At 44.1% G+C, this 42,399-nt stretch carries 35 protein-coding genes (1 of these 35 only partly in view); 13 read left to right on the top strand and 22 right to left on the bottom strand.

All coding sequences use genetic code 11. The features are described 5' to 3' along the window. The 4 genes from rtcA to B2575_RS08940 all read right to left on the bottom strand — a co-directional run. On the bottom strand, positions 1-791 hold the 5' portion of the coding sequence (gene rtcA, locus B2575_RS08925) for an RNA 3'-terminal phosphate cyclase (RefSeq protein ID WP_296241428.1). 310 nt of this gene lie to the left of the window's left edge; 791 of the gene's 1,101 nt are visible here — the first part of the coding sequence; it begins with the start codon at positions 789-791; the stop codon falls past the left edge of the window. A gap of 63 nt (positions 792-854) precedes the next feature. Beyond that, on the bottom strand, positions 855-1,022 hold the full coding sequence (locus B2575_RS08930; protein WP_414707429.1) for a hypothetical protein: 168 nt from the start codon (positions 1,020-1,022) through the stop codon (positions 855-857). Positions 1,023-1,081: 59 nt separating this feature from the next. Beyond that, positions 1,082-1,795, bottom strand: coding sequence for a DUF4145 domain-containing protein (locus tag B2575_RS08935; RefSeq protein ID WP_296241430.1), 714 nt, complete (start codon positions 1,793-1,795; stop codon positions 1,082-1,084). Positions 1,796-1,867: 72 nt separating this feature from the next. Beyond that, positions 1,868-3,100, bottom strand: a complete 1,233-nt coding sequence (locus B2575_RS08940) for an RtcB family protein (RefSeq protein ID WP_296241433.1) — start codon at positions 3,098-3,100, stop codon at positions 1,868-1,870. A 254-nt stretch (positions 3,101-3,354) separates the two neighbouring features. Here B2575_RS08940 and rtcR point away from each other — a divergent pair, with 254 nt between their 5' ends. Further along, the gene (rtcR, locus tag B2575_RS08945) at positions 3,355-5,076 is read left to right on the top strand and encodes an RNA repair transcriptional activator RtcR (protein ID WP_296241435.1); all 1,722 of its coding nucleotides are present in this window, start codon (positions 3,355-3,357) and stop codon (positions 5,074-5,076) included. A gap of 73 nt (positions 5,077-5,149) precedes the next feature. On the opposite strand, the gene B2575_RS08950 is transcribed toward rtcR, so the two are convergent. Next, positions 5,150-5,977 carry an IclR family transcriptional regulator gene (locus B2575_RS08950; RefSeq protein WP_109590859.1) on the bottom strand — a complete coding sequence of 276 codons (828 nt, stop codon included), beginning with the start codon at positions 5,975-5,977 and terminating at the stop codon, positions 5,150-5,152. 175 nt (positions 5,978-6,152) lie between these two features. On the opposite strand from B2575_RS08950, the gene B2575_RS08955 reads away from it, so the two are divergent. The 3 genes from B2575_RS08955 to B2575_RS08965 all read left to right on the top strand — a co-directional run bounded on the left by B2575_RS08955 (position 6,153) and on the right by B2575_RS08965 (position 9,857). Then, positions 6,153-7,337 (top strand): acyl-CoA dehydrogenase, encoded by a 1,185-nt coding sequence (locus B2575_RS08955; RefSeq protein WP_109590857.1) that lies wholly within the window; start codon positions 6,153-6,155, stop codon positions 7,335-7,337. Positions 7,338-7,525: 188 nt separating this feature from the next. Continuing rightward, positions 7,526-8,752 (top strand): CaiB/BaiF CoA transferase family protein, encoded by a 1,227-nt coding sequence (locus tag B2575_RS08960; RefSeq protein WP_296241440.1) that lies wholly within the window; start codon positions 7,526-7,528, stop codon positions 8,750-8,752. Between the two features lie 55 nt (positions 8,753-8,807). Further along, entirely contained in the window at positions 8,808-9,857 is a 1,050-nt protein-coding gene (locus B2575_RS08965; protein ID WP_296241442.1) for a histone deacetylase family protein, read from the top strand. A gap of 62 nt (positions 9,858-9,919) precedes the next feature. On the opposite strand, the gene B2575_RS08970 is transcribed toward B2575_RS08965, so the two are convergent. Then, entirely contained in the window at positions 9,920-10,684 is a 765-nt protein-coding gene (locus tag B2575_RS08970; protein ID WP_296241443.1) for an IclR family transcriptional regulator, read from the bottom strand. A gap of 262 nt (positions 10,685-10,946) precedes the next feature. Between B2575_RS08970 and B2575_RS08975 the strand changes: the two genes are divergently transcribed. The 3 genes from B2575_RS08975 to B2575_RS08985 all read left to right on the top strand — a co-directional run bounded on the left by B2575_RS08975 (position 10,947) and on the right by B2575_RS08985 (position 15,621). Next, positions 10,947-12,422: an NAD-dependent succinate-semialdehyde dehydrogenase gene (locus tag B2575_RS08975; RefSeq protein WP_296241445.1), complete on the top strand. Its 1,476-nt coding sequence runs from the start codon at positions 10,947-10,949 to the stop codon at positions 12,420-12,422. 183 nt (positions 12,423-12,605) lie between these two features. Beyond that, the gene (gabT, locus tag B2575_RS08980; protein WP_296241447.1) at positions 12,606-13,868 is read left to right on the top strand and encodes a 4-aminobutyrate--2-oxoglutarate transaminase; all 1,263 of its coding nucleotides are present in this window, start codon (positions 12,606-12,608) and stop codon (positions 13,866-13,868) included. A 310-nt stretch (positions 13,869-14,178) separates the two neighbouring features. Further along, a complete protein-coding gene (locus B2575_RS08985) occupies positions 14,179-15,621 on the top strand; it encodes an APC family permease (RefSeq protein WP_045445480.1) in 1,443 nt (480 codons plus the stop codon). Between the two features lie 97 nt (positions 15,622-15,718). On the opposite strand, the gene B2575_RS08990 is transcribed toward B2575_RS08985, so the two are convergent. The 6 genes from B2575_RS08990 to B2575_RS09015 all read right to left on the bottom strand — a co-directional run bounded on the left by B2575_RS08990 (position 15,719) and on the right by B2575_RS09015 (position 23,753). Then, positions 15,719-17,092 carry an NAD-dependent succinate-semialdehyde dehydrogenase gene (locus tag B2575_RS08990; protein ID WP_296241450.1) on the bottom strand — a complete coding sequence of 458 codons (1,374 nt, stop codon included), beginning with the start codon at positions 17,090-17,092 and terminating at the stop codon, positions 15,719-15,721. 33 nt (positions 17,093-17,125) lie between these two features. Beyond that, positions 17,126-18,292, bottom strand: a complete 1,167-nt coding sequence (gene aguA, locus B2575_RS08995; RefSeq protein ID WP_296241452.1) for an agmatine deiminase — start codon at positions 18,290-18,292, stop codon at positions 17,126-17,128. A gap of 52 nt (positions 18,293-18,344) precedes the next feature. Then, positions 18,345-19,217, bottom strand: a complete 873-nt coding sequence (aguB, locus tag B2575_RS09000; protein WP_349681516.1) for an N-carbamoylputrescine amidase — start codon at positions 19,215-19,217, stop codon at positions 18,345-18,347. A 117-nt stretch (positions 19,218-19,334) separates the two neighbouring features. Further along, positions 19,335-20,828 (bottom strand): Na+/H+ antiporter NhaC family protein, encoded by a 1,494-nt coding sequence (locus B2575_RS09005; protein ID WP_020443104.1) that lies wholly within the window; start codon positions 20,826-20,828, stop codon positions 19,335-19,337. A 203-nt stretch (positions 20,829-21,031) separates the two neighbouring features. Continuing rightward, on the bottom strand, positions 21,032-22,408 hold the full coding sequence (locus tag B2575_RS09010) for an NAD(P)/FAD-dependent oxidoreductase (protein ID WP_226951684.1): 1,377 nt from the start codon (positions 22,406-22,408) through the stop codon (positions 21,032-21,034). A gap of 1 nt (position 22,409) precedes the next feature. Continuing rightward, complete coding sequence (locus tag B2575_RS09015) at positions 22,410-23,753, bottom strand: glutamine synthetase family protein (protein WP_296241461.1); 1,344 nt, start codon at positions 23,751-23,753, stop codon at positions 22,410-22,412. Positions 23,754-24,220: 467 nt separating this feature from the next. Between B2575_RS09015 and B2575_RS09020 the strand changes: the two genes are divergently transcribed. Beyond that, positions 24,221-24,961, top strand: a complete 741-nt coding sequence (locus B2575_RS09020; protein WP_045451415.1) for a gamma-glutamyl-gamma-aminobutyrate hydrolase family protein — start codon at positions 24,221-24,223, stop codon at positions 24,959-24,961. After that, on the top strand, positions 24,936-25,679 hold the full coding sequence (locus B2575_RS09025; RefSeq protein WP_296241465.1) for a cupin domain-containing protein: 744 nt from the start codon (positions 24,936-24,938) through the stop codon (positions 25,677-25,679). Before B2575_RS09020 ends, B2575_RS09025 begins: the two co-directional genes overlap by 26 nt. 164 nt (positions 25,680-25,843) lie before the next feature. Here the strand turns inward: B2575_RS09025 and B2575_RS09030 are convergent, their stop codons facing one another. The 8 genes from B2575_RS09030 to carA form a co-directional block, all read right to left on the bottom strand. Beyond that, positions 25,844-27,193 carry a glycosyltransferase gene (locus B2575_RS09030; protein ID WP_296241468.1) on the bottom strand — a complete coding sequence of 450 codons (1,350 nt, stop codon included), beginning with the start codon at positions 27,191-27,193 and terminating at the stop codon, positions 25,844-25,846. A gap of 149 nt (positions 27,194-27,342) precedes the next feature. Continuing rightward, positions 27,343-28,215: a TIGR03915 family putative DNA repair protein gene (locus tag B2575_RS09035; protein ID WP_296241470.1), complete on the bottom strand. Its 873-nt coding sequence runs from the start codon at positions 28,213-28,215 to the stop codon at positions 27,343-27,345. Positions 28,216-28,272: 57 nt separating this feature from the next. Next, positions 28,273-29,541 (bottom strand): putative DNA modification/repair radical SAM protein, encoded by a 1,269-nt coding sequence (locus B2575_RS09040; RefSeq protein WP_296241472.1) that lies wholly within the window; start codon positions 29,539-29,541, stop codon positions 28,273-28,275. A gap of 119 nt (positions 29,542-29,660) precedes the next feature. Further along, positions 29,661-30,275 carry a hypothetical protein gene (locus tag B2575_RS09045; RefSeq protein ID WP_296241473.1) on the bottom strand — a complete coding sequence of 205 codons (615 nt, stop codon included), beginning with the start codon at positions 30,273-30,275 and terminating at the stop codon, positions 29,661-29,663. Positions 30,276-30,459: 184 nt separating this feature from the next. Then, positions 30,460-31,428: a hypothetical protein gene (locus B2575_RS09050; RefSeq protein WP_296241475.1), complete on the bottom strand. Its 969-nt coding sequence runs from the start codon at positions 31,426-31,428 to the stop codon at positions 30,460-30,462. A gap of 501 nt (positions 31,429-31,929) precedes the next feature. Further along, positions 31,930-32,406 (bottom strand): transcription elongation factor GreA, encoded by a 477-nt coding sequence (gene greA / locus B2575_RS09055; protein WP_045445504.1) that lies wholly within the window; start codon positions 32,404-32,406, stop codon positions 31,930-31,932. Positions 32,407-32,801: 395 nt separating this feature from the next. Then, entirely contained in the window at positions 32,802-36,056 is a 3,255-nt protein-coding gene (gene carB, locus B2575_RS09060; RefSeq protein ID WP_296241478.1) for a carbamoyl-phosphate synthase large subunit, read from the bottom strand. Positions 36,057-36,262: 206 nt separating this feature from the next. Beyond that, positions 36,263-37,495 (bottom strand): glutamine-hydrolyzing carbamoyl-phosphate synthase small subunit, encoded by a 1,233-nt coding sequence (gene carA, locus B2575_RS09065; protein WP_296241480.1) that lies wholly within the window; start codon positions 37,493-37,495, stop codon positions 36,263-36,265. A gap of 437 nt (positions 37,496-37,932) precedes the next feature. Between carA and B2575_RS09070 the strand changes: the two genes are divergently transcribed. Continuing rightward, positions 37,933-38,469 carry a gamma carbonic anhydrase family protein gene (locus B2575_RS09070; RefSeq protein ID WP_045451421.1) on the top strand — a complete coding sequence of 179 codons (537 nt, stop codon included), beginning with the start codon at positions 37,933-37,935 and terminating at the stop codon, positions 38,467-38,469. Positions 38,470-38,558: 89 nt separating this feature from the next. Here B2575_RS09070 and B2575_RS09075 read toward each other — a convergent pair whose 3' ends face one another. Beyond that, a complete protein-coding gene (locus B2575_RS09075) occupies positions 38,559-39,008 on the bottom strand; it encodes a hypothetical protein (protein ID WP_296241483.1) in 450 nt (149 codons plus the stop codon). A 267-nt stretch (positions 39,009-39,275) separates the two neighbouring features. Here B2575_RS09075 and B2575_RS09080 point away from each other — a divergent pair, with 267 nt between their 5' ends. From B2575_RS09080 to B2575_RS09090, 3 genes are all read left to right on the top strand, one after another. Next, a complete protein-coding gene (locus B2575_RS09080; RefSeq protein ID WP_296241485.1) occupies positions 39,276-39,977 on the top strand; it encodes an HAD family hydrolase in 702 nt (233 codons plus the stop codon). 116 nt (positions 39,978-40,093) lie between these two features. Continuing rightward, a protein-coding gene (gene prfB, locus B2575_RS09085) for a peptide chain release factor 2 (protein WP_296241487.1) occupies positions 40,094-41,189 on the top strand; the annotation gives its coding sequence in 2 pieces (ribosomal slippage) (positions 40,094-40,165 and positions 40,167-41,189; 1,095 coding nt in all). Between the two features lie 36 nt (positions 41,190-41,225). Next, the gene (locus B2575_RS09090) at positions 41,226-41,510 is read left to right on the top strand and encodes a pyrimidine/purine nucleoside phosphorylase (RefSeq protein ID WP_296241489.1); all 285 of its coding nucleotides are present in this window, start codon (positions 41,226-41,228) and stop codon (positions 41,508-41,510) included. A 109-nt stretch (positions 41,511-41,619) separates the two neighbouring features. Here the strand turns inward: B2575_RS09090 and B2575_RS09095 are convergent, their stop codons facing one another. After that, a complete protein-coding gene (locus tag B2575_RS09095) occupies positions 41,620-42,072 on the bottom strand; it encodes a GNAT family N-acetyltransferase (protein WP_296241492.1) in 453 nt (150 codons plus the stop codon). Between the last annotated feature and the right edge of the window lie 327 nt (positions 42,073-42,399).

The raw sequence follows: 42,399 nt of genomic DNA on the forward strand, positions 1-42,399 counted from the left end.
TGGGTGTCAGAAACCTCATGAGTGACTTGTGCATAGCAGCTATTGCCTTCACCTATACCTTGCAATTTATGACTATGAGTGGTTATCAGCGTTTCATCAATTCCCGATTCGACCAATGATGCTTTTGTGCTGGCAAGCTCACGTTTGCAAATGTCGTACTCTAGATTGAGCACGCTCGCGACCAGCTCTATACCGATAAGCTCTCCACGCTTGGTTAGCTGTAAGGGTGGCGTATTCGCACGGCGCATAAATGGCGTTATCGTCGCTTTAATCATGCCACCACCAATAGGCGCAAAGCCTGCTTGCACGCATTCGATACCCACGTGCATACCCAATTTCGCTAATGTAGGGACGAACGCTTGCTGTAGGAAGTCCGTGGTTGGCGCGAGTGGATTGTGCGTGCCGCCTTTGATAGTCACGGTAGATGGTGATGCTGAACCAGTATTGGCAAAAAGCAGGGCGGGTAAAAGCGTTTGTAGCACAAGACTGGTGCTGCCTGCTGAGCCAATATCAAAATTATAATCGCCCGATTTCACTGTGCTTGGCGTAAAGGTGAACGCCATACTGCCCAAAACTGCACCTGTCACGCTGGCATTTGATATTTGCTGCGAGGCTTGCACGCACATCAGGTGTTGACGCATCAATCCTGATTTGGCTCGCCCAGCGCGAATATTGGTGATCTCGATTGGTGTGCCTGTGAGCATGGATAGAGACAGTGCCGTGCGAATGATTTGCCCGCCACCTTCGCCTGTGCTGCCGTCGATTTTTAGCGGTTTGGTTTTTGTTAGCATAAAAGTTGTCTTGATAAATTTAAAATAAAACTGAAATTGACCTTCAATATTTGGTGATAAGGTCTAAATAGTGATTTGTGATAAGTACGGAGCGTCAACCATCAGCTTGTTTGGATCTTCAGATGGCGTATCGCCTTCTTGTACTTTGATATTGGCGTTGATACGGCCTTGAAGCTGAGCCAACTTCTTTTGCATATCGCTACGGATCAGTAGGGATTCTGCGAGTTTCATTTTGGTTTTCCTTAAGAGGTTAAAATGTTTAACCTCTGTTATCTCTTTCAAGCTTTCTATTAGTTTGGAGTAACGAGATTACTTTTCATTTTTCGCTGTACGTCTTTATCCTGTCCTAATTGCTTGATTTGAGCTAAACGCTGTTGGCGTTCATATCGAATGATATACCATTCTTCTATGAGCATTTCTATCAAACCAATTAGCAAACCTGCTTCGTTTTCGTCTACCTCAACAATCTGGTTAATATCTTTTTCCATATGAGCGCCGATATTTCCAACTTTTCTCACGACATCAATAGCTGCCCAAGTATCGGGCTCAACTTTGTCTTTGATAGACTCAATTTCTTGAAAAAGGTTCTGAGGCTTTACATTCCAAAAATCTCTTATCATTCCTTGTAAACATCGTCGAGCCAATGTTGCGGAAGCTTTAGGGCTTAAATTTAAAATTAAACATGCCTCTTCGTAGTCTGCCTTTATAGCTATAGGAATATAGCTAGGCAAAGGTTTTGCAGCAGATTGTGGACGTAATTGCCATGTATTAAGTAAGTTTCCATCATAGGCATAACTGGTGAAGCTACTAGGCATCGTTTCAAATAAAGATGTCTCTAATACAAATTCTCTGCAATTGGGATTTGGACAAGTAATAGATTTAGTTTTCAGTCTTAATTTACCAAACTTATTTTCATTATCGAACTCGAAATCACTTGAAGAGATATTCTGACTGGTTACAGTAGAGAAATTACTACAAAAAGGGCACTGCCAAGATTCGCTCATTATATTTACCTTTTATTATTTAATCTGAAGATACATGTTCTGGTTTTTTACTTTACTATACATTGTTTTGTCTCAACCCTTAACACAAACCACTTGCCGCAAAGTATGGACGATCTCTACCAAATCACTTTGCGCTTTCATAACGTCATCGATGTTCTTATAAGCCGCTGGAATCTCATCAATTACATCCGCGTCTTTTCGACATTCTACGCCCGCAGTCTGCGCAATTTGATCGGCGACCGTAAATACCTTTTTGGCTTCAGTACGTGACATGATACGACCTGCGCCATGCGAGCAAGAGCAAAACGATTCTTCGTTTCCTTTACCGCGTACGATGAATGATTTGGCACCCATCGACCCTGGGATAATTCCGTACTCGCCAACGCGGGCGCGTACCGCACCTTTACGGGTCACAAATACTTCTTCGCCGTAATGTTGCTCTTTTTCTACATAGTTATGATGACAGTTTACCGCTTTTACGGCTGCATCAAACGGCTTAGGTATGATATGGCGTAGGGCTTTGACGGCTTTTTCCATCATGATTTCGCGGTTTTTAAAAGCAAAACGCTGCGCCCAACCAACCGCAAACCAATAATCATCGAAATGCTCTGTACCTTCGGCAAAGTAAGCCAAATCTTTATCTGGCAAGTTGATAAACCACTTGCGCATGTCCTCACGTGCCAGCTCAATAAAGTAGCGACCAATGGCATTACCCACACCGCGTGAGCCTGAGTGCAGCATGATCCAAACTTGGTTGGTTTCATCAAGGCACACCTCGACGAAATGGTTACCCGTACCCAGCGTACCCAAATGGTTAAGGTTATTGGTGTTTTTTAGGCGAGGATGCTTTTGGGTTATATAGTTAAAGTCATCAACTAGCGTTCCCCAACTGTTCATGACGGTGTCGTCAGGGTTCGCCCACGCGCCAACATCACGGCGTGATCCGCGACCCCGCGTTTTACTACGACCATGTGGAATGGCTTTTTCAAGCTCCGTACGCAGACCAAGCAAACTGTCTGGCAAATCGTTTGCGGTTAGGGTGGTTTGTACGGCCATCATTCCGCAGCCAATATCGACACCAACGGCAGCCGGAATGATCGCTTCTTTGGTTGGCAATACCGTACCGATAGTCGCGCCAATCCCAACGTGTACATCGGGCATCACCGCAAGCCATTTATATACAAATGGCATTTTTGAGGCTTTGATCAATTGATCGTGTGCTTTTGGATCGACAGGCACGCCTTTAGTCCAAAGTCTGATAGGCGTTCCACCGTCTTGAATGATGTTATGAGTGGTTGGTTGCATGTTGTATTCCTTAGCGTTGCAAAGTTTGTTTATTATTGAAGATAATTCTTACTTTATATAATGCTAAGGACATGCCAAGTTTTTAAGATATTCAGTATTTAGTCATAAGTAATTGATAGTAAATGGTTTAATTTTTGTATTTTTTTCGAATAAAAATATTTATTTAACCATGGGCTAAAAATATATAGAAATATATCTAACTAGATAGAAAATAATATACTATTTATTAATGATAATCAGCGATAAGTAATATTATGAACAGTGATTCGAACAACAAAACTGCCGTCATCGGCTTCCTCGGCACTACTTTAGACAATGGCTTTAATGACAAGCGTTGGCAGCGTTGGCGACCAACCGTCAGTTTAGGCCTGCATGATGAGTTGCTCGTCGATGAGCTGCATATCTTATATAGCAAGCGCGATAAGCGGCTGTTTAAAATTATTAAAGATGACATGGCGAAAGTCAGTCCGAACACTACCGTTATTGGTCATCATGTGGCTTTGATTAGCCCGTGGGATTTTGCCGATGTTTATGCTGAGCTGTATGATTTTGCCGCAGGGTTTGATTTTCAGGATAGTACCGATTACTTATTGCATTTGACCACAGGTACGCACGTGGCACAGATTTGCTGGTTCTTGTTGGTAGAAGCAGGCTTTATTCCTGCCAATATTATGCAAACCTCGCCTTGCCCAAGACCTGACCAAGCCGATCCGCAAGGTCGCTATCAAGTAATCGATCTAGACGTCTCACGCTATGATGGCTTGCGCGCGCGCTTTGAAGCAGAAAAGCAGCAACATTGGCAAACCTTGCAAGCTAATCTAGTTACCCAAAACGCTGCTTATCAAAAGCTCATCTCCGATATCGAAAAGGTGGCCACACGCTCGACTGCACCCATACTGCTAATGGGCGCAACAGGGGCAGGAAAGTCGCAACTGGCAGGCCAAATCTACGCGCTCAAAAAAGCCAAAGCTAACAGCACGCAAGGCAAAAACACGCTTGAAAAATTTGTTGAGGTAAACTGCGCCACGTTGCGTGGTGACACTGCCATGAGTGTGCTATTCGGTCATGTCAAAGGCGCATTTACGGGCGCTGCGACAAGTCGTGATGGGCTACTAAAATCAGCTGATGGTGGATTATTATTCTTAGATGAAATCGGTGAGCTGGGGCTTGATGAGCAAGCGATGCTATTGACCGCACTAGAGGAGCAGCGTTTTTATCCGCTCGGTAGTGATGCACCGATTAGCGTGTCGTTTCAACTAATGGCAGGCACCAATAAAGACTTGCGGCAAGCGGTCGCTAATGGTGAGTTTCGAGCGGATTTATTTGCGCGTCTCAATACGTGGACTTTCTTTTTGCCATCACTCAAAGATAGGTTGGAAGATTTACCTGCCAATATCGATTACGAGCTAGCGCGCTTGGGTAGTGAACAGCAGCAGCATTATCGATTTGCCCCAGAGGCAAGGCAGCGTTATGAAAGCTTTGCGATGAGTCAGGATGCGACATGGCAAGGGAACTTTCGTGATTTGACGGCCAGTATGATTCGCCTGACCACGCTAGCTGAAAGTAAAGTCATTCGCAATGATGATGTGCAAGCGGAGATTGATCGCTTAACACATCTTTGGGAGCTGCCTGACAGTTTGAGTGGCTCGAATAGTTTAATTAATGACAATAAAGGCAATAAAAATAGCCCAAGCGATAATAACCCTGATACTAGTTTAGATAGCGAAACTGTTGAGCAGGGTAGCCATAATATTTTAAGAAGATATCTCGATGAAGACATGCTGACAACTATTGATCCGTTTGATGTGGTGCAACTGGCGTATGTGATTGAGATTTGTATTAACCACAAAAACCAAGCGGCGGCGGGGCGCTATCTGTATGCCAACTCACGCGATAAGCTAAAAAGCCCTAATGATAGCGATAGATTGCGTAAGTATCTAATGAAGTTTGGGCTGAGGTTTGATGGGTTAAAATGAAGCATCTTTCATAAGACAAAACCTATCAACTAAGCCAAGATGCTCGTACTATAGATTTATCATTTGTTCTCTTTTAAACACCACTACCAATCCGCTCAGCCAACGCCTGCAATTTTGGCACAATCATCGCTGCATATTCTTCTGATTCCCAGTTGGCACTTGGCACACTGGCATTGAGCGAATAGGCGTATTGTCCAGTCGCAACATCAAAGACCCCAACCGCTACTGCCAATATATCAGTAGAAAACTCACCATCTGATATCGTATAGCCATGCTCTGCATAGTGCGCTGCAGCGCTGGCTAGGGCAGTTTGTGCATGGTTATAATCCTCGGTAGATAACTGTTCTTGTAGATTACTCATGATGACAGCCTGTCTCGCTGGCGAGCTAGCCGCATAAAAAGCGCGCCCAATCGCAGTACGGGCGACCGGCACTGCTGAGCCAACTTGCAAATTGACTGATAAGCGAGCAGGGCTACGACAACAAGCGTGATAGCGCATTTCTCCTTCGACTTCGGTTGCCAAGTTTACTGATACTTCATTCTCACTAGCGAACTGCCGCAGTAATGGCTCAGCCGCTGTGACTATATCGTGGCGACTCCATGCGGTAGCACTTAGACGTACAGCACTACTGCCTAGTTGATACTGTCCGTGCTCGGTCATGCGTAAAAATCCAAGCGTTATTAATGTGTGAATCAGGCGAGTGATGGTTGCCTTTGGCAGAGCTGTCATCTGACACAATTGCTGATGGGTGAGTCGATCATCATGTTCAAATGCTGCGAGTAAAGACAGACCGCGACCCAGTGCCGTAACGAACTGACGATCATTATCGTCCTTACTTTGTTCAAGAATGGTCGTCATTCGATCGAGTAGCGGAGTAGCTGTTGATAAGGGTTTCGTCATTTTATACTCATTTTTTTTGATAAAGGTTTACAGCGCGGTAAAACTTTGCTTAAATGGTTTTAAATTATGAAACTAAGTTTCGCACAGCGGAATTGGTAAGTCAATAAACTATTAAGCTAATTTATTCATTAATTACTAATCGTCGGTCAGGAAGACTGACATCAAGGAGATCCACATGGCAACATCTACGCGTCCAAGTTTCGATTGGGAAGATCCGTTTTTATTACGCGATCAGCTTACTGACGAAGAGCGCATGGTCACGGACAGCGCCCGCCAGTTCTTTCAAAAAGAACTGATGCCTGGCATCGTTGAAGCCAATCGTCATGAGAATTTTGACCGTAATATCATGCGTCAAATGGGTGAGATGGGCTTACTTGGCGTGACTATCGAAGGTTATGGTTGTGCTGGCTTGTCTAGTGTCGCTTACGGTTTAATTGCCAAAGAAGTTGAAGCCGTTGACTCAGGCTATCGTTCAGCGATGAGTGTACAGTCAAGCTTGGTCATGCATCCTATCCATGCATACGGCACTGAAGAACAAAGAGAAAGATATCTGCCTAAGCTTGCCACAGGTGAGTACATCGGTTGTTTCGGTCTGACTGAGCCTGATTCAGGATCAGATCCTTCATCGATGTCGACACGTGCGCGCGCTGTGGATGGCGGTTATGAGTTGACAGGCAATAAAATGTGGATCACCAACAGTCCTATCGCTGATGTGTTTGTCGTTTGGGCAAAAGATGATGCCGGTGAGATTCGTGGTTTTGTTTTAGACAAAGGCATGAAGGGCTTGTCTGCGCCGAAAATCGAAGGCAAGTTCTCATTACGTGCCTCTGTCACGGGTGAGATTGTCATGGACAGAGTATTCGTTCCTGAAGCCAATGCCTTCCCAGATATCCGTGGCTTAAAAGGACCGTTTGGTTGCTTGAATAAAGCGCGTTACGGTATCGCATGGGGCGCGATGGGTGCGGCAGAATTTTGCTGGAAAGCGGCTCGTCAATACACGTTAGATCGTAAGCAGTTTGGTCGTCCGCTCGCGGCAACACAGCTCGTGCAGTTGAAGCTTGCTAATATGCAGACTGAAATCACGCTAGGTCTACAAGCCGCGCTACGTGTGGGTCGCCTAATGGATGAAGACAATGCCGCACCTGAGATGATTTCACTTATTAAGCGTAACAACTGCGGTAAAGCACTGGATATCGCACGTATTTCGCGTGACATGCATGGCGGTAATGGTATCTCTGATGAGTTTCATGTCATTCGTCACGTCATGAACTTGGAAGCGGTCAACACTTATGAGGGCACACATGATATCCATGCGCTTATCCTAGGCCGTGCACAGACAGGTATCCAAGCGTTCTTTTAAGCGTTTTTAGCTAAAAATGTTTGGTGCAACTGTATTCTATGACGTACGTGACAGCTTGGCTTTTTGTTAAAAAGGGCATTAACAGTAGCGTACGTTTTTTAGTTGTTGTTCATGATGTAATTTCTTAGCAATTACATCATGAATAACAATTTTATTATCAAAAATACGCCACACAATAAGGGATTATTATGACTGTCGATAGCAATAGCGATAACAGCAATGAATTGGCAAAAGGCGCATTGCACGGCATCAAGGTGCTCGATTTATCGAGAGTGCTGGCAGGGCCTTCTTGTACACAAGTGCTTGCTGATCTTGGTGCCGAAGTTATCAAGATTGAGCGTCCACATATTGGCGATGAAACTCGCCACTGGGCACCGCCAACATTTAGCGATGATACGTCTGCTTATTATGCGACGATTAACCGTAATAAAAAGTCACTCACGGTCGATATCACTACTGATGCAGGGCAGGCCATCATTAAGAAACTGGCCGCTGATAGTGATATCTTGGTAGAGAACTTCAAAGTGGGCGGTCTAAAAAAATACGGCTTGGATTATGACAGTCTAAAACAACACAATCCGCGCCTGATTTATGCGTCATTGACAGGGTTTGGTCAGACAGGGCCAGATGCCGCGCGTCCTGGTTATGATTATATTATCCAAGGGTTGTCAGGGCTGATGAGTATCACAGGTCCTAGTGATGGCGAACCGCATAAAGTCGGCGTGGCAGTGGTCGATTTGTTTGCAGGCTTGCAGCTGACGATTGGCATTCAAGCGGCCTTGATTGCTCGTGAGACTACGGAGTTAGGTCAACAGGTAGACGTTGCGCTTTTAGATAGTGCGCTTGCGATGCTGGCCAATGTGGGTATGAACCATTTGGCATCAGGCAAAGTGCCGCCCAGACTGGGCAATCAGCATCCCAATATCGTTCCTTATCAAGTATTCGCAGGTCAGGGCGAGCAGCACTTTATCTTAGCCTGTGGTAATGACAGTCAGTTTGCCAAACTTTGCGATGTGCTTGCAGTTAATTGGCATACCGATGATCGCTTTACGACCAATCCTAACCGTGTTGCCAACCGCGAGCTGCTGTGTGATGAGCTGAGCAAGAAGTTTGCCGAGCAACCACGTACTTATTGGTTGGAGGTTTTAGATCAAGCAGGTATCCCGTGCGGAGCGATTCATAATGTCGCTGAAGCATTGGCCATGCCGCAAGCACTGGCACGCGAGATGGTCGTTAATTTCACTGAGCAAGGTAGTCCGGTAAGAGCACTTGGCAATCCTATCAAGTTATCTGCATCACCCGTTACTTATCGTACACCGCCACCGAAGTTGAGCGAGCATACTGATAGCACGCTTGCTGATTTGGGTTATGACATTGAGATGATCGCCAAGCTTAAAGCCGATGGGATTGTTTAGTTAGGCATCAAAAAAAGCGCCATTGGAAAAAATGTTAAACAAAGGAATGTTAAGCATGAAGATATATAGCCATGAAAATCTAAGTCTACATAGACCATTACCTTATTTCTCTTATGGAAAGATGCATGAGCCGTTAGAGATACCAGAGCGTATGGTTGAGTTCTTAAAAGCACCAGCAGCGTTAGGGTTAGAGGTGACGACCGTTACCGATATTGGCATTGGGCCTATATTAGCGGTTCACGATTTTGGTTACGTTGAGTTTCTCAAACATGGCTATGATGACTGGATAGCAGTCGAGGAAGACTTGGGCGCGCAGGTACAGACGGGGATTTTCTTGCCGTATGACAATCCCGGTATCGGTATCATGGCAAAAGCAGCAAAGTATCAAGCGGATGATAGCGCGCCTATCAGCGAGCATTCTTGGACATCTATTTATTGGTCTGCGCAGACTGCACTCAATGCGGCTGAAGCATTGCTGAACGATGATTTATCAGATACCGAGCGTGCCGAAAGTCATATACAGCTTTGCTTTTCACGGCCGCCTGGTCATCATGCTCGCAAAAGCGCCGCTGGCGGATTTTGCTATCTAAATAATGCAGCCATCATCGCTGAACATCTACGCCAGAAATATGCAAAAATCGCCATCATAGACACCGATATGCATCACGGACAGGGTATCCAAGAGATATTTTATGATCGCAGCGATGTGCTCTATACCTCGGTTCATGGTGATCCGGTTAACTTCTATCCCGCCGTCACTGGTCACGAGTTTGAAAGGGGCACAGGCGTGGGTGAAGGCTATAATATTAACTTCCCGATGCCGCACGGCACCGATGAAGCTGGGTTTTTTGAGTATGTTGATAAATCTATCGAAGCGATGACGCTATTTGACCCTGATGTCATCGTTCATGTCTTAGGATTCGATGTCTATGAAAATGACCCAGAAGCCAGATGTGCGGTCAGTACAGAAGGGTTTAAAATATTGGCACAAAAGATGAAAGCGCTAAATAAACCACTGATTGTTTTAGTCGAGGGCGGTTATTACTTGCAAAAGCTCAATGACAATTTGCAAGCATTTTTATCGGGGCTTATTTCAGAAGATTAACAGTTATCACCAAAATAACTGAAAGAGTTTGAAGTAAGCAAGAAACTAGCAGCGTTTTAACTTTATTTATTATCGATAAAACCCAAACGCTGCTCAATTTGCTGCGCCAATTCAATCAATACCGCGCTGACCTCAGCACGCTTGGATTCATACTCGCCTTGCAAAAAGCTAACCGCCATACCCGCAACGGCATTGCCTGACGCATTGCGAATATAAGTACCCAAACAATACATCCCTTCGCGAAGTTGCCCATCATCGAGTGAGATGCGACTGTTTTGAATGGCGGTCAACTCGGTGGATAAGTCATTAAAGTTATCAACACCGTTTTGGGTAATAGGTGCGGGGAAACCGCTGGCATAGATAGATTTTATACTGTCCATAGAAAAGGTTGAGAGCATGGCTTTGCCCGTGGCAGAGAATACCGCTGGCACGCGAACACCAGCGCGGAAAGTAAAGCCGAGAGGCGCCGGCGCTTCATGACAGGCTAAAAATACCACTTCACCTAAATCAAGCTTAGATAAAGTAACTGTATGTTGAAGAAGAATCGGATACTGGACAATGAGGTCTTTAAATAACTGGATGACGCCTTGCTGCTGCTCATACTTACCCGCCCAATACATCAAATAAGAGCCTAAATGAAAGCGGCTATCGCTGTCTTTATAGATGACATGCTTGGTCAAAAGACTTTGCAAAATATTGTGGGTCGAGCTACGTGGTAGATTGAGCTCTTTCGCAATATGAGCTGCCGTTAAAGGCTGTGAGCTATCAGTAATTAAATCTAAAATCTGAAAGGTTTTGTCCAAGGCAGGAACGGCAGTTGAGCTCATAAGGAACCTATAAAAGTCAGTAAAATTGGGAAAATATAAAAATAACGCGATAAATCATCATTAAAATGAGAATAGGGGTTGCAAATGGCTGGCTATCATTCTTATAATGATGTCTCATATATAGAATAGATGTTCAGTATATTGAACACTTAACAAGTTATCAATAATTATTTAAATCATAACCTTCTATTTATTGTTATTCACTTATCGCTATAAATCTGCGAATCCTATTTGCAAACCTCAATTGACAAGGAGCGTCACAATGTCACAACTGTCACAGTCTACGCTACAGCTATCGAACCCAGATCTACTTAAACAGCAGTGTTTCATCAAAGATGGCTGGCATGCCGCTAGTGATGACTCGACTATTGATGTGAGCAATCCTTTCAACGGCGATATCATCGGTACGGTACCAAGCCTGACAACTAACGATGTGAACGACGCGGTTACCGCCTCTCATGAAGCCCAGATCCTTTGGGCAGCCAAAACCCCGAAAGAGCGTGCTGAGCTACTACAAAAGTGGGCAGACCTCATCGATGCCAATAAAGAAGACTTGGCTATCATTATGACCGCTGAGCAAGGCAAACCTCTAAACGAGTCGCGCGGTGAAGTGGGCTATGCCAATAGCTTTATCCGCTGGTTTGCCGAAGAAGGCAAGCGTGTTTATGGCGATGTTATCCCTGCCAATAGCGCACAGCTACGTCATGTGGTACTCAAGCAGCCCGTTGGCGTTTGCGCGGCGATCACGCCTTGGAATTTCCCAGCAGCGATGATTACTCGTAAAGCCGCGCCAGCATTGGCAGCAGGCTGCACGATGATTATTAAACCTGCGACTGAAACGCCATTTTCTGCGTTAGCACTCGCTACACTGGCTGAACAAGCAGGTATTCCAGCAGGCGTTATCCAAGTAGTGACCGGTAAATCCTCAACCATCGGCGATATCCTAACGGGCGATGCACGCATTCATAAGCTTTCATTCACAGGCTCTACCGAAGTTGGTCGTACCTTGATGGCTCAATGTGCGACAACCATCAAAAAACTGTCGTTAGAGCTGGGCGGTAATGCGCCATTTATCGTCTTTGATGACGCTGATCTGGAAAAAGCAGCTGAAGGCTTAATCGCCTCTAAATATCGTAACGCTGGTCAAACTTGTGTTTGTGCCAACCGTGTCTATGTGCAAGATAGCATTAAAGATGAATTCTTAGATGTGTTTGTGAAAAAAGTCGCTGAATTAAATGTCGGTAACGGCATGGATGAAGGCGTGGATATTGGTCCTTTGATTAATCAAAAGGCGCTAGAAAAAGTGCAAGCGCTACTCAAAGATGCTTTAGACAAAGGCGCGACGCTTATCGCTGGCGGCAGCACCAATGACGCCTCAGAGCTTACTTACAATCCAACGGTCATTACCGATATCAGTGCTGAGATGGATATTGCGCACGAAGAAATCTTTGGCCCTATTGCGACTATCTTTACCTTTAAAGATGAAGCAGACGTTATTCGTCAGGCCAACGATACGATTTATGGCTTGGCTGCCTATTTCTACAGTGGCAATTATGCACGTTCATGGCGCGTCACCGAAGGTCTTGAGTACGGCATTATTGGTCATAATACGGGTCTGATTTCTACCGAAGTCGCCCCATTTGGCGGTGTCAAGCAGTCTGGCTTTGGCCGCGAAGGCTCAAAATACGGCATTGAAGAATATGTCGTGACCAAATACTGGTGCTCTGACGTCAGCTAACCGTTTAGCGACATACGCTCTCTTTTAAGGTTTTAATTGTCACACCGTATCGAACGGGATTCAGCACCATGAATCCCCTCTATAGCTAGCAACTAACGACTGTTAACTATTAGATAAACCATTCCTCAAAACCGCCATTCAATCATTGGCACTTATGTTAAAAATAAAGAAAAGGACATTCTCATGACGACTACCAATAAATCACTACTTGAGCGCCGTAAAGCTGTGTTACCAACAGGACTTGGCGTTGCCTATCCCATCTTTGCAGAAAAAGCCAAAAACTCAGAAGTTTGGGATGTTGAAGGCAATCGTTATATTGACTTCGTTGGTGGTATCTCAGTACTGAATACTGGTCACAGCCATCCAAAAATTACCCAGCGCGTGCATGAGCAACTTGACAAGTTTACCCATACTGCGGCACAAATGATCAACTATGAATGCTATGTGGATCTTGCTGAAAAATTATGTGAAAAAGCGCCTATCAGCGGTGAGAAAAAAGCCTTCTTTTTAACGACTGGTGCAGAAGCCGTCGAAAACTGTATCAAGATTGCTCGTGCGAAAACTGGTCGCCCAGGTATCATCTCTTTCGTTGGTGGTTGGCATGGCCGTACTTTAATGTGCATGAGTTTGACAGGTAAAGTGCTGCCGTACAAAAAGAACTTTGGTCCAATGCCAGGCCCTGTATTCCATGCGCTATTCCCAGCTGAAGAGTTGAATGTCACAGAAGCACAAGCGCTGCATAGCCTTGAGATGATTTTCCAAGCGGATATCGATCCTAGCGAAGTGGCGGCGATGATTATCGAGCCAGTACAAGGCGAGGGTGGTTTTCATCAAGTCACCCCATCATTTGCCAAATCTCTACGCGATATCTGCGATGAGCATGGCATTGTCTTGATTTTTGATGAAGTGCAATGTGGTTTTGCCCGTACGGGTACGTTGTTTGCCACCGAGCAGTTGGGCGTTGAGCCAGATTTGATGACCAGTGCCAAGAGCTTGGCAGGTGGTTATCCTATCTCTGCCGTTATCGGTCGCGCTGATATCATGGATGCGCCGCAGGTAGGCGGTTTGGGCGGTACATACTCTGGTAATCCACTGGCTTGTGTGGCTGCACTCGCTGTCATGGAAGTCATCGAAGAAGAAAACCTACTTGAGCGCAGTATTGAGATTGGCGACAAAATCGAAGCCTTCTTAAAGGGCTTAAACTTAAGCAGTATCGGTCATATTCGTCATAAAGGCGCGATGCTCGCGTTTGAGTTAATCGATAGTGATGGCAAGCCTGATGTGGAAGCGACTACTAATTTGAAAGCCAAAGCGTTTGAGCAAGGTTTATTATTAGCGTCTTGCGGTATGTATGGCAACGCCATTCGCGTGATGGTGCCATTGACGGTTGAAGATGAAGTGCTCCAAGAAGGTCTAGATATTATCAAAGGTATCCTCACCGTTTAATAAGTATTCAGTATTTATTTATAGTGAAATACATCACTTTTAATCAAGCCTCGATCTTGGTTAGAAGGCTATCTTTAATAGCACAGCAAGATTGCCCATATGGCACTCGCTTTGAGTACATTTTTTACAACGGCGCCTTGCAAGTCAAGACGCCGTTGCTGTTTGTACTATTTGAATATGAAACAAGTAGTGCCTAGCAGCTTCGATCAAAAGGTATATATGATAATTATGATGGGTACTATCCCACTAAACAAAAAATAGTGTGACCGTCAAGGGTTAACACGGATGACACACAGACAAGGAGCAGGTTATGTCTGAATTAAAGAAATCGTTAGGGACGCTAGATATTATCGCCTTAGCATTCGGTGCTATGGTTGGTTGGGGCTGGGTAGTCTTGGCTGGTGGTTGGATTTTATCTGCCGGGACGTGGGGCGCAATGCTAGCGTTCTTGATAGGCGGTTTGGCAGTGATACTGATTGGTGTGACTTATGCCGAGCTTGCCGCATCGATGCCGATTACGGGCGGCGAGCATACCTATACGCATAGAGCACTGGGGGTAAATGTCTCCTTTATCTGCTCATGGAGTATTCTATTTGGGTATTTTTCGGTGGTCGCGTTTGAGGCGGTTGCCTTGCCAACAGTCGTAGAGTATTTCATCCCCAATTACAATCAGGGATATCTCTGGACCATCGCTGGTTGGGATGTTTATGCCACTTGGGTTGGTGTCGGGATGCTGGGTTCAGTTATCGTCACTTGGCTAAATATTCGCGGTATGGAAGTCAGTGCGTGGTTCCAAAAGACGGCCGTATTGGGCATCTTATTTGTGGGTACGTTGCTGTTCATTGGCGCAGTCATGTTCAATCCTGAAGGCTCAAACTCAGTACAAGCGCCTGCATTCATCGGTGGTATTGGCGGTATGATGGCCGTTATTGTCATGGTGCCGTTTATGTTTGTCGGCTTTGACGTTATTCCGCAAGCGGCAGAAGAAATTGATTTGACTCGTCCTAATATTGGTAAATTTTTGATTTTATCGATTGTCGTTGCGGTAATGTGGTATGTGGGTATCGCTTGGAGTGTTGGCACGACCTTGCCACTCTTACAAGCCGAAAACTCAACGCTCGCCACTGCGGATGCGATGACCAATGCTTGGCATGGCAAGTGGGCAGGTATTTTATTAGTCATTGGCGGTGTGCTGGGTATTTTATCAAGCTGGAACGCCTTTTTGATTGGTGGTAGCCGCCTACTTTATGCCATGTCAAAAGCACGTATGTTGCCCGCATTTTTGAGCAAGCTGCATCCAAAGTATAAGACACCGTCGAATGCCATTTTATTGATCGGTGGTTTGGCGACTCTAGCACCCTTGTTTGGTCGTAAAATGCTGGTGTGGATCGTAGATGCTGGTGGCTTTGGTATCGTTATTGCTTATACCTGTGTCGCTATCTCATTCTTAGTACTTCGCTACCGCGAGCCTGATATGGTACGCCCATTTAGAATACCAGCAGGTAAGCTCGTTGGCATGGTCACGATTGCGCTAAGTTTTGGAATACTCATGCTGTATATGCCAGGTATGCCATCCGCACTAACCCCTATCGAGTGGTGGATTTTCTTTGGCTGGACAGTCTTAGGTATTGCGTTATATGGCTATGCAAGGGTGAAATATCCAGGTATTAGCGAGTCAATTATGGCAGAAGAGTTACGTGAATTAAAAATCGTCAATCAATTATGGTTAAAAGACAATCCACCTAAGCAATAGTTTTTTCGATGGGTTATTTTTTAATAACATCAACTTTCAAAAAAAAGCCTAACAGTCACTGTTAGGCTTTTTATTGTTCTAAAAATGACTCTATCGATTACGACTTATCACGAATCAGTTTATAATTTAAAAACTCAGTGATACCAAGAGTGCCAAGTTCGCGACCAAATCCTGAGCGTTTAACGCCGCCAAACGGGGTATTGGCTTCGCTACCAGAAGGCGCATTGATAGTGACCATACCGACTTCTAATTTGTCAGCAATCTCAGCGGCTAGCGCAGCATCTTGCGTTTGGATAGAAGCGCCAAGTCCGAAAGGCACATCGTTAGCTATCTTGATGGCATGATCGATATCACAAGCTTTATAAACGACTGCCACGGGACCAAATAGCTCCTCGCGATAAACATCCATGGACTCAGTTACATCTGTCAATACCGCAGGCTTAAACCACGCACCCGGCTTGTCCTTGACCATACCGCCTTCGACCAATACGGTTGCGCCTGCTTGAATGGCGCTATCAAGCTGTTCTTGCAAGTTAACTGCTGCTGCCTTTGAAGACATTGGACCAATGAAGGTATCTTCATTAAGTGGATCAGCGAGTGCCATATTGCTTACGGCATTAGTAAACCCTTCAACGAATTTATCATACACAGATTCGACGACGATAAGGCGTTTGGCAGCATTACATGCTTGTCCTGTATTGCCAAAACGACCAGAAATAGCCCCTTTTATAGCTTGTTCGATATCAGCATCAGCTGCAACGATAAAGGCGTCTGAACCGCCAAGCTCTAGCACGACTTTCTTCAGCGCGCCGCCTGCTATTTTAGCAACCGCTTGCCCAGCTCGCTCAGAACCTGTTAGCGAAACGCCTTGTACGCGGCTGTCTTCGATGATTGTTGCCGCTTGCTCATTGGTGGCAAACACATTGTTATAGACACCCTCTGGTAAACCAGCATCTTTTAGGATATCAGCGATGGCTTCTGCAGTCTTAGGACATTGCGGCGCATGCTTTAGAATAACGGTATTGCCTGCCATAAAGTTTGGTGCGACAAAACGTGCCACTTGATAGTGCGGGTAGTTCCACGGCATGATACCTAATAGAGCGCCCACAGGACGTTTTTCTACCGAAGCTGACCCTGAATCAACATCAATGGTACTAGGTGCTAGTAGCTGCTCAGCGTTGTCTGCATAATAGCGATAGATATCGGCAACTAGACCGATTTCACCTTTTGCTTGTGCAACGGGCTTGCCCATCTCATTGGCAACGATGCGAGCCAGCTCGTCTTGACGTTCAAGATAGATATCGGCAATTTTATGAAGTATGGTACTGCGCTCACCCAATGAAACCTGACGCCAATCTTGATAAGCGGTATCGGCTTGTGCAATAGCGTTCTGGATGTCCTGCTCAGTTGCCGTAGGGTAGGTGGCTTCTACTTCGCCAGTGGCTGGGTTATTAACTTGATAATCGCTCATAGCTATGTCCTTTATTCTAAAATATTATTGGGTTCAAAATCCATTTGGGTCTATATTTTTATGCGGGTGCTTTTGGTTAATGCTTTTAATTGATGATTTTGGCTGCTGCTGAGTAATACAGTGAATATTACCACCGCCAAAGACAATCTCCTTTGTGCGTACTCCCACTACCTGATGCTGAGGAAATACTTTTTCAAGCTGCTCGATGGCTAATGAATCATTTTCATCATCATATTGCGGTACGATGATAGCCTCATTACAAATTAAAAAATTGGCATACGAGGCGATACAAACATCGCCAGTATGACGCGCCTTAGCATCGTCAGACTGCTCAATATCATAGTGCTCAGGTAAAGTAACAGGTTGCTTGGTACAGCAAAGCTTATGGACTTTTAGGTGGCGACCTTTGGCATCGGTCATATTAGATAGCTGTTTATAGGCTTTTTGCGTTGCCTCATAAAACGGATGCTCAGAATCATCAGTGTATAAACAAACCACTTCACCAGGGCGCGCAAAGCAGGCAATATCATCAATATGACCAGTGGTTTCGTCAGGATCGATACCGTCATCAATCCACAGTACTTTTTGCACATTGAGATAGGCTTTTAACGTGTCTTCAATTTGATCTTTGGTTAGGTGCGGGTTACGTCCAGGACTGAGCAAACACATACGTGTGGTCAGAACCGTGCCTTCACCATCGACATGAAATGCACCGCCTTCCATCACAAAGTCATCCGTTCGATAGCGTTTGATATCTAGATGGTCACATAAGCGTTCAGCCAGCTTATCATCGTCATCCCACGGCGAGTATAGTCCGTCATAGTCGCCGCCCCATGCATTGAATGTCCAATCACAAGCGCGTAGCTCACCTGATTCATTAATTAAAAATGTCGGGACAGTATCACGCGCCCAAGCATCGTTGCTGGGCATGGATATGACGTCGATGTCAGCAGGTAGACTATCGCGGCATGATTGATAATCATCAGGATTGACCAGTACGCCAACCTCACAAAATCTGTTGATTGCCAATGCAACATCAGTATAAGCTTTCTGAGCAGGAGCGGCTTGCTGTCGCCAGTTATCAGCACGGTATGGCCATACCATCCATATTTTTTGTATAGGCTCAAATTCTGCTGGCATGTAAAAGCCGTCTTGTTGTGGTGTTGAGCCAGTGATTAATCGGTTCGGGAATAATGACATATAGAGCACCTTATTTGACGATAGCGCGAGTGAGCTTGCTTGTTAACAAACTTTATCCATGAGTTAGCAACGTGTCATACATCGATGGACGACGATCACGGAACACGCCCCATTGCTGACGTTCGATTGCCAGTTGATCTAAGTCAAAAGTCGTACTAAGTATCTCTTCTTTGTCTTTAGATGCTTCTTGGATAATCTCACCGCGGCCATCCGTGATAAACGAGCCACCATAAAACTGCATGGTACTATCGTTTCCGTTTTGAGTAATTGTCTCAGTGCCAATACGATTGGCTGCTACGACTGGCATGAGATTAGCGGCAGCATGACCTTGCATACAGCGCTGCCAATGACCTTTTGAGTCGATGTCCAATGTTGGCTCATCGCCAATCGCAGTCGGATAAAACAGTATTTCTGCACCCATTAATGCCATGCTACGAGCGCACTCAGGGAACCATTGATCCCAGCAAATACCGACACCGATTTTGGCATACTTGGTTTGCCAAACCTTGAATCCAGTATCGCCGGGGGTAAAGTAGAATTTTTCGGCATAAGGAATACCATCTGGTATGTGCGTTTTACGATAAGTGCCAAGTATCTCGCCATCGGCATCAATCACGGTCACGCTATTAAAAAAGGTATTGCCTGATTTTTCATAAAAGCTAATAGGCAATACTACCTCTAAGTCTTTAGCCAACTGCTTGAAGTGATTGATGGCCGCATTATCCTCAACTGAGGTCGCAAGGGCAAAGTAATCAAAGTCATGAACTTGGCAGAAGTAAGGCGTTTCAAACAACTCTTGTAGCAAAATGATATTAGCGCCAGCGTTGGCGGCTTTGGTGACCAAGTCAGTCGCAGTGGCAATATTTTGTTGTATATTCCAACTACATGCCATTTGAGTCGTAGCAACGGTAACATTTCGCATGATCTAAATCCTTATCGTATTTATTAGTGACTACCATATAAAAGGGCTGTTTTTATTGACTAACGAACCATCTCTCATTGCCCGTTAGTCAATGATTACAATAATAGCGCTAAGGTTGGCTTAAGCCATCATATAACCCAATCCTAAAAAGGTGACGACGGATAAGCCCGCGCCGAGCATGGCATAGGGGAACTGGGTAAAGGCATGCTGCATGGGGGAGCAGCCAGCACCTTGCGCGGCAAGTAGCGATGAATCACTAAAGAAGCAAGCATGACTACCAAATGATGATGCTGATAACAATGCGCCAATCATAAGGGGAGTGCTAACGCCTAGTGCAATAGAGATTGGAAAGACAATCGGCATGGCAAGGACATACAGTCCCCAGCTTGATGATGTGGCAAAAGTTAAAAAAGCCATGACGGCAAATATGACGGCAGGGAAAATAATAATCGTCATATAAGGCGTGATAGCCTCAATCACATATGAGGTCATACCAAGCTCATCATTGATGGCTTTTAAGAAAAATCCACCGATGACGGTTGAGAGCGGATAAAGCATGACTTTAAAGCCTTTAAAGATGGCTTCAACTTGTGTCTCAAAACTTAAAATGCCTTGCATCCAATAGACAACGACGGTCACAAAACAGGTCAATAATGCACCGCGTAATAGATCGATTTCGAAGTAGACCGTCGAGACAATTAATAAAATCATTGGGAAAGCAAAGTTTGCGATATTGGCTTTAAACGACAGCTTACGTTTGGCTTGGACGTTTGAGATCAGTTGCTCTTCGACAAAGGCTTCAGGAACAGGATTACCGGCTTTGGCGCGTGCCTCGGCTTTTTTCATCGGACCCCAGTCACCCAAAATGCCATACGCGACCAAGAATACAATCAAAAGTGCAAACCAAGCATATGCCATATAAGGAATCGCGCTGATATAAAGCCCAATACCTTCACCATCGCCAGCCACACCGTTTTCTTCTAAAAGACCGGCAAAGTAGACTGCCCAAGTAGAAATAGGCACGATAATACACATCGGTGCGGCGGTTGAATCGACGATATAAGCAAGCTTCTCACGAGAAACGTTATAGACGTCAGTGAGTTTTTTGACGGAGGTTGATACGGCTAGACAGTTTAAATAATCATCAATGAAAACCACGACGCCCAAAGCAAAAGTGGCCAATAATGACTGACGGCGCGACTTAATTATTTTTTGTAGCCATTCACTAAAGCCATCTAGACACCCGCTAATCTCAAGCAGTTGAATGAGACCGCCCATCAGACCGCAGACCAGAACAATCCAAATAATGGTCTCATTACCTAGCACCATCGACATGTTGTCTGCAAAAGGGGAGACCAAATCAAAAGGATTGAGCATCACAAGGCCAGCGACACAGCCTGCGATCATGGATTCGAATGGTCGCCTAGAGACAATGGCAGTGACTAATACTAGTAATGTTGGTAGTAAAGATAAGGCGCCCCAAGATTGGTCTGGGGCACGGCTGGTAGATAGCCAAGCAAAAGCCAGATAGATAACGACGGCTACTATGACGGTGAGAAATACTCGCTTATTATGATACTGTCCTTCGACCGCATCATTGAGCTTCATGTTCATATTTACGCTCCCTGTAAAACCTCATTGTTTTTTTAAACAAGCTCTATTCTATGGTTGACGCGCGACAGACAGTAGGACAGTAGCGAATCAATTGTCTATCGCGCCCTATCACAACAATCCGTTGCTATGATAGGTCACTGTAACGACCGCTTTTAAAATAAAAACACCTTATTCAATGTTTATTATTCAAAGTTTTTATGCGTTTACATGCCAGTGGTATCTTTTAGCGCATACCACCATGAGCCCATGACAGAGTAAGGGACTCGCAGCGCTCGACCACCTGGGAATGGAATCCAAGGAATTTGTGCAAAAGCATCGAACTCTTTGGTTTTACCATTGATGGCATCGGCTAATATTTGTCCAAATAGATGCGAGCCTGTCACGCCATGACCACTATAACCATGGGCGAAATATACTCGCTCATGTAGTTTGCCCATTTGTGGTACACGAGAAAAAGACAACGCAAAATTCCCACTCCACGCATAGTCAATTTTGACATCACGTAACTCTGGAAAAATCTTATTCATATTTGGTCTAATTTTAGCTGTGATGTCGGCGGGGTCTTGACCACCGTAGACTGTACCACCGCCAAATAACATGCGCTTGTCTGCTGAGAGGCGATAGTAATCCAAAATGTAGCGGACATCTTCGACACAAACATCGGTTGGCAGTAACTGGTCTGCTAAATCACCCAGCGGCTCGGTGGCGATAATTTGCGTCGATACAGGCATAACACGGTCAGTCAGTTTAGGGATGACTTTATTAAGATAGGCATTGCCGCATAGCACCGCTTGCTTACAAGTCACGGTGCCAAACTCGGTAATGATTTTGATAGCATCGTCAGCATACTCAATATCAACTACTAAGGTGTTTTCGTAAATGGTGCCGCCGCCTTGCTCAATGGCCGCTGCTTCACCTAGAGCAAGATTTAGTGGATGAAAGTGTCCACCAGAGTGATCGATGACCCCGCCCACATAAGCATCTGATTTTATATGCTCTTGGATACCGCGCTTATCGAGCATCTCTCTATCATGCATACCATGGCTCTCCCACAGTGCATGCGTTTCTTGCAAGTCTTTTAGCTGTCCATTATTCAATGCCGCAAAGATATTTTTTTCTTTGAGATCACAGCTGATATCGTAGTCTCTAACAAAACGACGAATGATTTTGCCACCGCGGGTCACGAGCTGACCGACGAAGTCTGCATTTTCTTGACCATAAGACTTTTTGATTTTTTGTAGGCTGGCATTTAGACCATTGACAATTTGACCACCATTACGCCCTGATGCGCCCCAACCAATTTGCGCGCCTTCAAGGATAACGACTTCATGATCCGTTTCAATGAGATGCAGGGCAGTGGATAAACCGCTATAGCCGCCGCCAACCACACAGATTTCCACTTGGATGTCATTTTTTAGCGTTGGTCTATCAGGCTTAGGATTACGACTGGCCGCATAATAGCTATCAGGATATTGCCCTTTGTCTGAATAATGCGGAATATTACGCGTATTATTAGACGGCTGGTTTTGGTTCGTTGCTGTGTTGCCATTTAAATTGCTACTTGAGTTGCTATTTGACATATCAAACATCCTGTAAATAGGTGAGGTATTCAAGGTTGGTCACTTGCTGAGCAAAGCGTTTGGCTTCTTGCTTTTTAACCGCGATCAACAGCTCAATCATCTCGCTTGGGAACAGCGAATCAATCACATCACTGCTTTCAAATTTGCGGATGGCGGACAGCCAGTCAAGTGGCAAGGTCTTAAGTTCTGCTTCGTCGTAAGTAATACTATTAATGGGTTCTGGCGCTTCCAGCTTGTTTTCGATGCCATACAGCATACCTGCCAGTACCGCACTACAGACCAAATAAGGATTGGCGTCAGCGCCAGAGACACGGTGCTCGATACGCCGTGCTTTTGAGTCACCACCGGGGATACGTACTGCCGCCGTGCGGTTTTCATAACCCCACGACACATTGTTTGGCGCTAGCGTACCGGGTGTAAAGCGGCGATAAGAATTCACATGTGGGGCAAATAACAACGTGCAATCTGACATGGTCTTTAACAATCCAGCGACTGCATGGTGCAAGATATCTGAGCCTTCATCTGATCCATCATCAAAGACATTATTGCCGTCTTTATCTAATAAGCTGCAATGCACATGAAAACCATTCCCCGATTGTAGACCAAAAGGTTTTGCCATGAATGTCGCAGTGAGTTTACGGCGAGCAGCGACGGCTTTGACGACCTGTTTGAACAAAATCGCATCGTCAGCGGCTTTTAGTGGATCGTCTACGTGTAATAAATTAATCTCAAACTGACCACAGCCATTCTCTGCCAACGCGGCATCTGCTGGGATATCAAGTTTTTTGCACTGTGCATAAACTTCGTCTAAAAATTCATCGAATTGTAATAGATCATTGATACTCAAAATTGAGGTTTTATTCAGTCTTAGTCCACTTTTTGGACGGATAGGTGGTCTTGGCGTTTCGCCTTCAGTATAGTCAACCAAATAAAATTCCAGCTCAGTGGCCATCACTGGGGTCAAACCAAGCGCTTTGAATTTTTTGCTGATGTAATCCAAAACGTGTCTGGCATCACCGTAATAAGGTTCGTTATTTTCTGTATAAAGCCAAACGGGCAATAGCGATGAAGGCGCACTGGTGTTGAGAAGTGGATAGGCGGTACGACCAGTAGGACGAGCAATGGCATCTATATCGCCATTACATTGAGAAGACTCGATGACATCAGCACCCCAAATATCAACGCCTAAGATAGATAAAGGCAATCGTATCGCACCGTTTTCTGCTTTTTCCATTTGATTGAAAGGGATGCGCTTACCACGAAGTAAGCCATTAATATCACCTGCCGCAACATAAACATATTCTGTATTGTTTGCAGATTCGACCATTCCATTGGTTGTCGTCATGTCTATTCTTCCTATGAATTTTTAGAATTACTGGGATTATTGTCAATACGGATACGGCTGGCGCATCGTCTTTTAGTGATATTTCTAACCAATACTTGGTAAAACAGCGATTGATTACCTCTTATTTAAACAGTCTTTATGTGTCTCTTTAGGTTTCTCAAAACAGATTTTATTAATAATATGAATTCTTTAGATTTCGCTGTTCTTAGCCCTTAACATCGAGATATAAACGTCAACCCCTGTCTAATGTCTCGCTGATGACTTCCAATATAAGTGTGAAAAATATAGTTGTCAATTTTTATTTAAAATTATCTTGAATTAATACATTTATTCGATTTTATTATTAATATCGGCAATATTGAAATTTATAGTTTACATTTTATGAGATGTTGTGTTAAATTTTAGCTAAATAAAGGATTGAGCAATATAGACGATGAGGTCTATTTGTTATAACTAGGGAAGACGGTATGAAAAATTCTAGACCTATCATTGCTATTGTTTCTTGTCATAAGATGGTTGATGGGCAGCCAGCACAAGCGGTGTATCAAAAATATATCGATGCCGTGAATTTTTATGGTGGCAATCCCATACTGCTGCCAAACACTGCTGCCGATAGCGAAAACTTTGAGGCGCTACTGGATATCGCAGATGGGATTTTGTTAACGGGCAGTTATAGTAACGTGGCACCAACGCGTTATGGCGCGACGCATATCGAAGCGAAACAAGACTTGGGTCGTGATGAGCTGAGCTTTAAGTTATTGGATTATGCAGACAAGACTGGCACTCCATTACTGGCGGTTTGCCGAGGATTGCAAGAGATGAATGTGCATTTTGGTGGCACGCTACATCCTGATTGGAGGGAAGTAGAGGGGTTTTATGAGCCACATTTAGAGGACAATACTCAGCCACTTGAAGTGCAGTATCAGCCAGTTCATGACGTGATTATTCAACCAAATGGCAGGCTTGCCGCCTTTGGTGAAAAATGGCACGTTAACTCGCTACATAAACAAGCAATCAATGAAGTAGGCGCGCGTTTATCAGTTGAGGCTCTAGCGCCTGATGGTTTGGTCGAAGCCATCAGCTTGTTGCAACATCCATTTATGATTGGTGTACAATGGCATCCTGAGTTAAATTATGCACAAGACGACTTGTCCAAATTTCTATTCACGGAATTCATTCACTATGCCAGCAAACCCCAAACTGAATAGCACTACTGAAGGCAATGTAGACAATGCCAGCACTGACATTGATATTAATAACGGCATTGACGCTGATGTTGCCAGCGATAAGGCGGCTGATACAGATGACGACATCAGTGAAGATGAGCTGACAGACTCTGAGAAAGCGATGTCAGCCGAAAATGACGAGTCGCCAGAAGAGGATATCGGTAAAAAGATCAATCAGCTGCGCCTCGCAAAAGGCTACTCGCAACGTAAGCTTGCAAAATTGTCAGGATTAACCAATACTTCTATCAGCTCCATTGAGCGCAATAAAGTCAGTCCAGCAGTGAATACGCTAAAGGCAATTTTGGCGGTATTGGGTTCTGATTTGACCACGTTTTTTAGTGATGAATGGAAGGAACCAAAGGCGAGAGTCGTGGTAACGCCAAAGGATTTGTTGGAGCTGAGCGAACCGAGTAGCAGAGTGTCGCTAAGACAGGTATACAACTGTAGCACTACCAAGAATTTGGGTTTTTTGATTGAGGTGTATCAACCGAACAGCTCAACGGAAGAAAAAATCGCCCACGAAGGTGAAGAGATTGGCACCGTTATTGAAGGCAAGATTCTTATCCGTATCGATGAGACGACGTATCTCTTAAACCAAGGGGATAGCTACGTGATTGATACCATTCGCCCGCATACTTTTATCAATCCTACTGATGGCGTGACTCGCATTGTTAGTGCGCACACCCCGACGACTTATTAGGTGAGCATTTTAATAGCCATTTAAGTTGATATTTAAATAACCATAGTGATTTCCCGCGCGGCTTCTAAAAATAGAAGCCGCGTTTTTTTTGTATGAAATAAGTCATTGTGAAAACACGCCCTAGCAGGCTGTTAGATATTAGCCTAAGTAATAAAGTGGTAAGCTTACAGGTCTTTATGATCTTGAAGCGTGTCTGAGTCAGTAAGCGGATTTAAGGGACTCATCGCTTTAGGTTTTTCTTTGATAAGCTTTACTTTAGTTTGTTTATCGGCTGGTGCAAGCGCGACATAAGCAGACTCAGGCTTCTTACTAGTAGGTTTAGAGGATTTTTTCAGCGTCTTGTTAATTCTTTTGACAGCAGCGGCATCGCTTGCAGCTTGTTCCTCTGCGAGCGAGTCGTCGTATAAACCTTGATAGACAGCGAGGGTTTCTTCAATCATCTCACGCATGGTGAATTTATTGGTCATTTCAGGGCGTGTGATGCTTTCTAATTGATTTCTCACTGCTTTACATAGCGCATTGGCATTGTATTTTTTGACCAGCCCTTGAGGATATAGCGGTTGTAAAATCTCACTAAATGCGGCCTGATCCCAACCAATAACGGGCGTACCTAAATGAATCGCTTGTAAGGCGTTGATGCCAATTGATTCAGGCTCATTCGCAAGCGCCATGACGATATTGGCGGCTGAGAGCCATTCACGCATGTCATTACGTTTGCTACCTACATAAGTAATTCGATCAGCCAACCCTAATGTATTGGTGCGTTGGCGGAAATCTTCATGCGCGACATCACCATCTCTATAATCATCATCCATGATAATGACGTGGATGTTAGGGAACTGCTCTTGCAAGTTGCCCAAAATATCAATCAGCCATTCCTGACCATATTCGTTACCAATAATAGTTGGAAATACCAGCCACTTTTTATGCTCAAGCTCAGGATATTCAGCAAAAGTATGCCGTAGCCAATAAACAGAGGGATTATGACGATAAGGATAGCGGCGCGTATCGATACCACGGTAGATGCGTTTGATGACTTTAGGGTCTGCATCTTCTCGGCGCAGGCCTTTTTTTAGATAATTGGTCACACTATCGGAGACGGTAATGATGGTATCGACATCGAGTAAGGCTTGAGAGTATTTATTGATCGGATAAAAACCATACATGGTTGACACTAGCTTTGGTATCCGCTTGACACGGGCGCGGCGCAATGCCAAATGCAGTATCCATGCAGGTGTGCGTGAGTGCACATGGATCACGTCAGGATCGTACTCTTCAATTAAACGCCGCAGCGCCGTGACTTGTAGTAACGACAGCCAAGACTTTTTATTCATGTGTAGCTGATGATAGTTATTGCCATCACGCTTTAGGCGTTTGACCAGATCATTATCTTCATCGGCGCTAGAGACGATGATGGAGGTATGGCCATTTTTGACCAATGCGCGTCCAAGATGAAAAATACCGCGCTCGGATTCATCATGCTTTAAAGACGATAATAGGCGCATAACTTTCATAATGGCATTGGTGACCAGTTCATAATAACAAGTGGCTATTGTCAGTTAAAAGCCGCCAAAACTCAACCATCAAGATAAAAAGATAAGGTTATATGGTCGAGTTTCTAAGAGAGATAGGCATAAAGGCTTGAATCAAAGGACAAAAGTCACTAGCGACGTTTCTGTAAATGCTCAGCATTGGGCAGTACTTGCTTTTCGCTTAAGTATTTCCAATAGCGCTGCGGCAAGTATTGCTTATGCAAACGGGGGTTTTTACGCTCTTTGATGTTGACGTTAGTAAAGTAACCTTGCCAAAATTTTTGATAGCGCTGCTCATCCTCGCTATGAATACTGGCAGGATTGCGCAGCACGGTATCATCTAAATCAGTGATAGTTTGCAAAGTCGCAGGTCGTGATGGCGTGCTTTGGCTCTTGTCATAATAAATGCCATAGCCACGGGATAAATCATAAATCGCCCAGTGTTGGTCTTGGTAGCGCTGACGAAAATGCTCACCAATCAAAGGCAAGACATTAAAATCAGGCTCTACTCGCGCAAAATAGATATCGTCAGTGGTATGTTCAAAACGTACAAAGGCTTCCATACGATGCTTCTCACGACCAACAGACTTGACCGTTTGCACCAGCTCTAAGACATTGAGATTACCCAAGTCTTCCATAATATGGCGGCTAGGATAATCGATAGCATATTTGACCACTTGAAATAGAGTCGTACCGATATTGTCTTTTTCGGATAAAAATCCCCAAAGAATATTACGCATACCGGAACGACCTAAGAGCTTATTCAGCTTTATCAGTACGCGTTCGGCATTGTCTTCATCAGTAGTAACGCTAGTCGCTTGTGCGATTAATGAAGGTACATAGCAATCTTGCGCGATTAACTGTAGAGAATCATCGTTTTGCAGTTTATTGGCATAGACATAAAATACCGCACTCAGCCAACCCTCAAAACTTGGCTCATAAAGCACGATGCTGGGTGTTAAGTGACCGACAGTATAGTCGTGGCTTTGCAGCAGTTGTGACATCTATATTCCTATTTATAATAGTAATTATTGAAACAATGCTAATTACAACAGTGCTATTTAAAACAAAGCCAGTTGCCCATTACGCTGGTCTTTATACTTGGTCTGCGTCTGTGCCAATACATATTGCCGGAAGTTATCACGCGTTAAATGCGCTAAATGTTCGTTTTTGCCAGTCGTTGCGATGAAGTATTTGGCGCGATTGACCGCCGCGCCCATCTTTTTCAGATGATAAAGTGTCAACTGGTTAAACTTGCGCGCCTTCACTATTTTTTTAGCCGTCTTAGTACCAATGCCCGGGATACGCACAATCATCTCATAGCTTGCGGTTTGAATATTGACCGGAAAATGCTCACGGTGGCGGATTGCCCAAGCCAGCTTTGGGTCGCAGTCTAAGTCTAGAAATGGCGAGTCAGGTTCAACGATTTCATGCGCGCCAAAACCATAAAAGCGCATTAGCCAGTCCGCTTGATAAAGGCGGTTTTCACGTATCATCGGCACGGGCGTTCCAATCGCTGGCAAGCGGCTGTCGGACAACATCGGTACATAGCCAGAATAGTAAACGCGTTTTAAATCATACTGTTTATAGAAATGACTCGATAACTGAATTACTTGCAAGTCAGTCTCGTTACTAGCGCCAACAATCATCTGACTGGTTTGACCTGCTGGCACAAATTTCGGCGCTTTTTTATGGGTTTTCCGGCTCTCTTTGATCGTAATAATTTCAGTTTTAACCATTTCCATCGGTGCTTTTAATTCATCATGTGATTTTTCTGGGGCGAGCAGTGCTAGGCCTGATTTGGTCGGAATCTCGATATTAACGCTGAGGCGATCAGCGTATAATCCCGCTTCTAACAGCAATTCTTTTGATGCACCCGGAATGGTCTTTAAATGGATATAGCCATTAAAGCGTTCACGTGTCCGCAATATCTTAGCGACCTCAACCAGTCGCTCCATCGTATAATCGCCACTTTTAAAGATACCTGAGCTCAGAAATAACCCTTCGATATAGTTACGACGATAAAACTGCATGGTTAAATCAACGACTTCCTCGACGCTAAAAGCAGCGCGTGGGGTGTCATTACTTTTGCGTGAGGTGCAATAAGCACAGTCGTAAATACAGTGATTGGTTAAGAGGATTTTTAACAAGCTGACGCAGCGACCATCTTCAGTGTAGCTGTGACAAATACCAGTTGCAGAAGCATCGCCTAGACCACCGCCTTGGTTTTTGCGCGTACCAGCGGAGGATGAGCAAGAAACATCATATTTAGCAGCATCCGCTAAAATATTGAGCTTGCCTTGTAGTCGTTCATAATTGATGGTGGCCATAAGATTACCAATTCATTTATTGGCTATTATTTTAGCAAATTGTCTTGTAAGTCACTGTAATTATTGAAGAAATATTTATTTCATGCGACAACTGTTGTCGTGCTATTTATGAAATTTTTTTAATTATGAGAGCAGGGATTAGGCAATGTTTGAATTACTTCTTCTGAGAAGTATTCTTTGACAATGAGACGTCCTTTTTTATCAAACTCGACGTTGTACTTGGGGTAAGCTGCAAAAGCGTCAGGGTCATAGGTCGAAGGAAAATCGATTTCTTTATCTGAAAAAAATCGGCTAGCCGTCCATAATTGTTTATCATTATTATATCCAATGCTACACCGACTGTTTAGGTCAAAGGTGAAATAACGGCCAAAGTATTGCTCCTTGCCGCCACGACCAAATAGCATATTAGCACCGCACGGGTTGCCACAGTCGATATAGACATGATAAGTATCTTTATCGATTTTTTTGAGCGAAGTATGGTTCCAGCCGTAATGACCTATTCCATTCATAAGCACGGTTTCTATTACTTCACCATTATTTAACGTTTCGCTTTTAATGATATAACCATCATCGCAATACTCATGACCGTCTTTACTCATATAGGCAGTACAAATTTTCGACATATAAAAGCTAGCGTCAAGTTTTGATTCGGCAGCTTCAGCCCAAGATATAGAACTCAAAATACAACCGTAAATAATAAAAACCAATGTAGAGAGAGGAGTAAATTTATACATGGAAATAATGACCGGATATTTGTTTTGAGTTAATAGCACTATAGCAAAAGGTTGGTTGTTAAGGAATAAAGTACACTCATCAAAAAGGTCTTGCTGACTAGGAAATTAGCCGGCAAGACCTTTTATTAATTTTAAGATTTATTAAATAACAATATTTTCAAATCTAAACTTTAAAATCTAATTTTCACTGAACTTTCGCACGTATAACAACCGTTTGCGGTGCATTAGCAGGAAGGTCAACCAAGTTCCATTTTAGTCCAGAATAGTTTTCTGTGATGACTACAGTATTGCCAACTTGTTGGATAGTCTGATAACTGTCGCCGCCTGTTGTCGCAAGCGTTGGTAGTGGGCTATTCAATGATACCAATTGCACGCCATTTGGCAGTGACACCATGGCATTGATGTCAGTGACGGGTTGTGCCGTGGTATTGGTATAAGTGGTGTGGTATTCGATGATGTCGCCAGGGGCGATATGGTTCGCAGGGACAGCCACTTCGCGACCATCTTTGTTTTTTAATATTTTCATCACTTTGGTTTGTGCATTCACCACGTCAGGCGTACTAAAGGTCGGGGTCAGTTGCAGAGCATCTAAAGACGTAGATACTATTTGCGTCGTTGCAGGTTGGTTCGTCACTACGGTTGTCGTTGGTGTATTGATGACTGGCAATTGGGTAGCCGTCGTCACAGGCAATACTTGTGTCACGCTAGTCGTCGGCACGGCTATGACATCAACTTTGCTTGTTTGATTGGTGACTTGGTTGGTCACAGGTACGCTTGTAACCGTGGTGCTGCCTTGGGTGACGACCGTATTGCTCGCACCATTACTGGCTACTTGGCGAACCGTATAGCGTGGAACGTTAGTTACTTGAGTCACAGCATAAGGCATGCCGTCTTGCATAGTGATGCCGTGTGGTGTCGCTGTAATGGTCGCGGTTTTACCGTCAGAATACTGCTCAACGACGGTAGTGCTATTACCAGCAGACGAAGTGATGGCGATTTCAGGCGCAGCATGTGCGGTAGATACCGTCAATAAAGCGCCTGCTAAGATTGTTGGAATAGCAGTGCTTATCACGCTTTTTTTGACGAGGCTGTGCTGGGTAAACGCCTTCTTATTTATAGTCAGTAACGCTGGCATATCGATGTGTATGGTCATAATAGATTCCTTTAAAATAACAGTAAATAAAGCCGCTAATGTAGTAGCAGAAAGCAAAGCGTAAAAAATAACGCTTAGAAAACAACACCTAGAAAAGAAAAACCCCCGTCAAATGAGCATGTAAACCATGTCAAATAACGAGGGTAAAGATACTAATGATAGCCAACGTTCGCTATCTCTCCATCATTATTTTAGTCAGTTGCTAAGCACTGATGTCTAATACTTATAATGAGACACTTGTAATAGTCACAAGGCTCAGCATCTATACTCGAGCAATTATGCGCTAAAACAAACAGACTAAAAAAGCAGCGTTGTGTAACTTCTGCTCTATTCATAATGAGGTTGTGTACTACTTTCTACGTTCATTTGCTAGGCGAATTGCCAGCTTATTCACGTTAAAATACTGCTGTCATCAAAAGCTTTTTATTTATCAAAGAATTGCTATCAAAGGCTTTCTATCCAGATATTTATCCTATCCAGATATTTCTCAAATCAGGAAAATTAATCGTAAATCACTTTCATGATTTCGTATTCGACCACGCCTTTTGGCGTTTCAATACGCGCTTCATCGCCTTCAGACTTACCAATCAAACCACGTGCGATCGGTGAATTGACTGAGATTTTACCCGCTTTAAAGTCTGCTTCATCATCACCAACGATTTTGTATTGTTTTTCTTCTCCGGTGTCCATGTTTTCGATAACGACGCTCACGCCGAATATCACACGACCATCTTTTGGCAATGTTGCAGGATCAATCACTTGCGCGCCGCCAAGTTTGGCTTCGATATCACGGATACGCGCTTCACAAAAACCTTGCTGTTCGCGAGCAGCATGATATTCAGCATTTTCTTTCAAATCGCCGTGTTCACGGGCTTCAGCGATAGAAGCAGTGATGCGTGGACGGTCGATACTTTTTAACTGTTTTAATTCGGCTTCTAGAGCCGCATGTCCTTGCGGAGTCATGGGATAACGTTGCATGTTTTTTCCTTAAACCAATAACACCACACCATCTCCTACTCTTAGTGAATAGTGAGATGGTGTCAGTGTTGTTGCAATGAGTATGTGAAGATATAAAAAGAATGAGGTTTAGACTGCGTAACCACTAAACACGCGCTTATCTGTGAGCATGGATACACTGACAAACAAGGCACTTTAACCTTACGTAATAAAAAGCATAGTCGCAGTTTAGCCACTATGCTTTTTAGGTCTATCTTTTTAAAACTTTATTTTTTTAAAGTACTGCTTTTTTAAGCCGTACGTTTTTTTAAAGCCCTATTGTTATATAAAAATCGATAACAAGTTTTGCATCCGCTGTTAAACGAGCGTTGCCGTTATGCTTAATCTACTGAAATTATGCTGCTAAGTCAATAGAGCTAAGCAATAGTCTTTGCTTGTTCGTGCAAATCTTGTAGCTTATAGACCTCAAACGGTAGGTCAATGGCATAAGATTTACAAACCGCGTCTGCCGCCCCTAAAGTCGTCACATAAAATACTTTACCTTGCAGGGCACTACGGCGGATAGAGAATGAATCCTCTTGTGCCTGTTTGCCTTCAGTGGTATTGATAATAAGGTCGATTTTACCATTTTTCAAGGCATCGACGATATGCGGGCGACCTTCGGTAACTTTATTGATTTGCTTGCACTCAATACCGGCGTCGCTCAATATTTTTTGCGTACCAGTGGTTGATACAATGTTAAAACCAAAGTCGACAAGCTGGCGAGCGATAGGGGCGATTTGTGCTTTGTCACTATCACGTACTGAGATAAAGACAGTTTTGGTTTCGCCTTCGGTCGGTAGACCTGGCAGACGTTCATTACTACCGATAATGGCTTTATAAAATGCTTCGCCAAAGGTTTTACCGACGCCCATCACTTCACCGGTTGATTTCATCTCAGGGCTCAAGATTGGATCAACTCCGGGGAACTTCGCAAACGGGAATACCGCTTCTTTGACCGCGAAAAATGCCGGAACGATTTCAGTGGTAAAGCCTTGGTCTTTTAGTGAGGTGCCAGCCATGCAGCGTGCCGCGATTTGCGCTAGTGAAGTACCGATACATTTAGAGACAAACGGCACGGTACGGGCAGCACGAGGGTTCACTTCTAAGATATAAATTGTTTCACCTTTTACGGCAAACTGTACGTTCATTAAGCCGACAACACCAAGCTCTTTTGCCATGGCGACCGTTTGCGCGCGCATCACATCGCACAGCTCATCAGATAATGAGTAAGGTGGCAATGAACAGGCTGAGTCACCAGAGTGCACACCCGCTTGTTCGATATGCTGCATGATACCGCCAATCACCACGTCTGTACCGTCGCTAACGCAGTCGACATCGACTTCAATCGCATCGTCTAAGAATCGATCTAATAGTACGGGCGCTTCGTTTGATGCTTGTACGGCAGTGCGCAGATAATGTCTTAGCTCATCTTCGTTATATACGATTTCCATCGCACGACCACCTAATACGTAAGATGGGCGTACTACCAGCGGATAACCAACGTCTTTTGCCTTGACCAAACCATCTTCTAAGCTCGTCGCTAAAGCATTGGTTGGTTGGATAAGGTTCAGTTGCTGAATCATATGTTGGAAGCGTTCGCGGTCTTCAGCGCGGTCAATCGCATCTGGGCTAGTACCGATGATTTTAACACCAGCAGCTTCAAGGGCGCGCGCCAGTTTCAATGGCGTTTGACCACCAAACTGTACAATCACACCATCAGGATTTTCGATACGGACGATTTCTAACACGTCCTCTAACGTGATTGGTTCGAAATACAGACGGTCAGAAGTGTCATAATCGGTTGAAACCGTTTCAGGGTTACAGTTGACCATGATGGTCTCGTAACCGTCTTCGCGCATCGCAAGGGCTGCGTGTACACAGCAATAGTCAAACTCGATACCTTGACCGATACGGTTAGGACCGCCACCGATAACCATGATTTTCTTGTTATTCGTTGGGTTGGCTTCACATTCGCTATCGTAGGTTGAGTACATATAGGCGGTGCTGGTGGCAAATTCTGCCGCGCAGGTATCGACGCGCTTATAGACTGGATAGACGTTTAAGTCCCAACGCTTTTTACGTAGTTGCTTTTGTGAGACACCAAGGAGTTTTGCCAAACGCAAATCTGATAAACCTTTACGCTTAAAGCTGCGTAAGTTCTTCTCAGTTAAACCACCAAAACCTAACGCTTTGACTTGAGCTTCAGTTTTCACGATATCTTCGATTTGTACCAAGAACCATGGATCGATTTTGGTTAAGTTGAATACTTCATCGACGCTCATATCGATACGGAAAGCATCCGCAATATAATAAATACGTTCAGGCGTTGGAATGGTTAAGCGATTGGTGATTTCGCTACGTGCCTTTTCAATGCTAACTTTCGATAAGTCAATTTGCTCATCAAAACCATCATTGCCAGTTTCCATACTGCGTAAGGCTTTTTGCATCGATTCTTGGAAGTTACGACCAATCGCCATGACTTCACCAACCGATTTCATTTGTGTAGATAACACACTATCGGCTTGTGGGAATTTTTCAAAGTTAAAACGTGGAATTTTTGTGACCACATAATCAAGCGCAGGCTCAAAGCTAGCTGGCGTTTTGCCACCAGTGATATCATTTTGCAATTCATCTAGCGTGTAACCAATTGCTAGTTTTGCCGCGATTTTGGCAATCGGGAAGCCAGTGGCTTTTGACGCCAATGCTGATGAGCGTGACACACGTGGATTCATCTCGATGACGACCATACGACCAGTATCAGGGTTAATACCGAACTGAACGTTTGAGCCGCCTGTTTCAACGCCGATTTCACGCAGTACTGCCAATGAGGCATTACGCATGATTTGGTATTCTTTGTCGGTCAAAGTTTGTGCTGGTGCAACCGTGATTGAGTCGCCCGTATGCACACCCATTGGATCAAAGTTCTCAATCGCACAGATGATGATGCAGTTGTCATTTTTGTCACGAACCACTTCCATCTCATACTCTTTCCAACCGATTAGCGATTCATCGATAAGGAGCTGATGGTTTGGTGATAAATCAAAGCCACGCTCACAAATCTCGATAAATTCATCGCGATTGTATGCGATACCGCCGCCTGAGCCGCCCATGGTGAACGACGGACGAATAATACACGGATAGCCCATTTTTTCTTGGGTCGCAAAGGCTTCTTCCATCGTCTCAGCGGTTTCAGCGCGTGGGCATTCAAGACCGATACGCTTCATGGCTTTATCGAACAAGTTGCGATCTTCTGCCATCTCGATTGAGTCTTTGGTCGCGCCAATCAATTCGCAGTTATACTTGGTCAAGACGCCATGCTTGTCTAATTCTAAGGCACAGTTTAGAGCGGTCTGTCCGCCCATCGTTGGTAAGATCGCGTCAGGACGTTCTTTAGCAATGATTTGCTCAACGGTCTGCCAAGTAATTGGCTCAATATAAGTCGCGTCCGCCATGGTAGGGTCAGTCATGATGGTCGCAGGGTTTGAGTTGACCAAGATGACGCGGTAGCCTTCTTCTTTTAGCGCTTTACAGGCCTGTGCACCCGAATAATCAAACTCACATGCTTGACCGATGACGATAGGACCTGCGCCTATGATAAGAATGCTTTTTATGTCGATACGTTTTGGCATAGTTAGGGCTACCTTCGTTAGTATGATATTTTAATTGATTTATATTCGGCTAAAATCGTATTTGAACAGTGCTATATTTTAATAAAACAACACTTTAATAAAACGATATTTTGCGTGGCTCAGCTTAAACCATCATGCGTGATCTAAGCTGTATAACGAATACTTACTGCTTGCTAATGACTGATACTTAAAAGCTGATTAACTGCTTAAGCTTTAGCCGCTGCCATCATCTCAGCAAACTTATCAAACAGTGGCGCACAATCATGCGGGCCGGGGCTGGCTTCTGGATGACCTTGGAAGCTAAAGACAGGCTTATTGGTCAGCTCGATACCTTGGTTGGTACCATCGAATAATGAGCGATGGGTAGATTTAACGTTATCAGGCAGCGTGTCTTCATCAACCGCAAAACCATGGTTCTGACTGGTAATCATAACCGTGCCAGCTGCTAAGTCTTGAACTGGATGGTTGGCGCCGTGATGACCGGTTTTCATTTTAATGGTGTTTGCGCCGCTAGCTAGACCAATCAACTGATGACCTAAGCAGATGCCAAAGGTTGGCACATCAGTTTTTTCAATGATATGACGTACGGCATCGATAGCATAGTCGCAGGCTGCAGGGTCGCCAGGACCGTTTGATAAGAAGATACCGTCTGGATTCATCGCGAGTACGTCTGCGATAGGGGTTTGTGCTGGAACGACGGTTACATGACAGCCGCGGTCAACCAGCATACGTAGGATGTTGGTTTTGCTGCCGAAGTCGTAGGCGACGACATTGTATTTAGAATCGATGTGAGTGCCGAGTTGCTTAAAGAAGCCGCCAGTACCGCTATCATGGCTGCCAATGGCATCACGGTTAAGTAAGGTATCTGATAAATCCCACGTACCTGCTGTCCATTCGAACGTCTCTTTAGTACAGCATTCTTTTGCCAAGTCCATGCCTTCGATACCAGCGAACTCTTGTGCCAGTTTAATGGCTTGCTGCTCGTCATCTGTGCTGATAGTCTCGCCGTTAGAGGCGGTCATGATACAGCCGTTTTGAGCGCCTTTATCACGTAGTAGACGAGTCAATTGACGGGTATCAATCTCAGCGATTGCAACGGTATCGTTACGTGATAAATAATCGCTTAATGATTCTGAATTACGGAAGTTTGAGGTAACCATTGTGGCATCACGGATGATAAGACCGTCGGCCCATACTTGATGACCATTGCCAGACTCAGTGTCCTCGCTATTGGTACCAGTATTGCCGATGTGCGGATAGGTTAGCGTGACCAGCTGGCGCGCATAACTTGGGTCGGTTAGGATTTCTTGGTACCCTGTCATGGCTGTATTAAACACCACCTCACCGACACGATGACCGAGACTGCCGATACTCACACCGCGAAAAATCGTACCGTCTGCTAATGCCAAAATTGCTTGTATTTCTGCCGATGAATTCAAGGTTTGCCTCCGCTGTTATTAGTGAGTGCCATGATTTTCATGATTAAATGTTAGATTAGAAATGGTTTTTTGTATCGCAAAAATTGCTATTAATGGATACTAAAAAACACCTAAACCCAAAATTTTTCCACAAAAAAGCGAGAAGACATTATTGATGGAAACTACAAAACCCACTAGATAGTGAATAGGTAACTTGCATCATGTCCGCTCGCTTAGGCACAGATTTTGCGCATTATATACAATCTGCCCGCAGATAGCCAGCCGATTTTTAGATTGAAAAGTATGGCTTTAACTATTAGCCGTTAATAGCGCTGGATTTTCCCTTTTGGCTTTGCCACAATGGACAGCAAATCGAGATATCTGGTCTTTATGATTCGCTTTCATGACTAATTTTCATGACTGACCTATTTCATTACTATATATAACAAGGAGCCGTTATGATTTATCAATATTTAAACAAGGTGCCCGAATTCGCGGTACCTTTTAATGGTTGGGTCGCAGACTCAGCACGAGTGATAGGTGATGTCTATTTGGGTCATCAAGCTAACGTGTGGTTTGGTGCAGTGATTCGCGGTGATAATGAGCGCATTCATATCGGCGATTATAGTAATGTACAAGAAAACAGTGTCATTCATACTGATGCAGGCATTGAGGTCAAAATCGGCAACTATGTCACCATTGGTCATTTAGCGATGCTGCACGGCTGCGAAGTCGGTGACAATAGCTTAATTGGTATTGGGGCAGTGGTATTGAACAATGCCAAAATTGGCAAAAACTGTATCATTGGTGCCAAAGCTTTGGTCACCGAAGGCAAAGTTATTCCGGACAATTCTTTAGTGATGGGCGCACCAGCCAAAGTGGTGAAAACATTGACAGATGAGCAAGCAGCGATGTTGAAATTATCAGCAATGCATTATGCGGAGCGTTGTCAAAAGTTTAAAACGGGCTTAACAGAAGTGGCCATGCCTGATTAAGCAGAAATTTATAAAGAATCCTTGAATTGTCTGATATTGATCTATTGTTTTTAAATAAATCAGGCAAACGTTTTTTACATAGAGAGGCTTTATACCATCAGCATCATGACCAGCCAAATGATGGCAAAAATGATAATACCAATAATCAGTCCGCGAAAAATATCGTGGCGTATAGAGTAGTCATTAAGGTAAGCGTTATGATTGGTTGTTTCGTTGATGTTGAGCGCATTGACGCTCTCAGCGCCAGCATTTTTACCAACGATAAAACCCATGATTGCGCCCACGACCAACATAAATGGGGTGAATAACCAAAAAACGTCGCCATTACCTATACCAGCTATTGAGCGAATAACCACAATAGTAAGATCGATAAGTAAACCGCCAACGCCGTACATCACACCATTTAAGATCGCATACAGTATACGGTCGAAAGGTGATTGATAGCTTTTACCCAGCTGACGTTGTCTGATTTCTTTGATCGAACGGGCAGGGCGACGCGTTTTACTTGGCAAAACATTTTTGACATCAGGCGCTTCCATGCGATTCTCTATTTTTATGATGAAGTAAGCAAAACAGATACTAGGGCGTGTCACCATTTTTAGCCCATTTAGGCGCTTTCGTTCAGAGTGAGGACACAGCCTAACCACAAGTTATATAAATAAAGTTACCATAATTTTATTTGGTAAACAGTAGTATTCAAGAAAAATTATTGAGAAATTTTTCATATCATTATTTATCTCCAAAGCGATGGTTATGAAAAACCAGTTGTATTTCTGTCCTTCAACAAACAATAATAAGGTCTCATTATGCAGGCAACACAAGCACAATTTTCTCCAAAAGAGCTGGCACTTTTTGATTTAGATCATACTTTGCTCGACGTCGATAGCGACTATTTATGGGGCGAGTATATCGTCAAACATGACCTCGTCGATGAAGCGCAATACCGCACGGCCAATCAAAAGTTTTACCAAGACTATATCGAAGGTACGCTTGATGCGACGGAATATAATGAATTTGTGGCGCAGTTTTTGAGTAGCTTACCGATGGATAGATTGCATGAGCTACGAGAAGACTATATTAAAAGTGAAATTGAGCCACACATACGCCCAAAAGCGATGGAAGTGCTTTGTCAGCATGTTGAAAAAGGTCATGAGGTGGTGATTATTTCTGCGACCAATGATTTTGTGGTTTCGGCTATCGCCAAGCGTTTTGGTATCGAAGGTGCCAATGTGTTATCAACGCCGCTTGAGATAAAAAATGAGCGCTATACGGGCAAATTGACAGACAAGCCAAACTTTAAAGAGGGTAAGATTTACCATTTGAATAAATGGTTAGAGAAGCAGCAATCAGCAGGCACGACTTTTGATAAAACTTATGCTTATTCAGATTCCAAAAATGACATTCCATTGCTTGAGTGGGCGGATGTGGCTATTTGTGTGTCACCCGATGAGGCGCTACATGCTCATGCGTTGTCGCATCGCTGGGCGGTAGAGGATTGGTCGATTTAGGCGGTTTAACGTTATTTAATATAAAGCCAGTCATAATTAGCCAACTATTTATCGTCAATCTCATTTAAAATAGCGCCATATCAGTGAGATATTTATTTAAAAAGACAGGAAACTTTATGGAAATCAATCCGTATCAAGAACGAATCAAAGATTTATCAGAGCGTGGGCAGGACTTGCGGAGGTATCTTTGACTTCGATGGTAAGCAAGAACGCTTAGAAGAAGTCAATTTAGAGTTAGAAAACCCCGAGCTATGGAATGATCCAGAGCGTGCGACTAAGATTAATAAAGAAAAAAGCCAGCTTGATGGCGTCATCGATGTTGTGGTGTCGCTTGAGAATACATTGGAAGATGCGTCTGCCATGCTGGAGCTGGCGGTAGAAGCAGAGGATGAATCCTTGCTGGCGGATGTGCAAGCAGAGCTCGACAATGCGGAGAAACGCGTTGCGGATTTAGAATTCCGTCGCATGTTTAGTGGTGAGATGGATCCTAATAACTGCTACTTAGATATCCAGTCGGGTAGTGGCGGCACTGAGGCGCAGGATTGGGCAGAGATGCTGTTGCGTATGTATACACGCTGGGCGGAATCGCATGGCTTCAAAGTTGAGGTCATTGAAGTATCTTCTGGTAGCGTGGCTGGTATTAAATCAGCAACGATTGAGATTAAAGGGGATTACGCTTTTGGTTGGTTACGTACCGAAATCGGCGTGCATCGCTTAGTCCGTAAATCACCATTTGATAGCAATAACGGTCGTCATACCTCGTTTGCTGCCGTTTTTGTGTCGCCTGAAATTGATGATAATATCGAGATTGACATCAATCCAGCAGATTTGCGTATCGATACTTATCGCTCATCGGGTGCGGGTGGTCAGCATGTGAACACGACCGATTCTGCGGTACGTATCACCCACGAGCCAAGTGGCGTGGTGGTCACTTGTCAGAACGAACGTAGCCAACATGGGAACAAAGCGACGGCGATGAAGTTGCTGCGTGCTAAGCTTTATGAGCTTGAGATGCAAAAACGCATGGAATCTCAGCAAGCGGTCGAGGATGGCAAGTCAGACGTCGGTTGGGGCAGTCAAATTCGCTCTTATGTACTCGATGATTCACGTATCAAAGACTTGCGTACTGGCGTTGAAACCTTTAACACTGGTGCGGTACTCGATGGAGACCTCGACCAGTTTATCGAAGCGAGCTTAAAAGCAGGGTTGTAAAATAAAATAGTAACTAATATTTAATTAAGGAAAATTATGCCAAGCGTTAACAGTTATTTTGATAATAAAGTCACTTCTATTGCCTTTCAAACGGCAACTAAGCCTGCAACAGTTGGGGTGATGGAAATTGGCGAGTACGAATTTGGCACCAGCGAATTTGAAACCATGAGCGTGGTCAGTGGTGCATTGACGGCCAAATTGCCAGAGAGTGATGAATGGCAAACCTTTAATGCAGGTGAGCAATTTACTGTTGAAGCCAATCAGAAGTTTCAAGTAAAAGTGGCAGTAGAAACGGCTTATTTATGTATTTATGGTAAATAAGCATTTTTAGAGCAGTAGTCAACCGATTAACGCCAAGTGTTTAACGCTTGGCGTTTTTTTTATGATTGCATTTTGAGATAAGTTTGAGTCATAAAGTATTGGACAACCATTATAAGTTCTTACGATATTGCACCATATCTGTTTGAGTGGCGATTGCGTCATAGAGTTTGCGCGCCGTGGTGTTGCCCTCTTGTGTCGTCCAATAAACACGGTTGCAGTTTTTACTACGAGCGAACTCACACACCTTTTCAATCAGTACTCGTCCTACGCCTTGTCCGCGTAGCTGTTCATTGACATATAAATCTTCTAAATAACAGCATTCAGTGGTATTCCAAGTATTGGGATGTAGCACCACATGGGTGATACCTACTAACTTGTCGTCCTGCCAAGCACCAAACCCATAAATCGGCACGTTACTATCGAGCAAACTGTGCCACGTGTTTTGGATGGTACTTGATGGCAAACTGGTCTCATAAAATTTTAGATAGTTTTGCCACAAAGGTAACCAAAATTCGTAATCGTCTTTAGATAATGCTGCTATCTTTATAGAAGTATTTTTCATTGTGTTTTATTCAAATTAAATTGTGATTGTTGTCAAATTATGGCTCAAAAGCTCATTATTTAGAACCCTTTTAAGCGTGTTTTTTTACACATCAATTACACTTTGCTCGTGGCAAATAAACAGCAAAAACCATCGCAATTCATTATGCTAAAACGACTATTTTATCAATCGAGTATCTATTATGGCGACGCTAAATGACCAAACAACCACGCAAGACATACGCCATGATTATGAAAAACTCGCTCGCCTTGCTAATCTGCGCTATGTCAGTGATGATGAGCTTGGGTTTACGCGTAGGCGTTGGGGGCGCGGGTTTACTTATAAAGA

The organism is Psychrobacter sp. UBA6739, assembly GCF_002453835.1.
Lineage (GTDB): Bacteria > Pseudomonadota > Gammaproteobacteria > Pseudomonadales > Moraxellaceae > Psychrobacter > Psychrobacter immobilis_A.

Coding starts and splice junctions, on each gene's coding strand:
- B2575_RS08940 (WP_296241433.1), bottom strand. CDS start 3,100: ATGCAACCAACCACTCATAACATCATTCAAGACGGTGGAACGCCTATC.
- B2575_RS09015 (WP_296241461.1), bottom strand. CDS start 23,753: ATGACGACAACCAATGGAATGGTCGAATCTGCAAACAATACAGAATAT.
- B2575_RS08960 (WP_296241440.1), top strand. CDS start 7,526: ATGACTGTCGATAGCAATAGCGATAACAGCAATGAATTGGCAAAAGGC.
- B2575_RS09080 (WP_296241485.1), top strand. CDS start 39,276: ATGCAGGCAACACAAGCACAATTTTCTCCAAAAGAGCTGGCACTTTTT.
- B2575_RS09095 (WP_296241492.1), bottom strand. CDS start 42,072: ATGAAAAATACTTCTATAAAGATAGCAGCATTATCTAAAGACGATTAC.
- rtcR (WP_296241435.1), top strand. CDS start 3,355: ATGAACAGTGATTCGAACAACAAAACTGCCGTCATCGGCTTCCTCGGC.
- B2575_RS08965 (WP_296241442.1), top strand. CDS start 8,808: ATGAAGATATATAGCCATGAAAATCTAAGTCTACATAGACCATTACCT.
- B2575_RS09030 (WP_296241468.1), bottom strand. CDS start 27,193: ATGAAAGTTATGCGCCTATTATCGTCTTTAAAGCATGATGAATCCGAG.
- B2575_RS09020 (WP_045451415.1), top strand. CDS start 24,221: ATGAAAAATTCTAGACCTATCATTGCTATTGTTTCTTGTCATAAGATG.
- B2575_RS09050 (WP_296241475.1), bottom strand. CDS start 31,428: ATGACCATACACATCGATATGCCAGCGTTACTGACTATAAATAAGAAG.
- B2575_RS08975 (WP_296241445.1), top strand. CDS start 10,947: ATGTCACAACTGTCACAGTCTACGCTACAGCTATCGAACCCAGATCTA.
- B2575_RS08985 (WP_045445480.1), top strand. CDS start 14,179: ATGTCTGAATTAAAGAAATCGTTAGGGACGCTAGATATTATCGCCTTA.
- B2575_RS08955 (WP_109590857.1), top strand. CDS start 6,153: ATGGCAACATCTACGCGTCCAAGTTTCGATTGGGAAGATCCGTTTTTA.
- B2575_RS08935 (WP_296241430.1), bottom strand. CDS start 1,795: ATGAGCGAATCTTGGCAGTGCCCTTTTTGTAGTAATTTCTCTACTGTA.
- B2575_RS08930 (WP_414707429.1), bottom strand. CDS start 1,022: ATGAAACTCGCAGAATCCCTACTGATCCGTAGCGATATGCAAAAGAAG.
- B2575_RS08950 (WP_109590859.1), bottom strand. CDS start 5,977: ATGACGAAACCCTTATCAACAGCTACTCCGCTACTCGATCGAATGACG.
- B2575_RS08990 (WP_296241450.1), bottom strand. CDS start 17,092: ATGAGCGATTATCAAGTTAATAACCCAGCCACTGGCGAAGTAGAAGCC.
- aguA (WP_296241452.1), bottom strand. CDS start 18,292: ATGTCATTATTCCCGAACCGATTAATCACTGGCTCAACACCACAACAA.
- B2575_RS09045 (WP_296241473.1), bottom strand. CDS start 30,275: ATGTATAAATTTACTCCTCTCTCTACATTGGTTTTTATTATTTACGGT.
- B2575_RS09035 (WP_296241470.1), bottom strand. CDS start 28,215: ATGTCACAACTGCTGCAAAGCCACGACTATACTGTCGGTCACTTAACA.
- B2575_RS09040 (WP_296241472.1), bottom strand. CDS start 29,541: ATGGCCACCATCAATTATGAACGACTACAAGGCAAGCTCAATATTTTA.
- carB (WP_296241478.1), bottom strand. CDS start 36,056: ATGCCAAAACGTATCGACATAAAAAGCATTCTTATCATAGGCGCAGGT.
- B2575_RS09005 (WP_020443104.1), bottom strand. CDS start 20,828: ATGAACATGAAGCTCAATGATGCGGTCGAAGGACAGTATCATAATAAG.
- B2575_RS09075 (WP_296241483.1), bottom strand. CDS start 39,008: ATGGAAGCGCCTGATGTCAAAAATGTTTTGCCAAGTAAAACGCGTCGC.
- B2575_RS09090 (WP_296241489.1), top strand. CDS start 41,226: ATGCCAAGCGTTAACAGTTATTTTGATAATAAAGTCACTTCTATTGCC.
- B2575_RS09025 (WP_296241465.1), top strand. CDS start 24,936: ATGCCAGCAAACCCCAAACTGAATAGCACTACTGAAGGCAATGTAGAC.
- B2575_RS09070 (WP_045451421.1), top strand. CDS start 37,933: ATGATTTATCAATATTTAAACAAGGTGCCCGAATTCGCGGTACCTTTT.
- greA (WP_045445504.1), bottom strand. CDS start 32,406: ATGCAACGTTATCCCATGACTCCGCAAGGACATGCGGCTCTAGAAGCC.
- B2575_RS09010 (WP_226951684.1), bottom strand. CDS start 22,408: ATGTCAAATAGCAACTCAAGTAGCAATTTAAATGGCAACACAGCAACG.
- B2575_RS08970 (WP_296241443.1), bottom strand. CDS start 10,684: ATGAGCTCAACTGCCGTTCCTGCCTTGGACAAAACCTTTCAGATTTTA.
- gabT (WP_296241447.1), top strand. CDS start 12,606: ATGACGACTACCAATAAATCACTACTTGAGCGCCGTAAAGCTGTGTTA.